Annotated in this window: 53 protein-coding genes (1 of these 53 running past the window's edge); 36 read left to right on the top strand and 17 right to left on the bottom strand. The window is 68.4% G+C overall.

Translation table 11 applies throughout. The features are described 5' to 3' along the window. Positions 1–283, bottom strand: partial view of an LCP family protein gene (locus ACYSM9_RS16055; protein ID WP_461857961.1) — the start only. 1,103 nt of this gene lie to the left of the window's left edge; 283 of the gene's 1,386 nt are visible here — the first part of the coding sequence; its start codon is at positions 281–283; the stop codon falls past the left edge of the window. 375 nt (positions 284–658) lie between these two features. Between ACYSM9_RS16055 and ftsW the strand changes: the two genes are divergently transcribed. Together ftsW and ACYSM9_RS16045 are read left to right on the top strand one after the other, a co-directional pair. Continuing rightward, entirely contained in the window at positions 659–1,912 is a 1,254-nt protein-coding gene (gene ftsW, locus ACYSM9_RS16050; protein ID WP_461857955.1) for a putative lipid II flippase FtsW, read from the top strand. 22 nt (positions 1,913–1,934) lie between these two features. Then, the gene (locus tag ACYSM9_RS16045; RefSeq protein ID WP_461857954.1) at positions 1,935–3,182 is read left to right on the top strand and encodes an MFS transporter; all 1,248 of its coding nucleotides are present in this window, start codon (positions 1,935–1,937) and stop codon (positions 3,180–3,182) included. Positions 3,183–3,692: 510 nt separating this feature from the next. On the opposite strand, the gene ACYSM9_RS16040 is transcribed toward ACYSM9_RS16045, so the two are convergent. Both ACYSM9_RS16040 and aztA read right to left on the bottom strand, forming a co-directional pair. Continuing rightward, positions 3,693–4,445, bottom strand: a complete 753-nt coding sequence (locus ACYSM9_RS16040; protein ID WP_461857953.1) for a GAF and ANTAR domain-containing protein — start codon at positions 4,443–4,445, stop codon at positions 3,693–3,695. 164 nt (positions 4,446–4,609) lie between these two features. Next, positions 4,610–5,332, bottom strand: coding sequence for a zinc ABC transporter ATP-binding protein AztA (gene aztA, locus ACYSM9_RS16035; protein WP_461857952.1), 723 nt, complete (start codon positions 5,330–5,332; stop codon positions 4,610–4,612). 49 nt (positions 5,333–5,381) lie between these two features. On the opposite strand from aztA, the gene aztB reads away from it, so the two are divergent. From aztB to aztD, 4 genes are all read left to right on the top strand, one after another. Beyond that, positions 5,382–6,221, top strand: a complete 840-nt coding sequence (gene aztB, locus ACYSM9_RS16030) for a zinc ABC transporter permease AztB (protein ID WP_461857951.1) — start codon at positions 5,382–5,384, stop codon at positions 6,219–6,221. A 25-nt stretch (positions 6,222–6,246) separates the two neighbouring features. Further along, a complete protein-coding gene (locus ACYSM9_RS16025) occupies positions 6,247–7,455 on the top strand; it encodes a hypothetical protein (protein ID WP_461857950.1) in 1,209 nt (402 codons plus the stop codon). Positions 7,456–7,466: 11 nt separating this feature from the next. Then, the gene (gene aztC / locus ACYSM9_RS16020) at positions 7,467–8,444 is read left to right on the top strand and encodes a zinc ABC transporter substrate-binding protein AztC (RefSeq protein ID WP_461857949.1); all 978 of its coding nucleotides are present in this window, start codon (positions 7,467–7,469) and stop codon (positions 8,442–8,444) included. Between the two features lie 62 nt (positions 8,445–8,506). After that, entirely contained in the window at positions 8,507–9,727 is a 1,221-nt protein-coding gene (gene aztD, locus ACYSM9_RS16015; protein ID WP_461857948.1) for a zinc metallochaperone AztD, read from the top strand. A 158-nt stretch (positions 9,728–9,885) separates the two neighbouring features. On the opposite strand, the gene ACYSM9_RS16010 is transcribed toward aztD, so the two are convergent. Beyond that, positions 9,886–10,209 carry a hypothetical protein gene (locus ACYSM9_RS16010; protein ID WP_461857947.1) on the bottom strand — a complete coding sequence of 108 codons (324 nt, stop codon included), beginning with the start codon at positions 10,207–10,209 and terminating at the stop codon, positions 9,886–9,888. A gap of 172 nt (positions 10,210–10,381) precedes the next feature. Between ACYSM9_RS16010 and trxB the strand changes: the two genes are divergently transcribed. Continuing rightward, the gene (gene trxB, locus ACYSM9_RS16005) at positions 10,382–11,359 is read left to right on the top strand and encodes a thioredoxin-disulfide reductase (RefSeq protein ID WP_461857946.1); all 978 of its coding nucleotides are present in this window, start codon (positions 10,382–10,384) and stop codon (positions 11,357–11,359) included. A gap of 53 nt (positions 11,360–11,412) precedes the next feature. On the opposite strand, the gene ACYSM9_RS16000 is transcribed toward trxB, so the two are convergent. Further along, positions 11,413–11,754: a thioredoxin domain-containing protein gene (locus tag ACYSM9_RS16000; protein ID WP_461857945.1), complete on the bottom strand. Its 342-nt coding sequence runs from the start codon at positions 11,752–11,754 to the stop codon at positions 11,413–11,415. A gap of 214 nt (positions 11,755–11,968) precedes the next feature. On the opposite strand from ACYSM9_RS16000, the gene ACYSM9_RS15995 reads away from it, so the two are divergent. From ACYSM9_RS15995 to ACYSM9_RS15980, 4 genes are all read left to right on the top strand, one after another. Next, positions 11,969–12,595 (top strand): PAS and ANTAR domain-containing protein, encoded by a 627-nt coding sequence (locus tag ACYSM9_RS15995; RefSeq protein WP_461857944.1) that lies wholly within the window; start codon positions 11,969–11,971, stop codon positions 12,593–12,595. Positions 12,596–12,668: 73 nt separating this feature from the next. Then, positions 12,669–13,145 (top strand): hypothetical protein, encoded by a 477-nt coding sequence (locus ACYSM9_RS15990; protein WP_461857943.1) that lies wholly within the window; start codon positions 12,669–12,671, stop codon positions 13,143–13,145. A gap of 85 nt (positions 13,146–13,230) precedes the next feature. After that, the gene (locus ACYSM9_RS15985) at positions 13,231–14,448 is read left to right on the top strand and encodes an MFS transporter (protein ID WP_461857942.1); all 1,218 of its coding nucleotides are present in this window, start codon (positions 13,231–13,233) and stop codon (positions 14,446–14,448) included. Positions 14,449–14,564: 116 nt separating this feature from the next. After that, entirely contained in the window at positions 14,565–15,266 is a 702-nt protein-coding gene (locus ACYSM9_RS15980) for an esterase/lipase family protein (protein WP_461857941.1), read from the top strand. A 63-nt stretch (positions 15,267–15,329) separates the two neighbouring features. Here ACYSM9_RS15980 and ACYSM9_RS15975 read toward each other — a convergent pair whose 3' ends face one another. Beyond that, positions 15,330–16,751: a hypothetical protein gene (locus ACYSM9_RS15975; protein ID WP_461857940.1), complete on the bottom strand. Its 1,422-nt coding sequence runs from the start codon at positions 16,749–16,751 to the stop codon at positions 15,330–15,332. 97 nt (positions 16,752–16,848) lie between these two features. Beyond that, positions 16,849–17,325, bottom strand: coding sequence for a hypothetical protein (locus tag ACYSM9_RS15970; RefSeq protein ID WP_461857939.1), 477 nt, complete (start codon positions 17,323–17,325; stop codon positions 16,849–16,851). Between the two features lie 224 nt (positions 17,326–17,549). On the opposite strand from ACYSM9_RS15970, the gene ACYSM9_RS15965 reads away from it, so the two are divergent. After that, complete coding sequence (locus ACYSM9_RS15965; protein ID WP_461857938.1) at positions 17,550–17,924, top strand: VOC family protein; 375 nt, start codon at positions 17,550–17,552, stop codon at positions 17,922–17,924. 65 nt (positions 17,925–17,989) lie between these two features. Here ACYSM9_RS15965 and ACYSM9_RS15960 read toward each other — a convergent pair whose 3' ends face one another. Together ACYSM9_RS15960 and ACYSM9_RS15955 are read right to left on the bottom strand one after the other, a co-directional pair. After that, positions 17,990–18,895, bottom strand: a complete 906-nt coding sequence (locus ACYSM9_RS15960) for a phosphatase PAP2 family protein (protein WP_461857937.1) — start codon at positions 18,893–18,895, stop codon at positions 17,990–17,992. 94 nt (positions 18,896–18,989) lie between these two features. Continuing rightward, positions 18,990–20,177: an MFS transporter gene (locus ACYSM9_RS15955; RefSeq protein WP_461857936.1), complete on the bottom strand. Its 1,188-nt coding sequence runs from the start codon at positions 20,175–20,177 to the stop codon at positions 18,990–18,992. 53 nt (positions 20,178–20,230) lie between these two features. On the opposite strand from ACYSM9_RS15955, the gene ACYSM9_RS15950 reads away from it, so the two are divergent. The 11 genes from ACYSM9_RS15950 (at position 20,231) to ACYSM9_RS15900 (ending at position 33,180) form a co-directional block, all read left to right on the top strand. Then, positions 20,231–21,220, top strand: a complete 990-nt coding sequence (locus ACYSM9_RS15950; protein WP_461857935.1) for an ABC transporter ATP-binding protein — start codon at positions 20,231–20,233, stop codon at positions 21,218–21,220. Then, positions 21,213–22,844, top strand: coding sequence for an ABC transporter permease (locus tag ACYSM9_RS15945; RefSeq protein WP_461857934.1), 1,632 nt, complete (start codon positions 21,213–21,215; stop codon positions 22,842–22,844). The genes ACYSM9_RS15950 and ACYSM9_RS15945 overlap by 8 nt, the downstream gene beginning before the upstream one ends. Further along, positions 22,841–23,383, top strand: a complete 543-nt coding sequence (locus tag ACYSM9_RS15940) for a GbsR/MarR family transcriptional regulator (protein WP_461857933.1) — start codon at positions 22,841–22,843, stop codon at positions 23,381–23,383. Before ACYSM9_RS15945 ends, ACYSM9_RS15940 begins: the two co-directional genes overlap by 4 nt. Positions 23,384–23,450: 67 nt before the next feature. Further along, positions 23,451–24,467: a magnesium and cobalt transport protein CorA gene (locus tag ACYSM9_RS15935; protein ID WP_461857932.1), complete on the top strand. Its 1,017-nt coding sequence runs from the start codon at positions 23,451–23,453 to the stop codon at positions 24,465–24,467. A gap of 61 nt (positions 24,468–24,528) precedes the next feature. Continuing rightward, positions 24,529–25,530 (top strand): o-succinylbenzoate synthase, encoded by a 1,002-nt coding sequence (locus ACYSM9_RS15930; RefSeq protein ID WP_461857931.1) that lies wholly within the window; start codon positions 24,529–24,531, stop codon positions 25,528–25,530. Positions 25,531–25,606: 76 nt separating this feature from the next. Next, positions 25,607–25,984 (top strand): hypothetical protein, encoded by a 378-nt coding sequence (locus ACYSM9_RS15925; protein WP_461857930.1) that lies wholly within the window; start codon positions 25,607–25,609, stop codon positions 25,982–25,984. 171 nt (positions 25,985–26,155) lie between these two features. Next, positions 26,156–28,222: a PhoX family protein gene (locus tag ACYSM9_RS15920; protein WP_461857929.1), complete on the top strand. Its 2,067-nt coding sequence runs from the start codon at positions 26,156–26,158 to the stop codon at positions 28,220–28,222. Positions 28,223–28,421: 199 nt separating this feature from the next. Then, on the top strand, positions 28,422–29,843 hold the full coding sequence (locus tag ACYSM9_RS15915) for an extracellular solute-binding protein (protein WP_461857928.1): 1,422 nt from the start codon (positions 28,422–28,424) through the stop codon (positions 29,841–29,843). Further along, entirely contained in the window at positions 29,840–30,844 is a 1,005-nt protein-coding gene (locus tag ACYSM9_RS15910; RefSeq protein WP_461857927.1) for a carbohydrate ABC transporter permease, read from the top strand. Before ACYSM9_RS15915 ends, ACYSM9_RS15910 begins: the two co-directional genes overlap by 4 nt. An 8-nt stretch (positions 30,845–30,852) precedes the next feature. Then, positions 30,853–31,755, top strand: a complete 903-nt coding sequence (locus ACYSM9_RS15905; protein WP_461857926.1) for a carbohydrate ABC transporter permease — start codon at positions 30,853–30,855, stop codon at positions 31,753–31,755. Positions 31,756–31,785: 30 nt separating this feature from the next. After that, on the top strand, positions 31,786–33,180 hold the full coding sequence (locus tag ACYSM9_RS15900) for a glycoside hydrolase family 32 protein (RefSeq protein WP_461857925.1): 1,395 nt from the start codon (positions 31,786–31,788) through the stop codon (positions 33,178–33,180). A 15-nt stretch (positions 33,181–33,195) separates the two neighbouring features. On the opposite strand, the gene ACYSM9_RS15895 is transcribed toward ACYSM9_RS15900, so the two are convergent. Beyond that, entirely contained in the window at positions 33,196–34,275 is a 1,080-nt protein-coding gene (locus ACYSM9_RS15895; protein ID WP_461857924.1) for a LacI family DNA-binding transcriptional regulator, read from the bottom strand. A gap of 127 nt (positions 34,276–34,402) precedes the next feature. On the opposite strand from ACYSM9_RS15895, the gene menD reads away from it, so the two are divergent. Beyond that, positions 34,403–36,193 (top strand): 2-succinyl-5-enolpyruvyl-6-hydroxy-3-cyclohexene-1-carboxylic-acid synthase, encoded by a 1,791-nt coding sequence (gene menD, locus ACYSM9_RS15890; protein WP_461857923.1) that lies wholly within the window; start codon positions 34,403–34,405, stop codon positions 36,191–36,193. A gap of 62 nt (positions 36,194–36,255) precedes the next feature. Here menD and ACYSM9_RS15885 read toward each other — a convergent pair whose 3' ends face one another. From ACYSM9_RS15885 to ACYSM9_RS15870, 4 genes are all read right to left on the bottom strand, one after another. Next, entirely contained in the window at positions 36,256–37,032 is a 777-nt protein-coding gene (locus ACYSM9_RS15885; RefSeq protein WP_461857922.1) for an amino acid ABC transporter ATP-binding protein, read from the bottom strand. Next, complete coding sequence (locus ACYSM9_RS15880; protein ID WP_461857921.1) at positions 37,029–37,985, bottom strand: amino acid ABC transporter permease; 957 nt, start codon at positions 37,983–37,985, stop codon at positions 37,029–37,031. The genes ACYSM9_RS15885 and ACYSM9_RS15880 overlap by 4 nt, the downstream gene beginning before the upstream one ends. A 35-nt stretch (positions 37,986–38,020) precedes the next feature. Then, the gene (locus ACYSM9_RS15875; protein ID WP_461857920.1) at positions 38,021–38,974 is read right to left on the bottom strand and encodes an ABC transporter substrate-binding protein; all 954 of its coding nucleotides are present in this window, start codon (positions 38,972–38,974) and stop codon (positions 38,021–38,023) included. Between the two features lie 189 nt (positions 38,975–39,163). After that, positions 39,164–40,573 carry an isochorismate synthase gene (locus ACYSM9_RS15870; RefSeq protein ID WP_461857919.1) on the bottom strand — a complete coding sequence of 470 codons (1,410 nt, stop codon included), beginning with the start codon at positions 40,571–40,573 and terminating at the stop codon, positions 39,164–39,166. Positions 40,574–40,681: 108 nt separating this feature from the next. Between ACYSM9_RS15870 and ACYSM9_RS15865 the strand changes: the two genes are divergently transcribed. From ACYSM9_RS15865 to ACYSM9_RS15850, 4 genes are all read left to right on the top strand, one after another. Beyond that, the gene (locus ACYSM9_RS15865; protein ID WP_461857960.1) at positions 40,682–41,455 is read left to right on the top strand and encodes a demethylmenaquinone methyltransferase; all 774 of its coding nucleotides are present in this window, start codon (positions 40,682–40,684) and stop codon (positions 41,453–41,455) included. Positions 41,456–41,458: 3 nt separating this feature from the next. Next, on the top strand, positions 41,459–42,790 hold the full coding sequence (locus ACYSM9_RS15860; protein ID WP_461857918.1) for a geranylgeranyl reductase family protein: 1,332 nt from the start codon (positions 41,459–41,461) through the stop codon (positions 42,788–42,790). After that, positions 42,787–43,887, top strand: coding sequence for a polyprenyl synthetase family protein (locus tag ACYSM9_RS15855; RefSeq protein WP_461857917.1), 1,101 nt, complete (start codon positions 42,787–42,789; stop codon positions 43,885–43,887). Before ACYSM9_RS15860 ends, ACYSM9_RS15855 begins: the two co-directional genes overlap by 4 nt. A gap of 402 nt (positions 43,888–44,289) precedes the next feature. Next, positions 44,290–45,111, top strand: a complete 822-nt coding sequence (locus ACYSM9_RS15850) for a DUF559 domain-containing protein (protein ID WP_461857916.1) — start codon at positions 44,290–44,292, stop codon at positions 45,109–45,111. A gap of 116 nt (positions 45,112–45,227) precedes the next feature. Here ACYSM9_RS15850 and ACYSM9_RS15845 read toward each other — a convergent pair whose 3' ends face one another. Together ACYSM9_RS15845 and ACYSM9_RS15840 are read right to left on the bottom strand one after the other, a co-directional pair. Then, a complete protein-coding gene (locus ACYSM9_RS15845; RefSeq protein WP_461857915.1) occupies positions 45,228–45,656 on the bottom strand; it encodes a hypothetical protein in 429 nt (142 codons plus the stop codon). Between the two features lie 51 nt (positions 45,657–45,707). Beyond that, positions 45,708–46,361, bottom strand: coding sequence for a trimeric intracellular cation channel family protein (locus ACYSM9_RS15840; RefSeq protein WP_461857914.1), 654 nt, complete (start codon positions 46,359–46,361; stop codon positions 45,708–45,710). A gap of 61 nt (positions 46,362–46,422) precedes the next feature. Here ACYSM9_RS15840 and ACYSM9_RS15835 point away from each other — a divergent pair, with 61 nt between their 5' ends. The 6 genes from ACYSM9_RS15835 (at position 46,423) to ACYSM9_RS15810 (ending at position 53,138) form a co-directional block, all read left to right on the top strand. After that, positions 46,423–47,292 carry a sirohydrochlorin chelatase gene (locus ACYSM9_RS15835; protein ID WP_461857913.1) on the top strand — a complete coding sequence of 290 codons (870 nt, stop codon included), beginning with the start codon at positions 46,423–46,425 and terminating at the stop codon, positions 47,290–47,292. 54 nt (positions 47,293–47,346) lie between these two features. Next, positions 47,347–49,092 carry a nitrite/sulfite reductase gene (locus ACYSM9_RS15830; protein ID WP_461857912.1) on the top strand — a complete coding sequence of 582 codons (1,746 nt, stop codon included), beginning with the start codon at positions 47,347–47,349 and terminating at the stop codon, positions 49,090–49,092. After that, positions 49,089–49,799, top strand: a complete 711-nt coding sequence (locus ACYSM9_RS15825) for a phosphoadenylyl-sulfate reductase (RefSeq protein WP_461857911.1) — start codon at positions 49,089–49,091, stop codon at positions 49,797–49,799. Before ACYSM9_RS15830 ends, ACYSM9_RS15825 begins: the two co-directional genes overlap by 4 nt. After that, positions 49,796–50,740, top strand: coding sequence for a sulfate adenylyltransferase subunit CysD (cysD, locus tag ACYSM9_RS15820; protein ID WP_461857910.1), 945 nt, complete (start codon positions 49,796–49,798; stop codon positions 50,738–50,740). The genes ACYSM9_RS15825 and cysD overlap by 4 nt, the downstream gene beginning before the upstream one ends. Further along, on the top strand, positions 50,740–52,149 hold the full coding sequence (locus ACYSM9_RS15815; protein ID WP_461857909.1) for a sulfate adenylyltransferase subunit 1: 1,410 nt from the start codon (positions 50,740–50,742) through the stop codon (positions 52,147–52,149). Before cysD ends, ACYSM9_RS15815 begins: the two co-directional genes overlap by 1 nt. 215 nt (positions 52,150–52,364) lie before the next feature. Further along, on the top strand, positions 52,365–53,138 hold the full coding sequence (locus ACYSM9_RS15810) for a hypothetical protein (protein ID WP_461857908.1): 774 nt from the start codon (positions 52,365–52,367) through the stop codon (positions 53,136–53,138). Positions 53,139–53,149: 11 nt separating this feature from the next. Here the strand turns inward: ACYSM9_RS15810 and ACYSM9_RS15805 are convergent, their stop codons facing one another. Beyond that, positions 53,150–53,590 carry an SRPBCC family protein gene (locus tag ACYSM9_RS15805; protein WP_461857907.1) on the bottom strand — a complete coding sequence of 147 codons (441 nt, stop codon included), beginning with the start codon at positions 53,588–53,590 and terminating at the stop codon, positions 53,150–53,152. A gap of 78 nt (positions 53,591–53,668) precedes the next feature. Here ACYSM9_RS15805 and ACYSM9_RS15800 point away from each other — a divergent pair, with 78 nt between their 5' ends. Beyond that, positions 53,669–54,835, top strand: coding sequence for an RtcB family protein (locus tag ACYSM9_RS15800; RefSeq protein WP_461857906.1), 1,167 nt, complete (start codon positions 53,669–53,671; stop codon positions 54,833–54,835). 155 nt (positions 54,836–54,990) lie between these two features. Then, positions 54,991–55,667: CBM96 family carbohydrate-binding protein (locus tag ACYSM9_RS15795; protein ID WP_461857905.1), on the top strand; the 677-nt coding region annotated here is incomplete at its 3' end.

The following is a 55,667-nucleotide window of genomic DNA, read 5'->3' as shown; positions in this document are numbered from 1 at the left end:
CGCGGGGGAAGCTGATGACGTTGACGTGCTTGTTGTCCGCCGAGATGTCCAGCAGCATCATCACGTCCGACTGCCCGTACCCGGACGAGTCCTCCGCACTTCCGTACTGGCTGTTGTTGCCGCTCCTGGTGTCCGAACCGAGGACCAGGATTTGCAGCCGGTCCGTGCTGTCATTGGCGGTGCCCTCGGTCCGCTGGCCGCCGGCCGTCAGCTCTGAGGTGCTGAGGTTCGACTGCAGCCGCCACACCCAGTAGCCGCCGAACGCCAGCACGCCAAGGAGCATCACGGCCACGGCGGCGGTGAGGACTTTGACCCAGCGCGGCTTCCGGCGGGAAGCACGACGGCGGGACGTACTGGCGGCGAACAGCTCGCCTTGGCCGGGATAAGACAAGGGGCCGGAGCCGGTATGCTCCGTGCCGTCCTGCTCCGGGCCGGGGGAATTCTTGGGTCCGAGCACAGCAAAATAACCTTTGGAAGGGGGCAGGTGTCGGACGAGCCTACAGGGCGAAGCTGGCAATTCCCTCAGAACGGGCCGGAAGCGGCCCCGCCGTCACGCTTTCCGGGCCCGGGAGGCGTACCCTATGTCTTCGGTGGTGCCCGCTCCGGACGTGGAGCGGCGATGGGGGAAGCCTGCAGCCGCGGGCGAGGAAACGGACAGATGAATACAGGACAACAACAGCCGGCGAAGGTCCGTGCACCCCGGCGGCGGAAGCGGACCCTTGCGTTCCTGCTGGCCGACGACTCTCCAGGCCGCCTGCGGCCGGTCATCCTGGCGGCCGTCCTGTCACTCTCGGCGATCGGCCTCGTGGAGGTCGCATCGGCGTCGTCCGTGGAATCCGTGGCGGCAGGAAACAATCCGTACGACCTCCCGCTGAAGCAGGCCATGTGGACCGTGGCCGGCGTGGTGATCATGCTGGTGCTCGCGCGGCTGCCCGTGCAGCGGATCCGCAAGCTCGGCTGGCCGCTGCTGATCGGCTCCCTGCTGGCCCTGGTGCTGGTGTTCACCCCGCTGGGCATGTCCGTGAACGGCAACCGCAACTGGCTGAGCGTCGGAGGCTTCACCGCGCAGCCGTCCGAGTTCGCCAAGTTGTCGCTGATTGTGTGGGGCGCGGCCATCCTGGACCGGAAGCAGGCGCTGCTGGGGCAGTGGAAGCACGCGGTGGTCCCGGTGCTGCCGGCCGGCGGACTGATCATGGGCATCGTGGCGCTGGGGCACGACCTCGGCACCACCATGATCATCATGATGATCCTCGCCGCCACCATGTTCTACGGCGGGGTGCGGATGAAGGTGTTCTCCGTTGCGGGCCTGATCTGCGTGATGATCGCCCTGGTCCTCGCGGCCACGAGCGGAAACCGGATGGGACGCATCTTCTCCTGGCTGGGCATGGGCTCGGCCGAGGACGCGCAGGGCGTGGGATACCAGGCGACGAACGGCACCTACGCCCTGGCCTCCGGCGGCTGGTTCGGGCTGGGCCTGGGGCAGAGCCGGCAGAAGTGGAACTGGATCCCGGAAGCCCACAACGACTTCATCTTCACCATCCTGGGCGAGGAACTGGGCCTGGCCGGGACCCTGCTGGTGCTGTGCCTGTTCGCGATCCTGGCCATCGCCGTGTTCAAGACGATCGCCCGCACCCAGGACACCTTCTCGAGAATCGTGGCGTGCAGCGTGATCACGTGGATCCTGGGGCAGGCGGTGATCAACGTCGCCATGGTCAGCGGGCTTTTGCCGGTGATCGGCGTGCCGCTGCCGTTCATCTCCTACGGCGGTTCGGCCATGGTGTCCTCGCTGGCCGGAATCGGGATTGTCCTGGCGGTGACCCGGCCTGGGCCAGGGGGCGCCGGGGCCCCGAAACCGCGTCCCGCTGCTGCCGGGGTTCCGGCGGCCGGGCGCCGGCCTGAGTACCAGCGGTAGCCATGGGTCCAGGCGGCAGCCCATGAGTTCCGGCGCCAGTCCCAGGAATAACGACGGCGGTGCCCCCGTGGTGCCGATGACCGCCATCCGCTTCATCCTGGCCTTCGGGATCGTCAGTGCGCTGATGGATATGGTGTACGAGGGCGCCCGCAGCGTGACCGGGCCGTTCCTGGGTGTGCTGGGAGCGTCGGCGCTGCTGGTCAGCGTGGTCACCGGCGCGGGGGAGGCCGTGGCCCTGGTGCTGCGGCTGGTGTTCGGGCGGCTCGCGGACCGGCCCGCGCTGCGGTGGACGCTGGCGCTGGGCGGATACGGCCTCACCGCCTTGTCCGTCCCGCTGCTGGGCATCACCGATGCGCTGTGGGTCGCGTGCCTGCTGGTGCTGGCCGAGCGCCTGGGCAAGGCGGTGCGCAGCCCGGCGAAGGACACCATGCTCGCGGAAGCCGGCTCAGGGCTCGGGCGGGGAAAGGCCTTTGCACTGCATGAGGCGCTGGACCAGGCGGGCGCCTTCGTGGGACCTCTCCTGGTGGGTGCGGCCCTGGCGCTGAGCGGCAGTTACGGCCCGGGCTTCCTGCTGCTGGCGGTTCCCGGGCTCGCGGCCATGCTGATCCTTTTCCGACTGAAGCGGCAGGTTCCCGACCCCGGCGTCTACGAGACGGCGGTATCGGGCGGGCTGGCGCGTGGCGACGCGGCTGCGGAACCGGCCGCACCGGAAACTCCGCTGAAACCGGCACCGATGCCGCGGCAGTACTGGATCTACGCCGTGTTCAGCAGCCTCACCATGTTCGGCTACGCCACGTTTGGCCTGCTCTCGTTCCACCTGGTGTCCACCGGGCTCCTGCCTGCCGCGCTGGTCCCGGTGCTCTACGCGGTGGCCATGGGCGTCGACGCCGTGGCCGCCCTCGCCTCCGGATGGCTTTTCGACCGGATGGGGCTGAAGGTCCTCGTGGCGCTTCCCGTCCTGGCCGCGGCCGTCCCGTGGCTGGGGTTCAGCGACAGCACAGCGCTCGCCGTCACCGGGGCGCTGGTGTGGGGAGCGGCGATGGGCGTGCAGGAAAGCACCATGCGGGCAGCCGTCGCCGGGCTCGCCCCGGCCGGGCGGCGCGGCAGTGCGTACGGCATGTTCACCGCCTGCTACGGCCTGGCATGGCTGGCCGGAAGTTTCCTGATCGGGCTGCTCTATGAGCAGTCAGTGTTCATTCTGGCCGCCACCCTGACGGTCATCCAGGCGGCCGCCCTGGCGGTGTTCTTCACCATCCGCCATAGACGCTGAGGCGCTCCGAAGCCGGCTTGGCTGCACCCGAAAGCTCAGGCCGCCGCCCCGGACGGTTCGGGGCACTCGGTGCAGCTTACGCTCGCAACCAAAGCGCCGGCGTCGTCCTTCTGGAAGTGCGTGACGTGGTTAGTGGTCCTGCCGCACACGGGGCAGAAGCTCTGGCTTTGTTTTGTCCACATCCCTGAATAATACGGAAGCGGCCGGCAAACAGAAGAGCGGGAGGTCACGCATGTGGAACTCCGCAGCCATACCTTTACCTGATCTTGACCGAAACCGTTGGCGATCCTTCAGAAAACGCGCAGGGTGCGGGCGTAGTTTTGGGCCCATCAGGCAGTACAACGAAGTACGAAGGAGCGCAGGACAATGACCATCACCGATTACTTTGTGGCTCTGGGCGGCATGCTGGCTACGCTGGGGGCCACGGGCCTCGTGGCTGCCGGACTGATCCGGGCACGGGCGCGGCACTAAAACTTACCCGAAGGAACCCGGGCACCTTCCCGAGGGAACTCAGGCGAAGGTCTGCGGCTCCAGCTGGGCTGCCAGGGCGGCCGTGGGCACTGCCTTGAGGATGCCCTCGGCCACGCTGCGGACCTTCGCGTTCCGCTGCCGTGAGGCGCTGGCCAGCTTGCCGAAGGCCTCCGCGTACGAACAGCGGTTCTGCGCCATGATCACCCCGCACGCCACATCGATGGACGTCCTTCCCTCCAGGACTTCCCTGAGGTTGTCGCCTGCGCGGTTCACGCCGTGCACGTCCACGGCAAGTTTCAGGCTCTGCGAGGCCACGTCGGAGAAGACGTCGGCCTCGTGGACCTGCCTGGGGCTGAAGGTGCACCCTGCCGGAACAAGGAAGAGCAGCGAACCGGATCCTTCGCGGCCGAGGCGGAGGGGGACTGCCAGCGCAGCGCCGTAGCCGTGGTCCCGCAGCCGGTGCCGGAACACCCGCCAGCGGGACGAAGAATCGGTACTGCCGATGACGGCGGAGCGGGACAGCGCGCCCGGTGAGGTGGGGCCGTCCCCCTGGGCTTCTGCATCCGCGAGGGCTGCCGGGCCTGCGGCGTTGCCGGCGCTGAGGGTCGCGGAGCCCGGGCGGTGCAGCGTGACGGCGCAGCCGGTTTCCGTGTCCGACGTTCTTCGGAGTGCCGCGGCGGCAGCACAGGCGAGCCTGGACAGGGACCCTGCGTCGTCGTCGGTGTCCGTCACCAGGTCCAGCAGGAATCCCTGCCGGCCCTGCCCGTCGTCAGCTGGACCACCTGCCACCATCTACCCCCATCCGCTGCGCCGCGACGCCGGTGCCGCGGGTTTCCCTGAATCTATGGCGGAGCCGCGGCCGCAGCACGAGTAGCCGGTACTCTACTTTTCCGCGGCTCCGGCCGGGTGTACTTACCTGCCTGTCCAGGCCGCGGCGGCTGTGCGGTCCCGCCCGGTTACATCCTCCCCGCACGGTCCTGGCCCGTAGACGTTCCCGGGATTGCGGGGCGGAGGAGCCCCGGCGCGGCAGGTAACCGGGCAGGAGTGCACGCGCCCCACGTGTCCGAGGCGACCCGGCCGCCGTCGAGCGTCACCACCCGGTCCGCCCGGGCAATGTCCTGGGGGTCGTGGCTGGCTTCCAGCACCGTCACCCCGCGCCGGAGTTCATGCTCGACGGCGGCCCGGACCAGCAGGTGCGCCGTGCTGTCCAGGCCTGCCGTGGGCTCGTCCAGGACCAGGATGCCGGCACCCTGCGCCAGCCCCTGCGCGAGCAGGGCCCGCTGCCGCTGCCCGCCGGAGAGCTCCCGGAACTGCCGGCCCGCCAGGTCTGCAATGCCCATCCGCTCCATGGCGGAGTCGACCTCCCGGCGGTCCCGGGCGCGCAGCGGGAGCAGGCCCCGGCGGTGCGGCCAGCGCCCCATCGCCACCACCTGCCGGACGGTGACCGGCATGGCCTGCGGCGTGCGCGGCAGCTGCATCACGAAGGCCGGGCGCGAACCCACGTCCACCGTTCCCCGGGAGGGCCTGAGGATTCCCGCGGCCAGTGCCAGCAGGGTGGACTTTCCTGAGCCGTTCCTCCCGGCCACCGCCGTGTGCGTGCCGGGAGCCAACGCCAGCGACACCCCCTCAAGGACCTGCCGGTCCGGATAGGCATAGCCAACCCCGCTGAACATCATCATGCGCCCTCCATTGTTGAGAATCATTCTTATTAAGATACGCTGGGCCGCGATGGAATGGTTACTTGATCCCCTGGGCGCCTCGTTCGTGCAGCGCGCCATGCTGGGCGGCTGCCTGGTCGCCGTGTTCTGCGCCGTGGTGGGCACGTGGGTGGTGGTGCGCGGGATGGCTTTCCTGGGCGACGCCATGTCCCACGGGCTCCTTCCCGGCATCGCCGTCGCGTCCCTGCTGGGCGGCAACCTGCTGCTGGGTGCGGCCGTCAGCGCCGCGGTGACCGCGGCCGGCGTCTCGGCGATCACCCGGAACCGGCGCGTCCCGCAGGACACGGCCATCGGCCTGCTGTTCGTGGTGATGCTCTCGCTCGGGGTGATCATCGTCTCCGCGTCCGGCTCCTTTGCGGTGGACCTCACCGGGACGCTCTTTGGCGACGTGCTCGCGGTCAGCACGGACGACGTCGTGCTGCTCGCCCTGGTCTGCGCGGTTGTCCTGGCGGTGGCTGCCCTGTGCCACCGGCCATTCCTGGCCGCGGCCTTCAACCCGCAGAAGGCGGCGGGCCTGGGGCTGCGTCCCCGGCTTTCCCACTTTGTGCTGCTGGGGCTGGTCACCCTCGCGGTGGCGGCGTCATTCCAGGTGGTGGGAACGCTGCTGGTGTTCGGCCTCCTCATCGCCCCGCCCGCGGCAGCCCTGGTGTGGGCCCGGTCCGTCCATGGCGCCATGGTGCTCGGGTCCCTGCTCGGCGCCGCCAGCGTGGGGGCGGGCCTGTGGATCTCGTGGCACGCCTCCACCGCCGCGGGCGCCACCATCGCCCTCGTCGCCGCCCTGACCTACTTCGCCTCCGCCCTGGCCCGGACCGCCGTCCGCCGCCCGCCAGTCCGAAACCTGCCCGCCTGAACCACTGGAAATGGAACCCCTGACCGTGCCTCACCAAGCCGTGCCCCACCCCGCGATCCTCCTGCTCGCCCTTCCGCTGCTGCTGTCCGCCTGCGCTGCGCCGGACGCTGCCCCCGCCCAACCCGCTGCCACCCCGCACGGCTACGTCCGCGGGGCGCAGGAACACCCCGATCCGCAAACCGGCCTGCTCACGCTCAACGCCCGAACCGGGGAAGGGCAGCTGCTCTCCCTGGCCACCGAGGAAACGTCGGGCGCCGGCGCCGGCGGCCCGGTCAGCGGCGCCCAGGTGGACGGCCGCTACGCGCTGCTCACCACCGCGGCGGGGGTACGGGTGTTCGATACCGGCGCGTGGACCGTGGACCACGGCGAACACAAGCACTACTACAGCGCGCAGCCCCGGCCGGTGGGGGAGCTTTCGGTGCCGGATCCGGGAGCAGTGGCCGGAGACGGCAAGTCCATCGCCGTGGCCTCCCGGTCCGCCGGCTATGCGTCGGTGTACCGGCACCAGGACCTCGACGCCGGTTCGCTGGCCGAGGCATCCAGGATCACCATGTCTCCGCAGTCGGGGATGGTGGTCCCGTACGCCGGCCACTTCATCGCGTCAGCCGCCGATGCCGGGAGCACCACGGCGGCAGGGGTGGAGGTCCGCGACGCGTCGGACGCAGTCGTGCTGGGCCGGCAGGACTGCGCCGGCCTGGCGCACCACGCCGCCACCCGCGCCGGAGTGGTGTTCGCGTGCGCGGACGGCGCCCTGCTCATCACCGGGGAGGACGGCACCTTCGCTGCCGGGAAGATTCCGTATCCCGACGGCGGAGCGGGCCATCCGCCCGCCACCCGCCTGGAGCACCGTCCCGGCTCCAGCGAACTTGCCGGACCTGCCGGGGACTCCGGCGTCTGGCACCTGGATATAGCCGCGCGCATCTGGACGTACCTGCCCACGCCGGTGGCCGTCGTGGCCGCGTCCGCCGTGGGTGACGGGAAGCGGGTGCTGGCTGCCGGCGTCGACGGTTCCCTGCTGGCCCTCAACCCGGCCACCGGTGCGGTCACGGACCGGGCCGCCCTGCTCCCACCAGGCCCGGAGCACGTCCCGCAGCTGCGCGTCGATGCCTCGCGCGCCTACATCAGCGACCCTTCCCGTTCGCAGGTGCACGAGATCGACTATGCAGACGGGCTCCGCCTGGCCCGGACCTTCGGCGTTCCGGCGGCGGACTTCCTGCTGGAGACCGGGCTGTGAGGCCTGGTTTCGTGGCCAGGCCGGCAGCCAATCCGGCCGTGCGGCCGGTGGCACGAACGGCGGTGCTGCTCCTGGTCCTTTGCCTTGGGTACCTCGGGCTGGGCGGGGCATTGGCCGGCTGTTCCTCCGCCGCCCAGCGACCCACGGTGGTGGTGACCACCAACATCCTGGGCGACATCACCCGCAACGTGGTGGGGGACCAGGCTGACGTGGTGGTGCTCATGGGCGCCAACGCCGACCCCCACTCCTTCGGCATCTCCGCCCGGCAGGCCGCGGCCATCGAAAACGCGGACCTGGTCATCCACAACGGCGGGGGACTGGAAGAGAGCGTCCTCAACCACGTGGAAGCTGCCGCCGCGGAAGGCGTGCCGACGCTGGCGGCGCTGGACGCCGTCGAACCCCTGGCGTTCGGTCCGGGGGAACTGGCCGCCGGCGGTGCGCCCGGCGTCACTGCCGTGGACCCGCACTTCTGGACCGACCCGTCCCGGGCAGCCAGGGCCGCCGCGGCGATTGCCCGCGGCGTGGCCAGCCACGTGGACGGGGTGGACGCCGCCGTACTGCGCTCGCAGGAGGCCGCGTATACGCAGCAACTGGCGGGGCTGGAGACCTGGATGGAGGAACGGTTCGGCTCCATCGGGGCGGACCGGCGCAAACTCGTGACCAACCACCACGTCTTCGGTTACCTGGCACAGCGGTTCGGCTTCGAGGTGATCGGCGCCGTGGTCCCCGGCGGCACCACGCTTGCCTCGCCGAGTTCGGCCGACCTGAGCGGGCTCACCGCCACCATCCGGACCGCCCGCGTCCCGGCCATCTTCGCCGACTCCTCGCAGCCCGAACGGCTGGCCAGCGTGCTCGCCGCCGAGGCCGGGCAGGACATCGCCATCGTCCCGCTCTTCACCGAATCCCTGGGCGCCGAAGGCTCCGGCGCCGCCACCTACCTGGAGATGATGCGCACCAACACGGACCGCATCACCGGCGCGCTGTCCTAGGCGCGCCCCTGCACCACAGCCCGCAAGAACCCGCAACGAATCCCGATACGCAAAGGAACACCATGCATCACCGCACCACCGCCGTCCGCCTGCTCGCGGCGCTCACCGTCACGGGCCTGCTGCTCACCGGCTGCGGGTCCAACACCCCGCCTGCTGGCGGCGCGCCCTCCGCGGCCTCAACCGCTGCCTCAACCGTGGATACCGCCCAGCCGCGCCTCGTCACCACGTACGACGGCGGCATCCAGGTCCTGGACCCCGGCACCTTCGAGGTGCTGGCCGACTTCCCACTGGCCGGGTTCAACCGGATCAACCCCGCAGGCGACGGCCGGCACGTCATCATCTCCACCGCGAGGGGCTTCGAGGTACTGGACACCGGAGCATGGACCGACGGCGGCAGGCACTACGCCCAGGAACCCGCCATGACGGACATCGTGTTCCCCGCCACCAAGCCGGGCCACGTGGTCCGGCACGCCGGCAAGACCATCCTCTTCAGCGACGGCACCGGCGAGGTGACCGTCTTCAACTCCGCCGACCTGGTTGCCGGACAACCCCGCGCCGAAACACACCGGGCCGACGAAGCCCACCACGGTGTCGCCGTCGAACTCTCCAACGGCGAGCTGGTCCTCACGCTCGGGAACGACGAGGAACGCCCCGGCCTGGTGGTGCGGGACCGGGACGGCCGGGAAATCGCCCGGAACGAGGACTGCCCGGGCGTCCACGGCGAGGCCACCGCGGCCGGGGAAGCGGTGGTGATTGGCTGCCAGACCGGCGTCCTGGTCTACGCCGGCGGCGCCATCACCAAGCTGGCCAGTCCCACCGCGTACGGGCGGATCGGAAACCAGGCCGGCTCGGAGGAATCCGTGGTGACCCTGGGCGACTACAAGCAGGACAAGGACGCGGAACTTGAACGGCCACGCCAGATCTCGCTCATCAACACCCGGACGAAGTCGCTGGTGCTCGTGGACCTCGGAACCAGCTACAGCTTCCGTTCGCTGGCCCGCGGACCGCATGGCGAGGCACTGGTACTCGGTACCGACGGCGCGCTGCATGTCATCGATCCGGACACCGCAGCCGTGACCAACAGCTTCCCGGCCATCCCTGCCTGGGAGGAGCCGCTGGACTGGCAGCAGCCGCGGCCCACCATTGCCGTCAACGGCCATACAGCGTTCATCACCGACCCGGGCAGGAACACCATCCACGCCGTCGACATCGAAAGCGGAAAGGTGACCGGCAGCGGCACGGTCAACAACACCCCCAACGAGTTGGCGGTGGTCACGGGCTGACTCTTGCCCGTGGAGTGGGGGTTCCATCGAACCGAGAACACAGCCATCCGTATATTCAGATCCAGCTGTATTCAAGGCCCGGCGGAAGTAGTGGAAAAAGTGGAGGGTGTCCGGCAAGCCCTGGCCCGACGTATGGGCGCTGCGGGCTGCCGGCTGCCTTATGCGGCCAGGGGGGCGGCCGGTGCCGGCAGATGTCGGCGATCGGCCAGCACGCTGATGGAACAGGGTGCCTGCTCGGGGTCGATCATGGCGGGCAGGTGCCTGGTTTCGGAAGCGGCGTGGAGCATCTCCAGCGCCTCCTTATCCACCCAGGCGTGCGAGATATCGAGTTCCAGGTCCAGGCCGCCCTTGATGGAATTGGCCCGCTTCGCCACGACGTAGATGGCGTTGATGCTGTGGATGGTGATGTGCCCCTTTGCAATCACCTGAGCTTTGGCGTGGTCCAGATCCACCCGGACCGCGATGTTGAGCTTCGAATTCACGTTGTAAAGCCTTCCCCTGCATTGGCTGCGACGCTGCAGCTTCTTGCTTGGCCCGTTTGCTGGAGCCTCAATTAGATTAGGGAACGAATGTGATGCACGCAACACCGGCACCTTTATTACGACGAATGTTCTTTTCCCCCTGACCAGCAGCACCGGCACCGAAGGACACCCCATGAGCAACCACCAGCTGATCATCATCGGTTCAGGCCCCGCCGGCTACACCGCCGCCATCTACGCCGCGCGCGCCGGCCTGGCCCCGCTGGTCCTGGCCGGCGCGGTGACGGCCGGCGGCGCCCTGATGAACACCACCGAGGTGGAAAACTTCCCCGGCTTCCCGGAGGGCATCCAGGGCCCGGAGCTGATGGACGGCCTGCAGCAGCAGGCGGAAAGATTCGGCGCCCGGATAGAGTTCGACGACGCCACGTCCGTCGACCTCAAAGGTCCCGTCAAGCGCGTGGTCACCGGCGGCGGGGAAACCTACGAGGCCAGGGCAGTCATCCTGGCCACCGGCTCGGCCTACAAGGAACTCGGCCTGCCCGAGGAGAAGAAGTTCAGCGGCCACGGAGTGTCCTGGTGCGCCACCTGCGACGGGTTCTTCTTCCGGGAGCAGGACATCATCGTGGTGGGTGGCGGCGATTCGGCCATGGAGGAAGCAACCTTCCTGACCCGCTTCGGAAAGTCCGTGACCGTCGTCGTGCGCAAGGGCGAACTCCGCGCCTCCCGCATCATGGCCCAGCGCGCCAAGGACAACCCGAAGATCCGCTTCGCCTGGAACTCCGCGGTCACCGCCATCCACGGCGACGGAAAGGTTTCCGGCGTGACGCTCACGGACACCCGCACCGGCGACACCAGGCACCAGGACGCCACAGGCATCTTCGTTGCCATCGGCCACCTGCCGCGCACCGAACTGGTGGCCGGGCAGGTGGACCTGGACGGGGAGGGGTACATCAGGGTGGATTCACCCACCACCTGCACCAACCTCTCCGGCGTCTTCGCCTGCGGCGACGCCGTGGACCACCGCTACCGGCAGGCCATCACGGCTGCGGGCACCGGCTGCGCCGCGGCGCTGGATGCTGAGCGTTTCCTGGCCGCGCTGGAGGACGCCGCCAGCATCGCGACGGCGCTCGTGGAGGAACCGACACACAACTGACCGGTTTGCCCCGGCCGCCCGCCGGGGCCCGGCAGTTGCCCCCGTTTCCCGGGTCAGACGACCTCGGGAAGCCTTCCCGTTAACACCGAAACCGGCGCCGCGGACCAGCGCTCACGCTCCGGCTCATACGAAATCACCATGGAGGCGTCGTTTTCGCGCGCCTCGTCGATGGCGAGCAGCAGGGCGTCCTCCATGTGCCTGGCATACTCCAGCCGCTCGGGCAGGCTGCCCTGCAGCCCGCCGTCGTCAATGAGCACATGGCCCTTGCCGTCCACAATGACCTTCAATGAATACCCGCGGTCCTCGTGCAAGGACCCCCGGGTGGATGAAATTTCAGTGACTCGATCTGCCCGGACCAGCCCGTTGCCCAGCGTGCGGATCCACACTTCACCCATGAAATGACCTCCCCTTTGGCTGGAGGCGCGGTTCAGCGCCCCATAAGGCGAACGCTACTCCTCCGCGGGCCGTTTGTGACCCCTCAATTTCTGCGGGGAATTGCGGTATCCGGTGCGCCTTGTGTACCACAGATGACGGGACCGCGCGGCGCCGTTCGGTTATGGTGAATGCCGGCAGGTCAAGGAGGATGCCCTGGAAGTGTTGGAGGTTCGGATGTGGTCGAAGCTGGATACCTACCTCTATCCCCTCGAGCCTTCCAGCGGCTGCCCCTCGGGGACGTTTGAACTGGACGTGGCCTCGGGGAGCATGCTGTGGTCCGCGGGGATGTTCGGGATCCACGGACTGGCCAAGGGCGAGGTGGTACCCACTTTCGAGCTCCTGATGGCCCATAAGCACCCGCAGGACCGGGACCATGTCCGCGGGTTGTGGACGGACCTCCTGGACGGCGGCGGCCAGGGTGCGCTCCTGCACCGCGTCCTGGACGTCCGCGGCAAGGAGCGCCGCGTCTTTTCGGGCATCCAGGCCGAGGCGGATGCGTCCGGGCAGGTGCACCGGGCGCACGGCTTCATGGTCGATATCACCCAGAGCCTGCGCATCGAATCGCAAACCGCCGCCGCCGAGGCCATCGAGGGCGTGTACGCGCACAAGGCCGTGATCGAACAGGCCAAGGGCATCGTCATGGCCCTGCGCGGTGTGGATCCCGAGGCCGCGTTCAAGGTCCTTGCCGACCAAAGCCAGCACACCAATGCCAAGCTCCACCTGGTGGCCGGTGAACTCGTCGCGTGCGCGTCGAAGGGGAAAGCCCAGGAGGCCCTCGCCCGGTTCCGGGTTTCCCACTGACGCGCAGCCCAGGCGCGGCCGGACGGGACCTTCGGCACTTCTTGCCGCCAGGGCGCCGCGGCAGGCTGGTGGCATGGCGGACAGGGACTCCAGCCGGCCTGCCACCCGGGCCTCCACAGGGACTTCAACGCGGGTTTCCACACGCAGCGGCAGCATCGGCTCCGCCGTGGTCAATGCCCTGCTGCTGTACGGGATCAACGTCTGGCCCGGCTGGCAGGTGGTGCCCTTCCTGACGGTGGAGATGACCCGCGTTCTGGACCTCATCAACGCCTCCCTGATTGCGGGCATCATCGTCAACCTGGTTCTCGCGGTGGTCCGCTCAAGGCCGCTCATGGCCCTGGGGAACCTCGTGGTCCTGGGTATCGGGCTGGCAGCACTGATCCGGCTCTGGGAGGTCTTCCCGTTCGACTTCGGCACCGGTTGGTCCGGCTGGCCGGTGCTGGTGCGCGTCTTCCTGGTGCTGGGCATCGTGGGCTCGATCATCGGGGGCCTGGCGGAGATCGCCCGCCTGTTCCGGGGCACTGCCGGCTCACGGCAGCCTTCTCGCTGAGTGGCGCACGTGGCCGCCGGGCCTGTGCTGCGGCTCACCGGTGTCCACGCCGCCCGGGGAAGGGGGCGGCCATAGGATAAATCTGATGACTTCCCCGGATGATCCCCAGCCGTTCAGCCTGCGCACCATCGCCGTCGCGGCGTTCGGGCCCACGCTGCTCTTCGGCATCGGGCAGGGAGCCATCCTTCCCGTCGTCGCGTTGTCCGCCCGCGACCTGGGCGCGTCCGTGGCCGTGGCCGCCCTGGTCGTCACCCTCATGGGCCTCGGATCCTGGTTCTTCAACCTGCCCGCCTCCCTGGTGACCCTGCGCTTTGGCGAACGCTGGTCCATCGTGGGCGCCGCCGTCGCGGCCGGCCTGGCGCTGGCGGCCGCTGCCCTGTCCTCCCTGGCACCGAACGGACTGTGGCTGCTCGCGGTGGCGATGGCCGTCGTCGGAATGTCCGGGGCGGTGTTCGGCCTGGCCCGGCAGAAGTACCTCACCGAGGCCGTGCCGGTGGAATTCCGCGCCCGCGCGCTCTCCACGCTGGGCGGCGTGAACCGCATCGGCGTGTTCATCGGCCCGTTTGCCGGTGCGGCGGTGATGCAGTTCTTCGGCCTCGCCGGCGCCTACTGGGTGGGGGTTGCGGCCATGGCGGCCGCGGCGCTGCTTTCGCTCACCATCCCGGATCTTGCGACGCCGGACCCCGCCCCGGGCGGGCACGCCGGCCCGCAGCCCACGCTCCGCAGCGTGGCGGTGTCGCACGCGGGCGTGTTCCTTTCCCTGGGCGTGGGCATCCTGCTGCTCAGCGCGCTGCGCTCCTCCCGGCAGGTGGTGATCCCGCTCTGGGCCGACCACCTGGGCATGGATGCGACGTCCGCGTCGCTGATCTACGGCCTGTCCGGCGCCATCGACATGCTCGTGTTCTATCCGGCCGGCAAGCTCATGGACCGCAAGGGCCGGCAATGGGTGGCCGTTCCGTCCACGCTGCTGATGGGAACCGCGCTGCTGCTGATCCCGCTGACCGGTTCCTTCGTGGGCCTGCTGCTCGCGGCGTTGCTGATCGGCTTCGGCAACGGCATCAGCTCCGGGCTGGTGATGACGCTCGGCGCGGACTTCTCGCCGGACCGCGGGCGCGGCCAGTTCCTGGGCCTCTGGCGTTTCATGGCAGATGCCGGCTCAACCGGCGGTCCGGTGCTTCTGTCCGGGGTGACGGCCCTCGCCTCGCTGGGGCCGGGGATCTCAGCCACCGGCATCCTGGGGTTCGCCGCGGCGGCCGTGTTCGCCGTCGTGATTCCCCGCCTGAAGCACCGCCGGAACTACTAGTTGCTCCATCAGATATGGTCCCTAAAGAAGGGGTGTTAAGGACCGCATCGGATGGAGCAACCGTGTTTGGCGCGCTGGTTGGTGGGTAGGGCGATCGGCGAGGTTATCCTCATCACATGAGTGAAACGGGCACCACCGCTCGCGTCAGTCCACTGCAGAAGGCCGTGTGGTGGGCGCAGGATTACGTGTACGCCGGCATCTGGCAGGTCCGCGGCTTCCTCTCGCGGGTGCAGCCGGGGTCCTTCCGCGACGGCACCCGGGCGCCGGTGCTGATTATCCCCGGCGTGTACGAAAACTGGCAGTTCATGATGCCGCTGATCCGCAGGATCCACGACGCCGGGCATCCCGTGCACGTGGTCACGGTGCTGCAGCGCAACAAGATGCAGGTCCCGGAGGCGGCCAAGCTGGTGGCCCAGCACCTGGAGGAGGCGGGCCTGCGGAACGCGATCCTGGTGGCGCACAGCAAGGGCGGGCTGATCGGCAAATACGCCATGCTGCAGCTGGACCCCGAGCACCGGATCGACCGGATGATCGCCGTCTGCGCACCGTTTTCAGGCTCGCGCTACGCCCGGTACATGCTGCTGCCCAGCCTGCGGATTTTCTCGCCGCGCCACCCTCTGACGCTCCAGATGGCCCGGGAGGAAGCCATCAACAGCCGCATCACGTCCATCTACGGCCCGTTCGATCCGCACATTCCCGAGGGGAGCGTCCTGCCCGGCGCCACCAACATCGAACTGCCGGTCGCAGGGCACTTCCGGATTCTGGGTGACTCCGAAACCGCCCGGATCATCGTGGAGCAGTTGAGCCTGCCTGCCTGAGTCCATACGTACCAACGCCCTGGACATCCTCGACGCCGCGCTGGTGCGGCGGAAGTAGGCCGGCTACTCGACGTTGAAGGAGTTGCTGGTGTCCGAAGCGAGCGTCCCGCTTGTGGCGGTGAGGGTGCAGCCTGTCGCTTTCCCCGCAATCTGCAGGTCCGGGAAGCTGGCCGCCCCCGAAATTGTCGGGACGGTCAGCGCGCTGGTGGCCTTGAGGGTGCAGTTGGACTGGATGGTCACGGCCGCTGTGCTGTCGGTGGCATTGCCGAACGCGTCCAGGATGCGCGCCGTCACCGCGGGAGTGATGTTGACGTTCTTCAGCACGCTGGTGGGCACGGGGTCCAGCTTGAGTATTCCGGCGGCGGCCGCAGTAATGGTTGCGGTGATGGCCGGCGGGCTGGTGAGGCCAGTGGCGGCCGCGGTGATGGTGGCCGTCCCGGCTTTGGTGTCCCCGTAGAAGAACGACGCCGACGCAGAGCCGGTGCCAATGGTCACCGTGGTGGTTTTGGTTCCGTTTGCAGTGGCCGAGAAGAAGCCGGCGGTGCTGGAGGATGCCAGGGTGATGGTGGTGCTCCCCGTGGTGGCGGGGTTGCCGTAGGCGTCCTGGCGCTGCAGGGTCACGGGACCCAGGAGGGCCGCGGAGGAGGCGGTGCCGGCGAGGGAAGAGCCCGCGGTGACCACCAGTTTGGTCGCCGTTGCGGCGATGACTGAAAAGCTGCTGCTGGTGGCGCCGGAGTAGCCGGTGCTTGATGCGGCCAGCGCGTAGCCGGTCGCTGCCTTGTTGATGGAGAGTCCAGTGAAGGTGGCCACCCCGCTGGTGTTGGTGCTGGCCGTCAGGGTCCCGGACAGGGTTCCCCCTCCCGGGTTGGTGCCGATGCTGAGGGTGACCGGCACGCCGCCCATCAGGACCGGAACTCCCGCGGCGGTCTGCAGCTGGACGGTCAGGGTGCCGAGGCTTGCCCCTGCCGTCACGCTGGCAGGTGGCTGTGCGGTGAAGGCCAGTTTCGCCAGGCTGGAGACGGTGACCGTTCCACTCAGGGTGCCGGCGGCGGTCCATGACCGGTAGACGGCCGTGACCTGGTACCGGAAGGTCCCGTCCGGGACGGACACGTCAGAGCAGGACGTTCCCGTGATCAGGGTGGAGGGGCTGGAACCGCAGGCCGCCGCGGTCGCGGTGCCGGTGGTCCGGGTGACGTAGTAGCCGGTGGGGGCCGGCGTGCCGGCCGATGCCGTCCAGGACACCGCCACGGTGGGACCGCTGCTCGCCGGCACCGAAACGTTGGTGGGCGGAAGCAGGGTGGCGACTGCCGCCGTCGTGCTTCCCTGCCCTAAGGCGGCCCAGTACGCTGCCGCGGGTGCCGCGCCCAGGAGGACGGCCAGGAAGAGGACGACGGCGGCCGCGGCACCGGAGCGTGCGGCTCCGTTAAGGACCACCAGCTCCCGCCGAAGGCCCTGATGGGCTTCGGGGGAGCTGGTGGCGGGCATGGGACCTTCCGTCTGTCGGCCTTGGGGGGTGTCGGCGGACTTACCATCGCGCCAGGAGGCTAACGCTCTGGGTCAGGAACGTCAGTCCCTGCCCTTTTCAGCTGGCCGAGAAGTACAGCGGGACCGAGGCGCCTTTGCAGCCGTCCTGGTTCACGCCGGGCCTGTCGATCATCTGAAGCGTCACGGTGCCGGTGGCGGTGGCGCCGGCGGCGAGTTCGGTCGCGGTGAAGATGGGGGTGCCGACGGTGAAGTCAGCCGCGGAGCAACCGGAGACCGCAGTCCACGCGCCGCCGCTCGAGGTGAGGACCGCCGCGGTGACGGCCGAGACCTTCTGGACGCCGGCATCCGACGGGTTGGTCACCGTGAAGGTGAAGGTCTGGGTGGGGCCATTGGGGGAGAGGGCGCCCCCCGCCACGGTGCTGGAGATGGTGAAGGCCTTGGAGGTTCCGGCGCTGGTGGTGCCGCTGCCGTTGCCGGCCGCCGTCCAGTAGGCGAAGGCGGCGCCGCCGCCGATGGCGACCAGGGCCACCGTGGTGCCGATGATGCGCTTCCTGCGTCCTGCAATCCTGCTCATGTCGTTCTCCTGGAAAATTTTGCGGTGATCCGCTGAGACCTGGTGAGCCTTGGCGGCTCCGATGGGATTACTCTGCCGGAGCCGGCTCAAATTACAGTGCCGGAATCACTCAAGGTTCTGTCAACGTTGGATCTGCCGGTCTTGAGCCATTTCTGCGAAGAAACCGCAGGTCAGATGCCTGTCATTGCTGACCGGAATCGCGGGCGCTCCCTACACTGGGTCCCATGGCATGCCGTATCAGTGAACTGGTCCTCAACTGCTCCGACCCCGAAACGCTCGCGCGGTTCTGGAGTGACGTCCTTGGCTACGTCGAGCTCGACAGGGAGGACGGGGCCATCGAGATCGGTCCCGAGTCAGGCTTCGGCGGCCTGCAGCCCACCATCATCCTCAGCCCCAGCGACAACCCCCGCACGGGACGGCTCCCGCTGCACATCGACATCAACCCCACAGACCGGGACCAGGACGCCGAACTGGAACGGCTGCTGGCCCTCGGTGCCCGGCCGGCCGACGTCGGGCAGACCGGCAACGAGCAATGGCACGTCCTGGAAGACCCCGAAGGAAACGAATTCTGCCTCCTGCGCAAGCGGCTCGAGGCCTAAGCATTGCCGGGATAGGCCCGGGAAGTGATCGGGCGTCTGGGTTTACCTGGCGGCGCCTGCATCCATCACGGATGCGCCTGTTCCCAGCGCCGTGCCGCGAACGCGAAGAGTGACGTGGTGGCCACCGTTGCCAGGTAGCCCGCGATGACGATCAGCGAGATGCCCGCCCAGAAGTAGTTGGTGGTGCTGCCCTCCTGCCATGGACTGGGCGCGATCAGGATCAGCGAGTAGGCGGCCACTGCGGCCGACGCCAGCCCGATCAGCACGGGCAGCACCAGCCAGATCCGGGCCGAACCGATATGGCGGTTGAAGCCTTCCCACGAGTTCCACGACCCGCGGCGCAGGATCAGCCAGCCTGCCGGGATCATGAAAGCGCCCACCAGCAGGAACGCGGCCACCACGTCGGCGGGCCGGTGCCACTGGTTGATCAGCGTGGAGACCCCCGAGGCAATGGCGAACGTCCCGCCGATGAACCCGGCCATGGGCCGCCAGCGCGGCGACGCCATCAGGAACACCGCGGCCGCCGCGGACGCCGCCAGCGTGGTGTGCCCGGACGGCAGCGAATTCAGCTCAAGGGTCAGCACGCCCTTGTCAGGCCTGGCCGGCAGCACGTCCTTCAGCACCTGGGTGGCCACGTTCGCGCCAACGCAGGCGGCGACGGCGATCCCCGCCTCGGCCCAGTGCCGCCGGATCACGGTGACGAACAGGACCACGACGGCGGCCATCACCAGTGAAATGGTGGGCAGCAGGTCCAGGAACTGGGTGGCGGCCTTGCCGGCAGGCCCGTGTATCTCCACCGCCTCGGCCAGCGCCGACTCGTCGATGAACTGGCCTGTGGTGGTCTGCACGAAGAAGTAGTACGTGGCCACCAGCCCGGCAATGCACGCCAGGGTGGACAGCACGAACAGGAAACCGGAGCCCGGCGCGGGGCGGGCTGGTGTCCGGATCGGTGCTCGGGAGGTGGAAGCCATTGTTTAAGGTTGGCACAAAAAGCTGGAAGGCCGCTCGGGGACGCAACTGGGTAGCAGTTGTTGTCGTTTTGGGCCTCCAAAACGACAACAACTGCTACCTAGTTGGGTTGGACGGGCTGGCCGGGGAGGCGGGCGGCAGCTTGGGAATGCTGGCCGAAGCCACCAGCACCGCCAGGGCGGCGAGCCCGACCGGCAGGGCCGTGGCCGTGGCGATGGCGCCGACCAGCAGCGGGCCGCCGGCGTCGCCCAGTTCGCGGCCCAGCTCCGCCGAGCCCATGGTCCGGCCCATCCGCTCCGGCGGCGTAGTGTCGGCAAGGTGGGCGAAGCCCAGGGGAGTGGCCACACCGATGCCCGTTCCGATCAAAGCCGCGGCAACGAAAATGGTGACCACGCCCGGGGCGGCCGCAACCATACCCACGCCCGCGGCAACCAGCAGCAGGCCCGTCGTCGTGCCCTTCTTGTCGGTGACCGCGCCCCTGTCCCGCAGCCTGCCGATCCACGGCTGGGTCAGCACCGAACCCAGCGCCACCACGCTCACCGCCGCAGTGCCCGCGAGGGCGTCCAGGCCATGGCGGGCAGCAAGCGCCGGCAGGAAGCCGACGGCGGCACCCAGTGCGCCGGTCGAGGCGGCCAGCACCAGCGTGGGGACCAGGAAACGGCGCTCGCCCACCTGCCGGGCCAGGTCCATCACCGTGTAGCGCTTCCGCGGCAGCGGCTCCAGGTGCGGCACGGAAACCAGCACCCACACCGCCGTGACCGCCGCCAGGCCTGACAGCGTCCCGAACAACAGCGGAAAGCCGCCCGCGTAGATCAGCCCGGCGCCCAGCGGCGGGCCGATGATGTAGCCAAGGCTCTTCCAGGACCCGTACCGGCCAAAGTAGGTGCCCGCCTTCCCGCCCCGGGCCATGCGTGCCACCATCGCGGACGACGCCGGCGAGAACGCGGACGCCGCGGCGCCCTGGCCCAGCCGGGCCAGGGCGAGGATGAGGGGGTCTGCCGCGCCGAGGCCGATCAGCGACAGCGCGGCGAAGGCCAGGAGGCCGCCGACGACGACGGGCTTGGCTCCGATGCGGTCGCTGAGCGCGCCAAAGACCGGCTTCAGGAACACCTCGGCGACGTCGTAGAGTGCCAGCAGGATGCCCAGGTTCAGCAGGGTCAGGCCGATATTGCCGCTCTGCGAACCCAGCCCTGCCGCGATGCTGTGGGCGCCGAAGGCGGTGACGAAGGCCGCCGCGTACAGGGGCGCCGTCGACTGGCGGGTGGCTGGGGCGTTGACAGGCATGGTTGGGACTTTAGTACCTTCACAAACTTGTGAAAACTTCAAAGACTGGCTGTATGACCACCGTTGTCCAGACTGTGAACCTCCACAAGCACTTCGGCAACGTCCATGCCTTGGACGGGCTGGACCTTGACATCCAGGGCGGCGAAATCCATGGCTTCCTGGGCCCCAACGGCGCCGGGAAATCCACCACCCTGCGCATCCTGCTGGGCCTGGCGAAGGCAACCTCCGGCTCGGCCACCGTCCTCGGCCTGGAGCCCTGGACCCAGGCCGCCGACCTGCACCGGCGCGTCGCCTACGTTCCCGGCGACGTGCGGCTGTGGCCCAACCTTTCCGGCGGCGAGACGATCGACCTGCTCTCCCGGCTGCGCGGCGGCACCGCTGACGGGGCCGCCTACCGCCGGCGCAAGGCCCGGCTGTGCGAGGCCTTCGACTTCGACCCGGGCAAGAAAGGCCGCGCCTACTCCAAAGGCAACCGGCAAAAGGTCGCCCTGATCGCAGCACTGGCAACGGACGCCGAACTCTACCTGCTCGACGAGCCCACCAGCGGCCTGGACCCGCTCATGGAGGCGGTCTTCCGGCGGGAGCTGCTCGCCGCCGTCGAGCACGGGGCCACCGTATTGCTCTCCAGCCACATCCTGTCCGAGGTGGAGGTGCTGTGCCACCGGGTGAGCATCATCCGCGCCGGCAGGATCGTGGACGGTGGCACGCTCGAATCCCTGCGCCACCTCACCCGCACCGAGATCTCTTTCGCCGCGGACGGGCTGGACCCGCAGGCGCTGGCCCGGCTGGGCGCCGTCCATGACCTGGCGTTCGACGGCGGCCGGGTAAGGTTCAGCGCGGATTCGGACCGGGTGGCGGAGGTGCTTCCCACCCTGGGCGCCCTGGCGGTGCAGGGCCTGACCATCACCCCGCCCTCCCTGGAGGAGCTGTTCCTGCGGCACTACGGCGATACCACGGTGGGCCAGCCCGAGGCCGTGGACGGGAACGGCAACGGGGACCAGCGGCACCGGCGGCACCTGCTGGGCGCGAGGGGACGTGCCTGACGTGGGCGTCCTCCTGATCCTCTGGCGGCAGCGCCTCCGGCGGGACCGGTGGCAGCTCCTGTGCTGGGTACTGGGAATCGCGGCGTTCGCGCTGTTCGCCGCGTCCGCCGTCACCTCAACGTACGGCAGTACCGCAAGCCGCGCCGAAATCCTGCAGGTGGCGATCGCCACGCCCGCCATCCTGATGCTCCGCGGCCTGCCCCGTGGCGCGGACCAGGGCGCCTTCACGTTCTTCCTGGTGTACGCATTCCTTGCCCTGCTCGCCGGGCTGATGAGCACCTTCCTGGCGGTGCGCCATTCCCGCGCGGACGAGGAAACCGGCAGCGCCGAGCTGGTGGCGGCCACGCCTGCCGGCCGCCTGCTGCCCAACGTCGCAACCGTCCTGCACGGCGTGGCGGCCAACGTCCTGGCCGGCCTCGCCGTCTTCGCAGGGTTCGCCGGCCAAGGCTTGGACCCGCAAGGTTCCCTGGTCGCCGGAGCCGCAACGGGCGCCGTCGGACTCTGCTTCCTGGGCGTGGGACTGCTGGTGGCCCAGTTCATGGGCACCTCCCGGGGCGCCAACGGCGTCTCCTCCGCCCTGGTGGTCCTCGCCTACATCCTGCGCGGAATCGGGGACGCCACGGGGACGCCGCACACTGACGGCACCAGCATGACCGAAGGCGCGGCCAGCTGGTTCTCGCCCATCGGCTGGGGCCAGCAGACGTTCGCGTTCTCCGGCGACCGCACCTGGCCGCTGCTGTTGCCGGTCGGGCTCGGCGCCGCCTGCCTTACCGTCGCATGGCTCATCCTGGGCGTCCGGGACACCGGCGGCAGCGTCTGGGGTGCCCGCCCGGCGCGGACCAGCGCGCGGCCGGGGCTGAACAGCCCCGTGGCGCTGGCGCTGCGCCTGCAGTCCGGCTCGATTACCGGCTGGGCGCTGGGCGGCCTGGCGCTGGGGCTGCTGGCGGGATCGCTGGGAAAGGCGATTGCGGCCGTCGACACCCCCGGAACCGGTGTCACCGCGGCGCTGCGGGCCATGCTCCGCTCGCAGGGGGTCTCCCTGACCCAGCTCATGGTCTCGGTGCTCTTCTCGGTCGGCGGCATCCTGGCCGCCGCCTGCGCGCTCCAGGCGGTGATCAGGCTGCGGCAGGAGGAGGCCTCCGGCACCGCCGAACTCCTGCTGTCCACCCCGGTGGGCCGCGTCCGGTGGCTGGCCGGCTATCTGGTGCTGGGGGCCGCCGCCGTGGTGCTGGTGATCGGCCTCGCGGGAGTAGGCGCCTGGGCCACCCTGACCGGAAGCGGGGACGAGTCCATGCCGGCCGACGCCCTCTGGCAGACCGTCCTGGCCCAGCTGCCGGCGGCGCTGATCTACCTCGCCGTGCCCGCGCTGGTGTTCGTCCTGTGGCCTGCGGCGACGATCGCCGCCGGCTGGCTCCTGCTGGGGCTGGGCGTCTTCCTAGGGCTTTTCGGCGGCATGCTGGGGATCGACCAGAGCCTGCGTGACCTGTCCCCGTTCACCCATACCCCGGTCCCGCAGGGGGATGCCACGGACTGGAGCGGTGCGTGGTGGATGCTGGGCATCGCCGTGCTCGCAGCTGCATTGTCGGTTGTGGTGATGCGGCGGCGGGAGGTGGGAACGGCATGAGCGGTGCTGACCCCATCACGGCTGACCCTGTCGCTGCTGCCGCCGAAACTGCTGGCGCCGTCACTGCTGCCGCCGAAAGGACGGCCGCGGGCTTTGCCGCGGCCGGGTTTCCCAAGATGCCGGCCCGGGCGCTGCTGGCGCTGGTGGCCTCTGAGGATGGCAGCCTGACGGCGGCCGAGCTGGGGGAGCGGCTGGGTGCCAGCGCCGCGGCGGTGTCCGGCGCGGTGCGGTACCTGCAGACGGTGGGGTTCGTCCACCGCGTTGCCCGGCCGGGCAGCCGCCGCGACCTGTACGCCCTGCACGACGATGCCTGGTACGTGGTGTCGATGCGCAACAGCCCCGTCTACGAAAAACTGGCGGAGCTGACCGACGCCACCGCGGCCACGCTGCCGGCAGGGTCCGCCGCCCGGGCGCGGGTGGCGGAGATGGCCCGGTTCTACCGCTTCCTTAACTCCCGGATGCCCGCCCTGCTGGACGACTGGGAGCGCGAGCGGGCGGCGGCACCTGCGGCCGGGGCGCCCGTCCGTGCGCAGCGCTGACGTGTTGGCGCCGGCTGGCTGAAGGTCTAACGTTCAGGCTGAGGGACTCTCCAAAGGAGGCGGGGCCGTGACCATCATTGACAACGCGGTGTACGTGAACGGGCTGCGCACCGAGGACCCGGACGACCTCGACGAGACGTACTTCCTGCTCCGGAAGCGCGAGGGGATGGCCTGGATCGGGCTGTACCGCCCGGACGCGGAGGAACTCCAGTCCGTGGGCGAGGAGTTCGACCTCAACGCCCTGGCGATCGAGGACGCGCTCGCGGGGCACCAGCGGGCCAAGCTGGAGCATTACGGCGAGTGCCTGTTCCTGGTGCTGCGGCCGGCCAGGTACCTGGACGACGTGGAGAAGGTGGACTTCGGCGAGATCCACGTCTTTGTGGGCGACGAATATGTGGTCACCGTCCGGCATGCGGAGTCCCCTGATCTGGCCAAGGTCCGCCGCCGCATGGAGTCGATGCCCGAGTTCCTGGCCCTGGGCCCCGACGCCGTGCTCTACGGGATCCTGGACCAGGTGGTGGACGAGTACGAGCCCGTGGCCGCTGGCCTGGAGAACGACATCGATGAGATCGAGGATGACCTCTTCGGCGCCGACCCTGACGTCTCCCGGCGGATCTACGAGCTCTCCCGCCAGGTGATCACGTTCCAGCGCGCCACCAGTCCGCTGGCCGGAATCCTGCAGGCGCTGATGTCCGGAACCCCCGACCGCGAGCAGGCCACCGAACTGCGCGACCACTACCGCGATGTCCTGGACCACGTGATCCGGCTCAACGAGCGCGTGGCATCCTTCCGGGCACTGCTCCAGAACGCCCTGGCCGTGAATGCCGCCCTGGTGGCGCAGCGCCAGAACGAGGAAATGCAGCGGATGACCGAGTCCAGTTTTGAACAGAACGAACAGGTCAAGCGCATCTCATCGTGGGCGGCCATCCTGTTTGCGCCGACGCTGGTGGCATCCATTTACGGCATGAATTTCAGCAACATGCCCGAGCTGGGCTGGGCCGAGGGCTACCCCTTCGCGCTGGGGCTGATGGCCGCCATGGGCCTGACCTTGTACTTCGCGTTCAAGCACAACAAGTGGATCTGAGTTTTCCACATAGGGTTTTTCCGGATGCAGGGGGCCGTGCTGCCGCCGGTACAGTGATTCCATGCCTGCCAGCGACTCCCGGTTCCCCCCATTCGAAGAGCTGCTGGCAGGCGTACACGTGGCCAGCCTGCCCATGCGGGTGAAGTTCCGCGGCATCACGGAACGCGAAACCCTGCTGCTGCGGGGTCCTGCTGGCTGGGGCGAGTTCTGCCCCTTCCCCGAGTACGGCGACGCCGAGGCGTCCCGCTGGCTGGCGGCCGCCATCGAGGCGGGCTGGCAGGGTTTCCCGGCTCCGTTGCGCACGGCCGTGCCCGTCAACGCCACCGTGCCGGCCGTGTCCGCGGACCGGGTGCCGGAGGTGCTGTCCCGGTTCGGCCGGGTGGACGCCGTGAAGGTCAAGGTGGCGGAGCGGGGACAGGCATTGGACGACGACGTCGCCCGGCTCCGTGCCGTCCGCGACGCGTTGCCGTCGGCCGCCATCCGGGTGGACGCCAACGGTGGCTGGGACGTGCCCGCCGCGGTGGAGGCACTTACCAGGCTGGCGCCGGTCGGGCTGGAATACGCCGAGCAGCCCGTGCCCTCCATCGAGGGCCTGGCCGAGGTCCGTGCCCGGCTTCGGGACGCCGGGACGCCGGTGCTGATCGCCGCCGACGAAAGCGTCCGCAAGGAATCCGACCCCCTTCGCGTGGCCAGGGCCGGCGCGGCGGACCTGCTGGTGGTCAAGGTGGCGCCGCTGGGGGGAGTGCGGCGCGCCCTGGACATCGTGGCACAGGCCGGGCTGCCCGCCGTCGTCAGTTCAGCCCTGGACACCTCCGTGGGCATCCGCGCCGGACTGGCGCTCGCCGCTGCCCTGCCGGAGCTGCCGTACGCGTGCGGGCTGGGCACGGTGTCGCTGTTCGAATCGGACCTCACGCTGGATCCGTTGGTGGCCGACGACGGCGCCATCCGCCTGCGCGACGCCGTCCCCGACGCCGGGCTGCTGGAGCGTTTTGCGGCTCCCGCCGAACGGCGCGACTGGTGGCTGGCCCGGCTCCGCCGCGTCCACGCCCTCCTTGCCGGCTGAGACGCCCGCTCACTTCTGGCGGTTTTTCGAGTGACGCCCGCTCACAAAACCCATACGGGCGCAGTAGGGTGGCATCGTGCGCGGGGTGAAGCTGGCGGTCCGGATCGGCTGGCTGTGCCTTGCTGCCAACAGCCTGGCCATCCTGGTGTTCGGTGTGGTGGTTGCCGTGTGGCCACCGGACGAAGGCGCTGCCCTGTACCGCGCGGACGGTCTCGCCTCGGCCGGGCTGGGTCTGTTCGGCCTGCTGATTGTGCTGGTGCCGTACCGGCGCATCGAGCGGTGGGCGTGGTACGCGCTCTGGTTCCATCCCCTCTTCTGGACGCTGCATATGGTAGGGAACCTCCCGCCCGGCGACGACCACATCCACCAGGTCGTCTTTATCGCGCTGTCGTTGGCCGGGCTTCTGCTGCCGCTCCGGGCGTTCTTCCCCGCAGGTACATCGGCTGCTGAGTAACTGCCGTTTTCAGGCCTGAAAACGGCAGTTTCGGAGCAGTCGATGGGTGGTTTTGCAACGTTCCTGCAGGTCACGGGCGGTTCATCCGAAGTTCATCCAATCGATGGGTTCACGTAGGAAGCGGCTGGAAGGGTGGGCGGGCACCCCAGAGAGATTCCTTGGAAGGTTCCCATGTCTGAAACAGCCCGCAAGTTCACCCTGCTGCCCATGCTCGGCCACACCAAGGGCAAACGCAGTCCCGTCACCTGCGCGCTCAAGTGCGACAACGCCTGCGCCGGCGACGTCTGCAACACCAGCTCCAACGGCTACTTCCGCGACATCGCCTCCGCCGCAATGTCCCGCCGCGCCGCCCTGGGCCTGGGCGCCGCCGGGGCGCTCGCCGTCGTCCTCGGTTCCGCCGTGACCTCCAACGAACCTGCCTCCGCCGCCGGCCTGTCCAAGGCCGCCAAGGAAGGCTTTGGCGTGTCCAAGCTTCAGTTCACCGCCATCAAGCCGGTGGACAAGGCCGTTGACGCCCTCACGGTTCCCGAGGGCTTCACTTGGCAGCCGATCATTCGCTGGGGCGACCCGCTGTTCGCCGACTCGCCCGAGTTCGACCTGGCCAACCAGACCGCCGCCGCGCAGGCCCGCCAGTTCGGCTACAACAACGACTACACGGACATCCTGGAGATCCCGGGCAGCAAGGGCCGCCGCGCCGTGCTGTTCACGAACCACGAGTACACCAACGAGAACATCATGGTCCCGGCCGGCTACGACGCCGCCGAGACCCGCGCCATCGGCCGCGCCGCCCACGGCCTGGCCGTGGTTGAACTGGAGCGGCCGAACACCGCCAGGCCGTGGAGCTACGTCAAGGGCGCGCCGCTGAACCGCCGCTACCTCTCCGACACCACCTACGAACTGACCGGCCCCGTCGCCGGGTCAACCCTGGTCAAGACCGTCGCCGACCCCTCCGGCCGCGCCATCAAGGGCACGTTCGGCAACTGCTCCGGCGGCACCACCCCCTGGGGCACCATCCTGTCGGGCGAGGAGAACTTCAACGGGTACTTCGTAGCGGCCGGCACCTCCGCCGGCGACAAGCGCTACGGCCTGACCTCCAAGCCCACCGCCCGCCAGTGGGAACTCGACGATCCGCGTTTCGACACCCGCAACCCGGGCTACGGGAACGAGGCCAACCGCTTCGGCTGGGTGGTTGAGGTCGACCCGTTCGACCCCACCTCCACCCCCAAGAAGCGCTCCGCGATGGGCCGCTTCAAGCACGAGGGCGCCAACGTGATCGTGGCCGAATCCGGGCATGTCGTGGCGTACATGGGCGACGACGAGCGCTTCGACTACCTCTACAAGTTCGTGTCCAAGGGCAAATACGTTGAGGGCGACCGCCGCAACAACATGGACCTGCTCTCCGAGGGCGACCTCTACGTCGCCAAGTTCACCGGCAACTCGCCTGCCACCGAAATCACCGGCACCGGCGTCCTGCCCGCCGACGGCGCCTTCGACGGCACCGGCGAATGGCTGCCCCTGGTGGTCGGCGGCAAGTCCGCCGTCCCCGGCATGTCCGTCGAGGAGGTCCTGGTCTACACCCGCCTGGCCGCCGACAAGGTGGGCCCCACCAAGATGGACCGCTGCGAGGACGTCCAGCCCAGCCTGCACACCGGCAAGGTCTACGTGGTCTGCACCAACAACTCCAACCGCGGCGTCGGGTCCAACGAGGCCGCTACGGAGGTCAACCCGCGCAACCAGAACCGCGACGGGCACATCGTGGAAATCACCGAAACCGGCGACCAGACCTCCACGAAGTTCAACTGGACCCTCCTGATGGTCTGCGGCGATCCGGCCCAGGGCGACGTCACCTACTTCTCCGGCTACCCCGTGGACAAGGTCTCGCCCATCTCCTGCCCGGACAACGTCGCCTTCGACTCCGTGGGCAACCTCTGGATCTCCACCGACGGCGCCCCCTCGGGCATCGGCTACAACGACGGCCTCTTCAAGGTCACCCTGGACGGCGCCGAACGCGGCAAGGTGGAGCAGTTCCTCGCCGTTCCGCGCGACGCCGAAACCTGCGGCCCGGTCATCCACGACGAGGAGCGCACGGTCTTCGTTGCCGTGCAGCACCCGGGCGAGGAAGGCACCTTCGAGGCGCCCAACTCCTTCTTCCCGGACTACGTCCCTGCGGGTACGACGCCGGCCCCCGGCCAGGTGCGCGCGCCCCGTCCCGCCGTGGTGCAGGTGTTCCGCGGCTAAGGCCTCCGCACACAGCCGGCAACGCCCTCCCGCCCCCACGGTTTCGTGGGCGGCGGGAGGGCGTTGTTGTTTATTGCCGGGTTCGGCCGGGCGTCCCCGCAGGCGGGAGAGGCGCGACGGCGAGCCGCTGAATGTGACGCTTGACACGTGTTAGGTCCGTCCTCTACAGTTCCTAACACGTGTTAGGAAGGAATACGACATGACCGGAGCCATAAACGGGCACCTGCGGGACATCAGCCGCCGGACCGCCCTTGGCGCCCTCGGTGCGGGAATCATCGGAGCAACCGTGGCGTCGTGGCCGCGGCTCTCCGGAACGGACATTCCGGGCCGCGGGGACAACAGCCTCAGTATCGCCATCATGGGCACCGCCGCGGACGCCGCCGCCCGCCAGCGCGCCATCGATGCCTTCACCCGGCTCCACCCGGAGATCAGGGTCAAAGTCCAGGCCATCCAGGCCGTGGACTGGAAAGACTTCTTCACCAAGATCCTCACCATGGTGGCCGCCGGCACCCCGCCGGACGTGGTGTACGTGGCCACCGAGGGCGCCCAGCTGTTTGCGGACAAGCTCGCCCACCCGCTGGACGAGTACATCCGCCGCGACGCCGCGGACATGCGCGAGTTCTTCGAGGACGTCCACCCCAGCCTGGTGGAAGCCTTCATGTACAAGGGCAGCCTGTACCAGCTCCCCATGGACTGGAACGCGGCCAACATGTACTACAACACCGCCGCGTTCGCGCAGGCAGGCCTGGACCGGCCGGCCGACGACTGGACGCACACCGACTTCCGCAACAGCCTCGCCGCCTTGCGCAAGGCCCGGCCCTCGGACTTCACGCCCTACTACTGGACCAACCGGCTCTTCGGCGGGGTGGTGCCGTGGCTCTACGCCAACGACACCAGCTTCCTCAAGGAGACCAGGTCCACGGGCGGCGACTGGCTCTGGGACGGCTTCTACGCCAACGATCCTTCCCGCAGCCTCCGCTCCGGCGGCTACCAGTGGCTGGAACCCAACGCCACTGACGACCGCGTGTTCGAATCCTTCGACTACCTCCGCGGCCTGGTCAAGGACGGCCTGGGTGTCCGGCCGGAGGAAGGCGGCGGCAGCTCCCTGGTGGGACTGTTCGCCTCCAACCGGATCGGCACCACACCCGCCGGCGGCTACTGGGTCCAGGGCCTGCATGAAGCCGGCATGGGCGCCAACGGTTTTGACGTCCAGTTCTTCCCCCGGTGGAAGACCCAGCGGCACCAGTTCGGCACCGCCGGCTACGCGATCATGAAGACCGCCAAGGACAAGGACGCCGCCTGGGAATGGATCAAGTTCAGCTCCAGCCGCGAGGCCATGGAACTGATCTTCCCCAACCCGGTCACCACCCCGGCGCGGCGCTCGATGGTCAACGAACAGCTCTATGCCGGCAAGGGGCCCGCCCACTGGAAGGTCTTCTACGACACGCTGGACCGGTTCCCCACCACGGGCCCCATCCCGGCACCACCCCAGCAGGCCGCCGTCGAAACGGCCCTGATGAAGAACGTATCCCTCGCAGTAAGCGGCGACGAGCAGCAGCTCAAGCAGGCCCTCGCATCCATGCAGCGCGACCTTGAACTGGCCCTGAGGAGGCAGCCATGAGCACCACCACTCCGCCCCGGCAGCGGCCCAAGCGGGTTGGCGGCAGGGCAAGTACGACGGCGGAACGCACCAACGGTGCCGGCGGCACCGGCGGTGCCACAAGCGCCGGGCGCGGCGGCACCGGATCCAGGCACAACCAGCGCTGGCTGGCCTGGATCTTCCTGGCCCCCACCATCCTGGGCATGGGGCTGTTCACCCTGATCCCCATCGTGGCATCGGTGGTGCTGGCCTTCTTCCGCTGGGACATCATCTCGCCGCCCACCTTCGTGGGCTTCGACAACTTCTCCGAGGTTGTCCAGGACCCCACCGTCCGGGTGTCCTTCCTGAACACCATCGTGTTCGTGGTGGTGGCCGTGGCCCTGCAACTCGGGCTCGCCCTGGCGCTGGCCATCATGGTGCAGGAGAAGATGCCCGCGTGGCTGCGCGTATTCTTCCGTTCGGCGTTCTTCTTCCCGCTGATCCTCTCGGCCGCCTCGGTGTCCATCTTCATGCGGTACCTCTTCAACGAACAGTTCGGCGTGGTCAACTGGTTCCTGTCCCTCGTGGGCATCCCCGCGGTGCCGTGGCTGACCACCCCGGGCGGGTCCGCCGCCGTCGTGATCCTTGTGTATGTCTGGCAGAACTTCGGCTTCTCGTTCCTGCTGTTCATCGGCGGGCTGGCCTCCATCCCGGTGGAGACCTACGAGGCAGCCGCGATCGACGGCGCCACCGGCTGGCGCAAGCACCTCCACGTGACGCTGCCGCTGCTCAGTCCCACCACGCTGGTCGCCTCGGTGATGGCCATCATCAGCGCCCTCCAGGTCTTCGACCAGCCCTACGTCCTGACCCGCGGCGGCCCCGGCGACTCCACCCGCACCGCCGTCATGGTGATCTTCGAATCGGCATTCCAGCGGCTCGAGTTCGGCCAGGCGTCCGCGATCGGCGTGCTGCTCACGCTGATCATCATGGCCATCACGGCCGCGCAGTTCCGCCTCAGCAAGCGATTCGTCTTCTACCAGTAAGGCCAGCCATGACAACCACAACCGACCACGGCCTGGCCGGGCATTCCCCCCGCCTGTCCGAAGGCCTTCCCGTCACCACGCCCAACCGCAGGAAGTTCAACTGGGCCTTCGCCGTCCGGACCCTCTTGCTGCTGCTCGCGGCCGCACTGACGCTCGGTCCGGTGCTCTGGACCCTGTCCACGTCGCTGCGGTCGCCGTCGGAATCGTTCAAGCTGCCGCCGTCGTTCTTCCCCTGGAACCCGGATTTCACCTCCTACGGGGACGTGTTCAAGCAGCTGAACATCTTCCTGCTGGTGCTCAACAGCGCCCTGGTGACCGGCCTGATCGCGGTGGGCCAGATGATCTCCGCCGCACTGGCAGGCTACGCCTTCGCACACCTGAAATTCCGCGGCCGCGGCGCGCTGTTCTCGATCGTGCTGGCCACCATGATGGTGCCGGTCCAGGTGACGATCGTGCCCGTCTTCATGCTGATCCGCGGCATGGGCCTTTCCGACACGCTGCTCGCGCTGATCCTGCCGGCCATCCCGACGGCGTTCGGCACCTTCCTGATGCGCCAGTACTTCATGGGGCTGCCGGCCGAGCTCGCCGAAGCTGCGTCGATTGACGGCGCCAGCCCCTGGCGGACCTTCCGTTCGGTCTATGCGCCGCTGGCGATGCCCGGCATGGCGATCGTGGGAATCCTCGCGTTCAACTTCCACTGGAACGAGTTCTTCCGCCCGCTCATCCTCACCATTTCGGAACAGAACTTCACCCTCCCGCTGGGGCTCGTGTCCCTGCAGGGCAACCTCGGCACCGGCAGCATCTCGGTGGTGCTCGCCGGGGTGGTCCTGTCCATGATTCCCGCGCTCGTGGTCTTCATGTTCGGCCAGCGCGCACTGCAGGACGGCCTGACGGCCGGCACCGGCAAATAATCCCTCTTCCTTCAAGCCCGAAAGGCCATCATGACCTCCCCGGATCTCGCTGCCGTCCACTTCGACGACGTCGCTGCCGCCCACCCCGACCCCGCATTTCCGCGGTTCCACCCGCGTCCTGCGCACGGCTGGATCAACGACCCCAACGGCATCAGCTTCATCAACGGCCGGTACCACGTGTTCTTCCAGTACAACCCGGACTCGGCCCGCCACCACAAGATCGCCTGGGGCCACGTGAGTTCGGCCGACCTGGTCCGCTGGGAAGAGCATCCCGTGGCTCTTCGCCCGCAGGACGGCGGCCCGGATGAGTACGGCTGCTGGACGGGTGTGGTGACGGACGACGGCGGTGTTCCCACCGCGGCGTATTCCGGCGTCCGCGGCGACGGGGGCCACTCGCAGGTGGTGATCGCCCGCGGCTCGGACGATTTGGTCCACTGGGAGCAGACCGGCCACGTGGCGGCCAGGATGCCCGACGACGGGCTGGTCACCGCCGTACGGGATCCGTTCATCTTCCGGTTCAAAGGCAGGAGGTACGCCATGCAGGGCGCCGGGCTGGCCACCGGCCACGCCGCGCTGCTCCTGTACACCGTGGACGATCTGGCCGACTGGAAGTACCAGGGCATCTGGCTGAGCACGGAGAACCCGGTGGCAGCCGGGTTCACCCCGGCCGAGATCTGGGAGTGCCCCCAGCTGGTGCAGGTACCCGACGACGGCGCCGCGGGAGAACGCGACGGCAGCGGAACCTGGCTGATGATGTTCTCGCTGTGGCTGTCCGGGGACGCACACGAGCACGCCAACGGCGTAGGCCATCTGATCGGCTCGATGGCCGAGGATCCCGCCACCGGCCTGCCCGTATTCACGCCCCGGAGCGGGGGGAAATCGGATCTCGGCCGCGATTTCTACGCTCCGCAGGTGGTGTCGCTGGAGGACCGGGCACTGTTGTGGGGCTGGGCGAACGAAGGCCCGGGCCGGGACGGGCGCCGCGGCCGCAGCCAGGACCAGATCGATGCGGCCGGCTGGGCGGGGGTGCTGACGTTCCCGCGCGAGCTCACGGTGGTGGATGGTGCCCTGGCGGTCAGCCCCGCCCCCGAAATCTCGGCCTACCGCGGGGAGCTCCGGGCCAGCCGGGCATCCGGGACGGTGCCGGTGCCGGAGTTCGCCGAGGCCGTGGTCAGGGCGGGCGCGGAGGGAGGCGCGGTGGAGCTGGTGCTGGTCGGGGACGGCGGCAGCCAGGTTGTCTTCAGCGGTACCGTCCAGCCGGGGGAGGAACTGCGCGTGTTCGTGGATGCTTCGCTGGTGGAGGTGTACCGGGCCGCGTCCGTCGCAACGACGCTCCGCGCCTACCCGGCCGCGGGGGAGGAGTGGCAGCTGCGCCTTCCGGCAGGAGCCGATGCCGACGTCTGGGAACTCGCGCGGCCCGCTTAGCGGCCGGTCAGCTGTTCAGCGCCCGGCCGGGACCGGGCCGGTGGAATCCCTGACCACCAGGCGGCAGGGAACCAGGGTTTCGGCCGGGGCGCCGGCGCCGGTACCCGGCCCGCCGTCGTCGGCCGTTCCTGGTGCCGACGCAACGTCGGCGAGCAGCGACGTCATGGCGGCGGCCCCCATTTCCCGGAGCGGCAGGGCCATGGTGCTGAGCGCCGGGACCATGGCCTTGGCCACGCGGAACTCGTCGTCGTAGCCCATCACCGAGACGTCCTGCGGGACGCTCAGGCCCAGGCGGTAGCAGGCCAGGACGACGCCGATGGCCAGGCGGTCGTTGGCGCACAGGATGGCGGTGGGCCGGGCGGCGGGGTCCACGCCCTCCAGGAGTTTCAAGGTGCCGTGGAATCCGGCATCGATGTCCCAGCCCACCTGGATCACCCGGTCCTCGTTGACGGGTATCTTCGCAGCGGCGAACGCTTCGCGGTAGCCCTCGATCCGGAGTGGTGCCGCGGGGGTCAGGGAGTCGCCGGCGAGGAAGGCGATGTCGCGGTGGCCCAGGGACATGACGTGCTCAGCCGCTTCCCGGCCGCCGCGGACCTCATCCGGAAGGACCGCGGGGAGCCCTGCATCGGGCCGGTCGTCGAAACAGTTGGCCAGGATCGACGGCACCCGGTCCATGTTCGGGGGGACGTGCAGCGGACGCAGGCCGACCGTCACGTACATCAGGCCGTCCACCTGGCGGTCCAGCAGGGTTTCCACAGCGCTTTCGTCGCGGGACTCATCCAGTTCGGTGTCCATCACCACGGTCACGAACCCGTGTTCCCGGGCCACCGCATCCGCCCCGGCGATGATGTTGCCGTCGAACGGGCTGGTGACAACCTGGTCGGAGACGATGCCGATGACCCGCGACTGCTGGTTGCGCAGGCTCAGGGCGATCTTGTTGGGGGAGTAGTTGAGCGCCGCGGCCGCCTCGCGGATCCGCTGCTGGCTTTCGAGCGCCACGTTGCCGTCGCCGCGTCCGTTCAGCACCAGTGATACGGCGCTCCGCGAGACGCCTGCCAGCTTGGCAACGTCGAGTGCAGTGGCCTTGCGCTTCATGTGACGGGTCCTCAATGTGCGTAATCAGTGTGCTTGGCTGAAGTTTACCTAACTCGTGTCAGCTTCCGCTCCGCTGTCCTCAGCAACGCGGGACCACGGGAGACGGGCGGGGTGGCAGACTTGTTTGGTGACTTCGCCCAACGAATCTGCCCCGGACACCTCCGCCGCATCCACGCCCGACAGAAGCAACGCTGACAGCACCAACGCCGACACGGCTGACGCCGGGCTGGGCTCGCTTGCTGCGGCGCGGATCGCCGTCGACGTCCTGCTCGACGGCGGCGTGCGGCACGTGGTGGTGTCGCCGGGTTCGCGGTCGGCCCCCATGGCGTACGCGCTGGCCGAGGCCTCGGCCGCGGGACGGGTGGACCTGCTGGTCCGGATCGACGAGCGGTCCGCCGGGTTCACGGCCCTGGGCGTGGCCCTGGCCACCGGCTCGCCCGCAGCCGTGCTCACCACGTCCGGGACCGCCGTCGGGAACCTCATGCCTGCTGTGATGGAGGCCAACCATGCCGCCGTCCCGCTGATTGTCCTCTCCGCCGACCGGCCCGAGGAACTGCGGGGAACCGGTGCCAACCAGACCACCGTCCAGCCGGACCTGTTCGGCGAGCAGGTCCGTTTCGCCGCCGACGTCCCCGCCGGCACGAGTCCCGAGCGGGCCATCCAGACCGGCCTCTCCGCCGCGACCGGCGCGTTCCCGGACCTGCCGCCGGGGCCGGTGCAGCTGAACCTCGCGTTCCGGGATCCGCTGGTTCCGTCGCCTGGAGAGGGGCTGCCGGCCACCGTGGAGCACCAGCGCTACCGGGTGGGAACCGAGCCGCTGGTCATGAACCTGCCGCCGGCCCCGGACACCCTGCCGGAGCGCCGCACGGTTGTACTCGCAGGGCACGACGCCGGGCCCGTCGCCGAGGCGTTCGCCCGCTCCCACAACCTGCCGCTGCTCGCCGAACCCTCCTCCAACTCCCGGTTCGGGCCCAACGCGGTGGGCCCGTACCGGCTGCTGCTGGAACATTTCGGGCCCGGTTCGGCGCAGCCGATCGAGCGGGTGGTGCTGTTCGGCCGGCCCACGCTGTCCCGTCCGGTCGCCGCACTCCTGGCCCGTGCCGACGTCGAATCCGCCCTGTACCAGCCGGTTCCCGTGGCCTGGTACGAGCCGGGACGGCGCACCGAACTGCCTCTGGAGAACCTCGCCGATCTCGCAGACTTTGTCGGCCGCGGGGCCTCTTCGTGGCTGGACACCTGGCTGTTGGCTGGGTCGGCGGCGCAGCACGCGCTGGACCAGGTGCTGTCTGCGAAGGCCGCCGCCACCGGGCCGTCCGTCGCTTCGCTGGTGTGGAAGACTGCGCGCGGGCAGCTGCTGCTCGGCTCCTCCAACGGGATCCGTGACGTGGACCTCGCAGGGCTGCCCGCACCGGAACCGGCAGCCACCGTGTACGCGAACCGCGGGCTGGCCGGCATCGACGGGACCATCTCCACCGCCACCGGCATCGCCCTGGGCGGCGGACAGGAGACCACCGTCCTGCTGGGCGACATCACGTTCCTGCACGACGCCGGCGGCCTCCTCCTGGGCGCGGGGGAGGAGCAGCCCGACCTGCGGATCGTGGTCCTGAACGACTCCGGCGGCGCCATCTTCGGGCTGCTCGAACACGGCGGCGTCGAGGAGTCCGGCCGCTACGGAGACGCCGTCGAGCGCCTCTTCGGCACCCCGCACTCCGTGGACATCGCGGCACTTGCCACAGCGTACGGCGTCGGGCATTCAATGGTGAGTACGACGGCGGGACTCGCCGAAGCGCTGGCCCGGCCTGTACGGGGGCGCAGCATCGTGGAGGTCCGCACCGACCGTGGGTCGCTGCGGCAGCTCCATGCGCGCATCAAGGAAGCGGTGGCTGCCGCCGTCGAGGGAGTGCTCGCCGGGCAGTAGGGCAAAAACGACGGCCGCCGCGTGGGATTCACGCAGCGGCCGCCGTTCTGGCAGGAGGTTCCTCAGAGCACGCGGCCCAGGAATTCCTTGGTCCGTGCGTGCTGCGGGTTGGCGATGATTTCGCGGGGGTCGCCCGATTCCACCACCACGCCGCCGTCCATGAACGTCAGGGTGTCCCCGACTTCGCGGGCGAAGCCGATCTCGTGGGTCACCACGATCATCGTCATGCCCGACTTCGCGAGGTCCTTCATCACGTTCAGCACATCGCCCACCAGTTCGGGGTCGAGTGCCGAGGTGGGCTCGTCGAAGAGCATGAGCTCGGGCTCCATGGCCAGGGCCCGGGCGATGGCCACGCGCTGCTGCTGGCCGCCGGAAAGCTGGGAGGGGTAGTGGCCGGCACGGTCGCCGAGCCCCACCCGGTCCAGCAGCTCAAGCGCCCGCTTCTGGGCGGCAGCCTTGGACTGCCCCTTCACGTGGACCGGTGCTTCCATGACGTTCTGGAGCGCGGTCTTGTGCGGGAACAGGTTGAACCGCTGGAAGACCATGCCGATCTCGCGGCGCTGGGCTGCGATTTCCTTGGTCTTCAGGTCGTGGAGCCTGCCATTGACCTCGCGGTAACCGATGAGCTGGCCGCCCACGGAAATCCGCCCCGCGCTGATGGATTCGAGCAGGTTTACACAGCGCAGCATGGTGGACTTGCCGGAACCCGAAGGCCCGATCACCACCGATACCTCACCTTGCTTGACGGTCATGTCGATGCCCCGGAGGACATGGTGGTGCCCGTAGTACTTGTGGAGGCCTTCGATCTTGACCAGCGGCTTTTCTGCTGTGACCGTCATCGTGCACTCTCCTCGGGGAAGTCCGTCTTCATTGAGTGGTGCGCATCCGCACCGGCGCCGGCCGCCTTGGCCGCAGCCGGATTCACCGCTGCCGGAGCCGCGTTGTCCACGCCCTTGCCGTAGTAGGCCTCGATGAAGTGCTGGCCCACCATCAGGATGCTGGTAATCACCAGGTACCAGATGGCTGCCACGATCAGCAGCGGAACCGGCAGGTACGTGCGGTTGGCCAGCGCGTTCGTGGCGAACGTCAGGTCAAGGGTGAACGGGACGGCGAGGACCAGTGAGGTGGTCTTCAGCATGCCGATGGTTTCGTTGCCGGTCGGCGGGACAATCACCCGCATCGCCTGCGGCAGGATGATCCGCCACATGATCTTGCCCTTGGCCATGCCGAGGGCCTCGGCGGCTTCCATCTGCCCCTTGTCCACGGACTTCAGGCCAGCGCGGAAGATCTCCGCCAGGTAAGCGGACTCGTTGAGGCCCAGTCCCAGGATCGCCGCAACTGTGGCGTTGACGATGGAGGCCGTGTCCAGGCTGAAAAGCTCAGGTCCGAACGGGACGCCGGCGCTGATCTTCGGGTACAGCACCGCGATCAGGCCCCAGAACACCAGCTGGGTATACACAGGAGTGCCCCGGAAGAACCACACCCACACCCAGCTGGACCAGCGGAACACCGGGTTGTCGGACTGCCGCATGAACGCCAGCAGGATCGCCAGCACAATGGCGAGGGCCATGGAGGTCACTGTCAGCAGGAGGGTCCAGCCCACACCCTGGACAACCTTCACGTCCAGGATGTAGGTGCCCACAATGTCCCAGCGGAAATTGGGGTTGGTGAACAGGCTCTGCAGGAACACCACCATCAGGGCGAGGATGATGACGGCGCTGATCCAGCGGCCGGGGTGGCGCACCGGCACTGATTTGTTCAGTACCGGTGCATCCTTGTGTTGGTGTTCCATGTGCACACCTGACTTGTCGTCGGTAAGGCGAGAACTCAAGACTTAACCGCCGGGTTGACCTCGGACTTGGTGATGGCGCCCTCGGAGTTGCCCCAGCCGTCCAGGATCTTCTTGTAGGAGCCGTCTTCCATCAGCTTGGTGACGGTCTTCTGGATGACGTCGGCCCACGCGGTGTCGGCCTTGGCCACGGCGATGCCCTGCGGAGCGGAGTCGTAGACGTCGCCGAGCTTCTCCAGCTGGCCGTTGGTCTGGGTCAGGGCGTAGCCGATGATGGGGGAGTCGGCGGCCATGGCGTCGATGCTGCCGTTAACCAGGCGGGTGGTGACGTCCGTCTGGTTCTTCAGGGTGACGATGTCGATGGGCTTCTTGCCGTCGGCCACGCACTTCTTGTTGCGCTCGGCCAGGTCAGGGTCTTCCTGCACGGTGCCGGTCTGCACGCCAATGGACTTGCCGCAGACGTCGTCCAGGGAGAACTTGTTGGGGTTGCCCTTCTTAACAGCCCAGGCGGTGCCGGCGTTGAAGTAGCTGACCATGTTGACGGCGCCCAGCCGCTCCGGGTTGATGGTGAACGAGGAGATGCCGAGGTCGTACTTGGGGCCGAGGGCCGGGAGGATGCCCGTGAACTCGGCGGTCTGGACCTGGACCTTGAGGCCGAGGGTGGCGCCAATGGCCTTTGCGATGTCGACGTCGTAGCCCACGGGAGTCTGGCCGTCCGGACCGAGGAACTCGGCAGGGGCGTAGCTGGTGTCGGAGCCTACGGTGATGGTGCCCTTGGACTTGATGGCGTCCGGGACCATGGCAGCGAGGGCGTCGTCCTTCTTGACGGTGGTGGGGTCAAAGCTGGCGCTGGCACTGCCGGATGAGGTGGCCGCGCTGGAGGGACCCGTTTCCGAGGCGTTGGTGCATGCTGAGAGGGCCAGGGCGCTGATGGCGATCATGGTGGCGGCTGCCAGCTTGGAATTGCCCAGGAGGGTACGGGGAGTCTGCATTTCTTACCTTTTGTTGCAGGGGCTATGAGGTACTAACGCGGCTTATAGTGTAACGCCCGACAAGAGAGGTACGTCACACGCAACTAAGTTTCACTATTGGATAACTGTAGCGGGGCTAAAATCAAGCCTTTCCGCGGTGGAGTTGTCTGTTATTCCAGACTCCGCACCCTCACGGGCCGCGGCAGAGGCTCAGCTGCTGATGCCCAGGGACTCCAGCATGGGGCGGAACTTGGCCCAGGTTTCAGCCAGTTCAGCCTCCGGCTGCGAGCCGTCCACTATTCCGCATCCGGCATACAACCGGACGGTCTCCGATGATTCGATGACGGCGCCACGCAGCGCGATGCCCCATTCGCCGTTGCCCGCTGCGTCCAACCACCCCACCGGCCCTGCATAGGGGCCGCGGTCCAGGTGTTCCAGCTTGCGGATCAGCTCGCCGGCCACCAGCGTGGGCGTGCCGCAGACAGCCGCCGTCGGGTGCAGGGCGTTGATCAGCGCCAGGCATGTGGGCACATGGCCCTCCACCTCGGTGAGCTCGGCCTTGACGTCCGAGGCCAGGTGCCAGACGTTGGGCAGCTCCAGGATAAAGGGTTCGTCGTGGGCGTTCATGGCTTCCGAGAACGGCGCCAGCTGCGACGTCAGGGACTGGATGGCGATCTCATGCTCATGCCGCTGCTTCTCGGACCCGGCCAGCACCCGCGTGGCGTAATCCATCGGTGGGCCGTCCTCGCCATGCGCGTCGCGGCGGTCCAGGGTGCCGGCCAGCACCCGGGCCTGGGCGGTGCGGCCCTCCACCTGGATCAGCATCTCCGGTGTTGCCCCGACCAGCCCGTCCACCCCGTACGTCCAGCATTCGCGGTACCGGGCGGCGAGCTCGCGCAGGACATCCGCGGCATGTACGCCGGAAGGAATAGTTGCCACCACGTCGCGCGCCAGCACCAGCTTTTCCAGCGCGCCGGTGCGGATTTCGGCCACGCCCGCGGCCACGGCATCCATCCACGCTTCCTCGCTCAGGGAGCCTGTGTGCAGGGTTGCGCCGGCCGCCAGGGGGAGCGGGCGTACGACGGCGCCCCCCGCCCGGCCGGGCACGGCGCCGAAGGTTCCGTCCCCGGCGGAGTCCGCTGCCGCCGTCGTGCCGTCACTGCCTGACGCGCTGCCGGCGGCCGGCCCCGCTGTGCCCAGCCAGCGGTCCAAAGCGGCGAGGGCCGTCCCTTCGGTGAGCGGGCCCTCGTCGAAGGTCAATTGGGTGAGCCACGCCTGGTTGTCCCGCACGCCCACCACGATCTCCGGCACGATCAGCCGCGACTCATACGTGGATGTCTTGGAGAAAGCGAAGGAACCGAAAGCGACGGGACCGGTGCCCGGCAGCTCCACGGCGTCCGTGGCATCGGCCTCCAGGACCAGGTGCCGCCACCAGATGTCCGCCTCAAGGAACCGCTCCGGCCCGGTGGCGGTGAAACGCGCGATCTCGCCGAAGCCCGCCAGGCCGGCCTCGCGGCGGGTCCAGCAGAGGGCGTCGTCCCGTACCAGAAACGAAGGCAGTCCCCCGGGGAACGCTTTGCCATCCAGGGGGACTGTCAAGGTGCGGAACGTGCTCGTCATGATGAGACAACACTACTCCCGCGCGAACGGCGGCCCTCCCGTCGCCCCCGCCGCGAAGGGCGGGAGGTGCTGGTCAGGACGTTCGCGAACATTTGAGACAATGTCATGGTGAACCGAGCATCCTTGGATAAGCGTCCGGACGAAGTAGCCACGATGTTTGACGACGTCGCACCTAAATACGACGTCGTCAACGATGTCCTGTCGATGGGGCAGACCCGCCGCTGGCGGAAGATCGTGGTGGACGCGATGGAAGTCTCCAAGGGCCAGCGGGTCCTGGATCTCGCGGCCGGAACGGGTACCTCCAGCGAGCCCTATGCCGACGCCGGCATAGATGTAGTGGCCTGCGACTTCTCCCTGGGCATGCTCAAGGTTGGCAAGCGCCGCCGCCCGGACATCAACTTCGTCGCCGGTGACGCCACCAACCTGCCGTTCGCGGACAACACGTTCGACGCCACCACCATCTCCTTCGGCCTGCGCAACGTGAACGAGCCCAGGAAGGCGCTGCAGGAAATGCTGCGCGTCACCAAGCCCGGCGGCCGGCTGGTCATCGCGGAGTTCTCCCAGCCCGTGGTCCCGCTCTGGCGCACCATGTACACCGAATATTTGATGCGCGCGCTGCCGGCCATCGCCGTCAAGGTGGCCTCCAACCCGGACGCCTACGTCTACCTGGCCGAGTCCATCCGCGCCTGGCCGGACCAGGACCACCTGGCCGCGTGGCTGCAGGAAAGCGGCTGGGAGAAGGTCACCTACCGCAACCTCACCGGCGGCATCGTGGCCGTCCACCGCGCCTTCAAGCCGGCGGACTCCCAGGAAAGCGCCGCTGCGGCCATCGCCGCGCACAAAGGCCCGGTGGCCAAGCTGCGCCGCAACATCGCCCGCTGACCTGTGAAGGTACTGATTGTCGGCGCAGGCCCGGCCGGGTCCACTGCCGCGTACTACCTCGCCAAGGCGGGCATCGACGTCACCGCCCTGGAGAAAACTGCGTTCCCGCGGGAGAAGGTCTGTGGCGACGGCCTCACCCCGCGCGCGGTCCGCGAAATCCAGAAGCTCGGCCTGCCGCACCCTGAAAACGAGGGCTGGCGCCGGAACAAGGGCCTGCGCCTGATCGCCGGGGGCCGGACCATTGAACTGCCCTGGCCCGAGGTGTCCGACTTTCCGCAGTACGGGCTGATCCGGACGCGCCTGGGCTTCGACGAGGAACTGGCCCGGCACGCCCAGGCCGCCGGCGCCACGATCCTGGAGCGGCACAGCGTCACCGATGCCCTCCGGAACGACGCCGGCCGCGTCACCGGCGTCCGCGCAGCGCTCCTCGACGGTGCCGGACGCAAGACGGGGGAGACGCGCGACTTTGCTGCCGACGTCGTCCTCGCTGCCGACGGCAACTCCACCCGCACGGCCGTGTCCCTCGGAATCGAAAAGCGTGACGACCGGCCCTTGGGCGTTGCCGTCCGCACCTATTTCACCTCGCCGCGCACCGACGACGACTGGATGGAAGGCTGGCTGGAGCTCCCCGGCCGCGACGGAAAACTGCTGCCCGGCTACGGCTGGGTGTTCGGCGTGGGCGACGGCACTTCCAACGTGGGCCTGGGCATCCTGAACTCCTCCAAGGAATTCGGCAAGCTGGACTACAAGCAGGTACTGCGCGAATGGACCGCCGGGATGCCCGCCGACTGGGGCTTCACACCGGAGAACCAAGTGGGCGAGATCCGCGGCGCCGCGCTGCCCATGGGCTTCAACCGAACACCCCACTACGCTCCGGGCCTGCTCCTGCTGGGCGACGCCGGTGGCATGGTGTCCCCGTTCAACGGTGAGGGCATCTCCTACGCGATGGAGTCGGCGCGGTTTGCGGCCGAGTTCATCATCGACGCCTCCTCCCGTTCGGCTGCCTTGGGCGGAACGTACGACGCCGATGCGCACCTGTCGCGGTACGCGGACTACGTGCGCGGCCAGTGGGGCTCGCACTTCACCCTCGGCCGGGCCTTCGCCGCGTTGATCGGCAAGCCCGCCGTCATGAAGCTCGCCCTGCGGACCGGCATGCCCATCCCGGTTTTGATGCGGTTCGTGGTCCGGCTCCTGGCCAACCTCACGGACCCCTCCGCGAAAGGCTTCGAGGTCCGGGTGATCCGCGTCCTGGAATCGCTGGTCCCGGGCACAACCAATACATCGCCAGCTACGAATCAGCGGTATCCGCAACAAAAAGTTAGGGTTAACCCGTGACAAACTCCGCAGACCACAGCTGGACGCACGCCGGGCACGGCCTGCCGGACTCCGAACCCAGCCTCAACACCACCGCCATTGCCACGGGACTGCAGCTGCCGGCAGGCTTCGCGGCCATCGCGGGGGACGCCGAACTGGGCCCCGCCATCACCACCAACCTGGCCAAGGTGGAGAAGAAGCTCCGCGAAGCCATCGCCAACTCCGATCCCCTGGCTGACGCAACGTCGCGGCATCTGGTGGAAGCCGGCGGCAAGCGCATCCGGCCGCTGCTGACCCTGCTCTGCGCACACCTCGGCGACGCGTCCCTGCCCGCCGTGGTGCACGCCGCCGTCGTGGTTGAGCTGACCCACCTGGCCACCCTGTACCACGACGACGTCATGGACTCCGCCCCGTTCCGCCGCGGCGCCCCCACAGCCCACGAGGTGTGGGGCAACTCCGTGGCCGTCCTCACCGGCGACCTGATCTTCGCGCGCGCCTCCATCCTGGTCTCCGAACTCGGCGGCCGGGCCCTCGGCATCCAGGCGCGCACCTTCGAGCGGCTGTGCCTGGGCCAGCTGCACGAGACCGTGGGGCCGCGCCCGGACGAGGACCCGATCGAGCACTACCTGTCGGTGATCGCGGACAAGACGGGCTCCCTGGTGGCAGCCTCCGGCCAGTTCGGAGCCATCTTCTCCGGCGCCGACGAAGCCTACGAGGACGTGCTGGTGGAATACGGTGAGAAGGTGGGCGTGGCCTTCCAGCTCGCCGACGACGTCATCGACGTCACCGGCGTGAAGGTGAAGTCCGGCAAGTCCCCCGGAACGGACCTGCGCGAAGGCGTACCGACCCTGCCGGTGCTGCTCCTGCGGAAGGCTGCCGCCGATGGCGACCAGTCCGCCGTCGAACTCCTGACGCTGATTGACGGCGACCTGACCTCCGACGAAGCCCTTGCGGCCGCCGTGGCCGGGCTGCGCGAGCACCCGGTGACCGCCGAGTCCTGGGTTGTGGCGCGCCGCTGGGCCGATGAAGCCATCGCCGCGCTGGCCCCGCTGCCCGAAGGCGTGGTCAAGGACTCGTTGTCCAACTTCGCGCTGGCCGTGGTGGACCGCGCCAGCTGACCCTGGGAAGTTTCCCGGAGCCCGGTGCCTCTTCTGGAGGTGCCGGGCTTCTTCTTTGGCCGGACTTCTTGTTTAACGGGATAGCCCCGGTCCGCAGCAACTAAGTTGCCGTGAACCGGGGCTATCTCTCCGTTCGCATCAGATCCGCCGGAGGCGTTTAGCGGATCCGTGAATAGCTTATGACAGCTTTGTCACAATATGCAAGCCCTGGTTTACGAGTAGTGTCATGGGCTTTTCTGCTGAGTCTCCCCATGTTTCAGCGGGCGGTGGCCCATTGTGCCGGCGGGTTCGCGCGGCGCGCCGGGGGAACCCCGCAAACCTGGGGAATTCCAGCAGCATGGTTATGCACATAGCACCACCGGACGCTGCCGAAAGTGGCCGGTCATCGGCTCTGCTGGCTACATGGACCTCTGCCGTTTCCTCAGCGACGCCGGCTCTGTTGCCCGTACGGCGACAGTCCTGCGCGCCGGGTTCTCGGACCGGGACGTCCGCAACGCCGTGGCGTCCGGTGCTGTTCGCCGCCTCCGGCACGGCGTAGTGGCCCTTCCCGGCGCCGCCCCGGACCTCGTGGCCGCGGTCATGGGCAACGGACTCCTCACCTGTGCCTCCGGGGCCAGACACCGCGGACTGTGGCTGCTGCACCAGCCGGAAAGGATTCACCTGCTGTGCCGGCACGGCGGGCCGCCGGATACGGTGGTGCACCGGGAGTCGCTGGTCCCGCACAGGACCGCAGAGCCGGTTGCCAGCACCACCGACATCCTGGTGCACAGCCTGCGCTGCCTTCCGGAGGTCGAGGCCGCCGTCATTGTTGAAAGCGCCGTCCGGCTGGGTGTCACGACGCTGCCGTATCTGCGCCAACGGTTGCCGGGAAACCGGAACGGGACCGCCCGTAAAGTACTGGAACTGGTCGACGGAACAGCCGATTCGCCCATCGAAGTGGTGGCGCGCATCCTGTTCCGTGCCGAGGGTATCCATACCCAGACCCAGGTGGACCTGCCGGAGATTGGGTTTGTCGACTTCCTGCTGGAGGGCTTTCTGATTGTCGAGATAGATGGGAGCAGCCATTTGGAGCCTAGACAGGTCAAGAAGGACCGGTTGCGGAACAACGCCAGCGCCCTTAGCGGCTACGCCGTGCTGCGTTACGGTTACGCCGAGGTCGTGTACAACCCGCAAAAGATCATTTCCGAGGTCTGGCAGGTCCTCAGGGGCCGGGTCATCCGCTGAAATTCCCCAGGTATGGACCAGGAAGCCCGGGACGCACCGTCAAATCCGGGGACACGCCGTCGGGAGCCCTCAAAGGTGGGGAAATCCAGCGGGCGGCACTGAAGGGAGGGAAGACCCTACTCTTCCGCTTCCTCTTCGAAGGCCCACTCGAACATGTCGAAGACGAACTCAGAGAAGGTGCCTTCCTCGGACTTCCACTGGCCGCGGGCGTTGTTCCTGCGGTACACGATGGGGTCCGGGATGCTGAGGTCGCCCACCCGGAAGCCCCAGGTGTACTCCTCGTCCTCGTCCTCGAGGAACATCAGGAAGCCCTCGTCATCCACCTCGAGCTCGTCCGGGTCCCAGAAGAAGTGGTAAGCCTCCATCAGGTCCTCGCAGCCGCCCAGTGCCAGGTAGAACTCGCGCAGGACCAGGGGAATCTGGAACTGGTGCTCGGCCAGCGCGGCATCGAGTTCCGCGGGCGCCAGGCCGTCCTCTTCCTGCCATTCATCCTCGAGATACTTCGGAACAAGCGCTTTGAACTTCTCGAGGAACATGTCAGTCATGCTCATATCCTAGCTAATCCGGGCACCCCCAAAATGACATGCCGGATGCCCTCACACACCCGGGCCGCCGGGCCTGCGGTGCCACCCGCGGACGGCCAGCGGAGCCTGCCAGGAGCGCCGCCACGCCAGGACCCGGAACGTGAAGACGAGGGCGGCGATCACCGCGGCGGTCAGCACGTTGAACACCCCCAGTACCCACAGCACCGCGGTCAGCGAGGAGCCCACGAATGCCGGCAGCGCGTAGATGTCCCTGGGGTTGAACAGTTCCGGCACTTCGTTGGCGGTGATGTCACGCAGCAGGCCGCCGCCCACCGCCGTCGTCACGCCCAACAGCACCGATGCCACCGGGTTCAGGCCGGTGGCAAGCGCCTTTAGCGTGCCGGTCATGCAGAACAGCGCCAACCCGGCGGCATCGAAGAGCGTCAGCAGGGAGGTGTAGCGCTGGACGCTGGAGAACAGGAAATACACCAGCACCGTGGCCAGCAGCGGGGGCGCCAGGTAGGCGGGGTTGGTGAAGGCCGCTGGCACCACCGCCAGGATGATGTCGCGGATCACGCCGCCGCCCAGCCCCACCAGGGACGCCAGCAGCAGGGACCCGACAATGTCGATCTGCTTCCGTGCGGCCAGCAGCGAGCCCGACACCGCGAAGAAGAACACGCCCAGCAGGTCCAGCCACACCGGGGAGTTGTCAAAGGCGAATGTCATGGAGCGTCCCGGCATTTTCAAAGAGGGCGGACAGGGCGGCTCCAACGTTACGCTAGCCCCTATGAACAGCCCCATCATGATCGCCTGCGCCCATGGCACGTCCAACGCTCAGGGGGCCGCGGAAGTCAACGCACTGCGGGACGCCATCGCCGCACTGCGCCCGGGCCTGGACGTCCGGGAAGCCTACGTGGACGTCCAGCAGCCGGACCTGGTGGATGTGGTGGCGGGCCTGCCGGAGGGGGAGCCCGCCGTCGTGGTGCCGTTGCTATTGAGCGTGGGCTACCACGTGAAGGTGGACATCGCCCGGGCCGTGAAGAGCCGCCCGGGGAGCGCCGCGGCCGCGCCGCTGGGTCCGGACGCGCGCCTTGCGCAACTGCTGGACCAGCGCCTGCGCGAGGCCGGGACCACGGACAACGACGTGATCGTGCTCGCCGCCGCCGGCTCGTCCAACCCCAACGCCGCCGTCAGCGTCGAGGAACTGCTGGGCCAGCTGCAGCGGCTGCGCTCCAACCGGATGGTGGCCGCCTACGGTGCCTCGGCCCAGCCGTCAGTGCCCGACGCCGTCGCCATGCTTCGCGAGGAGCTCGCCGGGGGTGCCGGGGCGGGGGAGTCGGCAGGAGCGGTCGACGTCGGCGGACGCGTGGTGATTGCCTCATACCTCCTGGCGCCGGGCTACTTCCACGACCAGCTCGCCAAGGCCGGGGCCGACGTCGTCACCGAACCCCTGCTGCCGTCCCGGACGCTCGCCGAGATCGCTTTGGAAAGGTACGACGCCGCCGTCGTCAAGATGAACGAAACGCCGCCCGCGGCCGAATCCCAGGCGCCCGCCAAGCCGGGCGAGGCAGCCTCCCCGCAGCCCTCCCCGGATGCACAGGAGGGTGGGTTCTTCAAGGCCGTCCGGCGTTTCGTGACGAAATATTTCCCTAGGTGACTTAGCGTTTCCGGGTCTTTGTGACGCAATTCGGGGGCGCCCTACAGTCGATGCATGACTGATACAGCTCTAGCCGGAGCGTCCGCGGACTCCGCTGCCCCCAAGCGCCCCGCCCGCCCCTCCCGCCCTGCCGCAAAGCCGCACGGGCAGTGGAAGGTTGATGGCAAGACGCCGCTGAACGCCAACGAAACCTGGAAACAGGAAGACGACGGCCTCAACGTGCGCGAGCGTATCGAGACCATTTACGCCAAGGAAGGCTTCGACGCCATCCCCGGCCAGGACCTGCACGGCCGCTTCCGCTGGTGGGGCCTGTACACCCAGCGCAAGCAGGGCATCGACGGCGGCAAGACCGCCACGCTCGAGCCGCATGAGCTCGAGGACAAGTACTTCATGCTCCGCGTCCGCATCGACGGCGGCGCCCTCACCACCGAGCAGCTGCGCGTCATCGGCCAGATCTCCGTGGACTTCGCCCGCGACTCGGCTGACCTCACCGACCGGCAGAACATCCAGCTGCACTGGATCCAGGTGGAGGACATCCCCGAGATCTGGCGGCGGCTCGAAGGTGTTGGCCTGTCCACCACCGAAGCCTGCGGCGACGTGCCCCGCGTCATCCTGGGCTCGCCCGTGGCCGGCATCGCCAAGGACGAAATCATCGACCCCACCCCGCTCATCGCCGAGCTGGGGGAGCGGTTCATCGGCAACCCGCTGCTGTCCAACCTGCCGCGCAAGTACAAGACCGCCATCACCGGCCACCCCAGCCAGGACGTGGTCCACGAGATCAACGACTGCGCGCTGGTGGGCGTCCGCCACCCTGAACTCGGCGTCGGTTACGACCTCTGGGTGGGCGGCGCACTGTCCACCAACCCGATGCTCGGCAAGCGCCTCGGCGCGTTCGTGCGGCCCGAGGAAGCCGCCGACGTCTGGCTCGGCGTCACCAGCATCTTCCGTGACTACGGCTACCGGCGCATGCGCACCAAGGCCCGCCTGAAGTTCCTCCTCGCCGACTGGGGTCCGGAGAAGTTCCGCCAGATCCTGGAGGACGAATACCTGGGCTACAAGCTGGCCGACGGCCCTGCCGCGCCCAAGCCCGCCACTCCCGGCGACCATGTGGGCGTGCACGAGCAGAAGGACGGCAAGTTCTTCATCGGCGCCACCCCGATCGCGGGCCGCCTCTCCGGTTCTTCGCTGGTCAAGCTCGCCGACACCCTCGAGGCCCGCGGCTCCTACCGGCTGCGCACGACGCCGCACCAGAAGATCGTCGTCCTGGACGTCGAGAAGGACCAGGTGGAACCGCTGGTGGCCGAACTGGACACCCTGGGCCTGTCCGCCCGGCCGTCGGTGTTCCGCCGCGGCACCATCGCCTGCACCGGCATCGAGTACTGCAAGCTGGCCATCGTGGAGACCAAGCACACCGCCGCCACCGCCGTGGCCGAGCTGGAACGCCGCCTGGGCGACCTTGCCACCTCCGGCGAGCTGCCGCAGGCGCTGTCCCTGCACATCAACGGCTGCCCCAACTCCTGCGCCCGCATCCAGACGGCGGACATCGGCCTGAAGGGCATGATGCTGCCAACGCCCGACGGCGACCCCTCCCCGGGTTTCCAGGTCCACCTGGGCGGCGGGCTGGCCAACAACAACCGCGAGGAAGCCGGCCTGGGACGCACCGTCCGCGGCCTGAAGGTATACGTCGACGACCTGCCCGAGTACGTGGAGCGCGTCGTCCGCCGGTTCGTCGCCGACCGGGCCGAGGGCCAGACCTTCGCCGAATGGGCCCACGCAGCAGATGAGGAGGCACTCCAGTGACCGTTGCACTCCGTAGTAAAGAGGAACTGAAGGCCCTGGCCGAAGCCGGCGCCGCCGAGCTCGGCTGGGATGCCCCCGCGCGCGACGTGATCGCCTGGGTGGAACGCAACTTCGACCTGCCCGCGGTCGCCGTCGCCTGCTCCATGGCCGACGCCGTCCTCCCGGCCCTCGTGGCGGACCAGATGCCCGGCGTCGACGTCCTGTTCCTGGAGACCGGCTACCACTTCCCGGAAACCTACGCCACGCGTGATGAGGTGGCCGCGAACCTCCGCGTCAACGTGGTGGACGTGCTGCCGGAGAACACCGTGGAGCAGCAGGACCGGCTGCTCGGCAAGGACCTCTTCGCCCGCGACGCCGCCCAGTGCTGCGCCCTGCGCAAGGTGGCGCCGCTGCAAAGGACCCTGGCCGGCTACGAACTCTGGTTCACCGGCGTACGCCGCGACGAGGCCCCCACCCGCACCAACACCCCGCTGGTCAGCTGGGACGACAAGAACGGCCTGGTTAAGGTCAACCCGATGGCCGCCTGGACGTTCGACCAGCTGGTCCAGTACTCGGAGGACAACCTCCTGCCCGTCAACCCGCTCCTTGCCCAGGGTTACCCCTCCATTGGCTGCCAGCCCTGCACCCGCAAGGTGGCGCCCGGCGAAGACCCCCGCGCCGGCCGCTGGGCAGGTACCGACAAGACAGAATGCGGACTACACGTATGAGCACTTACCTATCCGAGGAGACCCAGGTGACTGACGCCGCCGTATCCACGCGCCTCTCCAGCCTGGACACCCTCGAATCCGAAGCGATCCATATCATCCGCGAGGTCGTCGCCGAGTTCGAGAAGCCCGCGCTGCTGTTCTCCGGCGGCAAGGACTCCGTGGTGATGCTCCACCTGGCCACCAAGGCGTTCTGGCCGGGCAAGGTGCCGTTCCCCGTGCTGCACGTGGACACCGGCCACAACTTCCCCGAGGTCATCGAGTTCCGCGACCGCACCGTGGAGCGGCTGGGCCTGAAGCTCGTGGTCGGCTCCGTGCAGGAGTTCATCGACCGCGGCGAGCTGGCAGAGCGTGCCGACGGCACCCGCAACCCGCTGCAGACCGTCCCGCTGCTGGACGCCATCCAGCAGAACAAGTTCGACGCCGTGTTCGGCGGCGGCCGCCGCGACGAGGACAAGGCCCGCGCCAAGGAGCGCATCCTGAGCCTGCGCGACGAGTTCGGCCAGTGGGACCCGCGCAACCAGCGCCCCGAGCTGTGGAACCTCTACAACGGCCGCCACACCGTGGGCCAGCACGTCCGCGCGTTCCCCATCAGCAACTGGACCGAGCTGGACATCTGGCGCTACATCGAGCGCGAGAACATCGAGCTGCCCGGCCTGTACTACGCCCACGAGCGCGAGGTCTTTGCCCGCGACGGCATGTGGCGCGCGGTCGGCGAAGTGTCCCAGCCCCGCGAGGGCGAGGACGTCATCACCAAGACCGTCCGCTACCGCACGGTGGGCGACATGTCCTGCACCGGCGCCGTGGAGTCGAACGCCTTCACGGTGTCCGACGTCGTGGTCGAAGTCGCCGCCTCCACCCTGACCGAACGTGGCGCCACCCGAGCAGATGACCGCATCTCCGAGGCAGCCATGGAAGACCGCAAGAAGGACGGGTACTTCTAATGAGCACGATTTCCGAGATTTCGACAGGCTCAATCAACGAAAGCCTGCCCACCACACTCTTCCGCTTCGCCACCGCAGGATCGGTCGACGACGGCAAGTCCACTTTGGTGGGCCGCCTCCTTCACGATTCCAAGGCGATCCTCGCCGACCAGCTCGACGCCGTTGCCCGCACCTCCGCGGACCGCGGCTTCGGCGGCGAGAAGGGCGGCATCGACCTGGCCCTCCTGACCGACGGCCTGCGTGCCGAGCGGGAACAGGGCATCACCATCGACGTGGCCTACCGCTACTTCGCCACCGACCGCCGCAGCTTCATCCTGGCCGACTGCCCCGGGCACGTGCAGTACACCAAGAACACGGTGACGGGCGCGTCCACCGCGGATGCCGTCGTCGTACTCATTGACGCCCGCAAGGGTGTGCTGGAGCAGACCCGCCGCCACCTGTCCGTGCTGCAGCTGCTGCGCGTGGCGCACGTGATCGTGGCCGTGAACAAGATCGACCTGGTGGACTTCAGCGAGTCCGTGTTCCGCGACATCGAAGCCGACGTGCAGCAGGTGGGCCGCGAACTGGGCCTCGGCTCGGACGGCATCAGCGACCTGCTGGTCATCCCGGTCTCCGCGCTCGACGGCGACAACGTGGTGGAACGCTCCGAGCGGACCCCCTGGTACACCGGCCCGGCCCTGCTGGAGGTCCTCGAGACCCTGCCCGCCGCCGACGAACTCGAGAGCCACCTGGAGAGCTTCCGCTTCCCGGTCCAGCTGGTGATCCGGCCGCAGGGCGCCCTGGCCCCCGACGCCGTCGCCGCCGGCCTGGATGTGGAGGCCTACCGCGACTACCGCGCCTACGCCGGTCAGATCACCGAAGGCTCCGTGAAGGTGGGGGACAAGGTCTCCGTACTGACGCCGGGCCAGGCCCCGCGCACCACCACCGTGGTGGGCATCGACTTCGCCGGATCCTCGCTGGAGGAAGCCGCCGCGCCCCAGTCGGTGGCCATCCGCCTGGCGGACGAGTTCGACGTCGCCCGTGGTGACACCATCGCCGCCGCCGGCACCGTCCGCGAAGCCTCGGCCGACCTGTACGCGGCCCTGTGCTGGCTGTCCCCGAAGCCGCTGCGCGAGGGCCAGAAGGTCCTGGTCAAGCACGGCACCCGCACCGTCCAGGCCATGATCCGCAGCGTCTCCGGAAAGCTGGACCTGGCCACCTTCAAGCTTGAAGGTGCCTCCAGCCTGGAACTCAACGACATCGGCCACGCGCAGCTCCGGCTCGCCGCCCCGCTGCCTCTGGAGAACTACCTGCACCACCGCCGCACCGGCGCCTTCCTGGTGATCGACCCGCTGGACGGCAACACGCTGGCCGCCGGCCTGGTCAAGGACCACCCGGGCGACCACGAGGACGAGCGCTACAGCATCTAGTTTTCGTCCGGATCGCCGGAACGCTGCAAGGTCGCCGTAACGCTACGGCTACCCCGGCAGCGTTCCGGCGATTTCGCGTTTCTGCGGCATCCCGCACGTTAACCACAAACGTTTCCGCGGGGTGTTCCCTGGCCATTGGCGGCGTGAAAAGCTCAGGCATTGCTTTGTCGATGCCCGGGTCTGCATGCCCTGGCAGGTGCCGTTGAGGAGGCAGGATGGAAACGGTCCAGCGCTGGTCCACGCGGGCGGCTGACATTTTCAGGCGTGATTCCCAGGAGTGGGGAATCGCCCAGGGCCAGGCGAAACTGCTCGCGCTCCTGCCCGTGGGCCTCGCCGCAGTTGTGGCGGCCACTGTCCCGTTCAAGGAGTTCTATCTCTGGCTGGTGGACGAGGACCACCCGATCGAATGGACGCAGTTCGCCTGCCTCGTGGCCGCCATCTTCTTCCTGGCCTTCCTCGCGTTCCGGCTGTACCGGAGGGGGCAGAAGGGGATGGCGGTGCTGTATGCGGTGATCGCCGTCGGCGTCGTGTTCCTGGCGGGTGAGGAGATCTCCTGGGGCCAGCGCATCTTCGGCTGGCAGACACCGGCTGGCATGGAGTCCATCAACCGCCAGGATGAAACCAACCTGCACAACATCCGGGGTGTGCAGGAGTTCGTCCCCGCGGCCATGCTCCTGGCCAGCCTCTACGGCGCCTGCGTTCCGCTGGTGGCGGTGTGGCTGGGGGAGCGGTGGAAGAGTGTTGCGTCCCGGCGGCTGCTTGTTCCGCCGCTGTGCCTGGTGCCGTCGTTCCTGCTGGCCGCCGCATACCGGCTCTTCCGCCTGCTGATCTGGCAGGAGCCCACGTTCGTGATCTCCGAGTACGGGGAAGTGCTGGAGTTGACCCTCTACTTTGGGCTCGCGATGTTCAGCTGGTTCAACGTGCGGCGCCTGCTGGAGGCACGGCCCGCCGTCCGCGCGGTCCGGCACCGGGTGCCCCGCACCCAGTAGGTGCTCTGCGTCTAGGGGTGCCTGCCTTCGAGGAGCGCCTTGAGCCGGTGCAGGTCCTTGCGGTTCTCGCGGCGGATCATCGGTTCCATGACCAGCCCGGCCAGCTTCGAAAAACCCGAGGGGCTCCCGCTGTTGCGCAGGGTCATCAGGGTCCCGCCGCCGTCGTCCGCCCACGTGTAGGTGGTCTGCATGGGGAAGGGGCCCTGCGCGGTCCGCATCACCAGCTTCTCGCCCGGCACGTAGTCGACGAACTCGTAGGTGTAGTTCAGCTCCCGGCCGAGGAACTTCGCGGTGAAGGCCGCCTTGGAACCGACCCCGAGGGGCCCGTCCGTCAGCCGCTGCGACTTATGGATGTTCACATACCACCGCGGCGCGTTGTCCGGGTCGGCCGCGAACTCCGCCACGTCCGGGCGCGGCCTGTGGATGACAACTTCGGTGTGGACGTTCACCATGGGGCGTCTCCTCGGTAAAGTGCGGGACTAGCCTGGACTCCACGTTAGTCCTCGTCGGCACCAGCGGGAGGCGAAGCCTTGGAAACGATCAGCCCGAAGCTCCTCAACTGGGCGTCCATCCTGGACCCGCAGACCCGCGAGCAGGCCGTGATGACCGCGCAGCTGCCGTTCATCTACCCGCACCTGGCCCTGATGCCCGACGCGCACCTGGGCAAGGGCGCCACCGTGGGTTCCGTCATCCCCACGCTGCGGGCCATCATCCCGGCGGCCGTGGGCGTGGACATCGGCTGCGGCATGATCGCCGTGCGGACGCAGTACTCCGTGAAGGACCTGCCGAAGGACCGCAAGCGCCTCCGCGAGGAGATTGAGCGCGTCATTCCGCTGTCCGCCGGGCACAACAACAAGCAGGTCATGGCCACGGCGGAGCCCCGGGTCGCGGAGCTGAAGCGGCGGGCCGCCAAGGCAGGATTCAACCCTGCCCAGTACGTCGCCAAATGGGAGCTGCAGCTGGGCTCCCTGGGGTCGGGGAACCATTTCATCGAGGTCTCGGCAGATGAGCACGACGGCGTGTGGCTCTTCCTGCATTCGGGCTCGCGGGGCGTCGGCAACAGGATTGCCCAGCACCACATCGGCGTCGCCCAGCACGTTGGCCGGAAGCACCAGGTCCATCTGCCGCACCCGGACCTGGCGTACCTGGACGAAGGCACCCCGCAGTTCGACCGCTATATCGCGGAGCTGCGGTGGGCCCAGCACTTCGCGTTGCTGAACCGCGAGGAAATGATGGACCGCGTCAGCGCGCAGTTCTCGCACTGGGTGGGCGGGGCCGTCCGGGAACTTGAGCGGATCAACTGCCATCACAACTTCACCGAGCAGGAGACGCATTACGGCAAGAAAGTCTGGGTGTCCCGCAAGGGGGCCATCAAAGCCGGCCTCGGCGATCCCGGACTGATCCCCGGATCCATGGGGACGGCGTCGTACGTTGTTGTGGGGCGCGGCAACCCGGAATCCCTGAACTCCTCCCCGCACGGGGCTGGGCGCGAATACTCACGCAACGCCGCCCGGAAGACGTTCACGCTGGAGGAACTGAAGCGGGCCATGCGCGGCATCGAGTTCCGCGCGTCAGAGGCTTTCATTGACGAAATCCCGGCCGCGTACAAGCCGATCGACCAGGTCATGCAGGACGCCGCGGACCTCGTCACCGTGCGGCACAAGCTGCGGCAGCTGGTCAACGTCAAGGGCAACTGACCCGCTTCCTACCCTATTTGAAAATGGGGGGGTGGCGGCGTAATTCCGCTTGACCCGAATTCTGAAGCGGAGAAATATTCCGGAAAGAGCGGCAAAACAACTGCTGCGGAATTCATCCCATCAGCTTTCAAACAGCCGTCCGGGGAGAAGTTAGGATGTCACAGATCAGGGCTTTAGCGGCCTCGATAATTGTCTTTTCGCTCCTCGTCCTGGTGTCGTTGCTGGGGGTCGGAGGTTTCCTGTCAGCCGTTGCTGTCAGCAACACGCTGACCCTGGCTGCCGTGGCTGACACTTACATTTCCACTGCATCCCCAGACAGCAATTACGGTGCTGCCACCACACTGGCAGTTTCCGGCGCCCAGTACCATGTGTTGTTGCGCTTCAATGTCTCGATTCCAACAGGTGCCACCGTCACTGGCGTCAATTTGCGTGTCTATTCCAAACGGACCGCAAACAGCAGCCTTGTTATCCACCCGGCGGAAACGATGTGGGATGAATCAACAGTTACGTATGCCACGCGGCCCACGTGGCATCCCGAGGAACTTGCCCGCACGGCATCATTGCGGGCCAACAAATACGTGGCGACCAGCTTGCCAACCTCCTCCATTCCGGGCATAGGACCTGTGAGTTTCGAGCTCAATACGTCCTCCGACGCCCAGGGTTCCCTTTCCTCCCGGGAAACCTCCAATCCGCCTCAACTCGTTATCACCTACACTCCGGCAGCGTCGCCAACACCCACTGCAACCACCAGTCCCACGCCAACGTTAACGGCCACAACTTCGCCGAGCCCGACGCCTACTGCCACGTCGACGACGACGGCTTCGCCGAGCCC

Source organism: Arthrobacter sp. C152, from assembly GCF_054890965.1.
This window is presented reverse-complemented; position numbering and strand designations above follow the sequence as displayed.

What these genes read in the sequence shown, in the direction of transcription:
- ftsW (WP_461857955.1), top strand. Translation starts at nt 659, where the DNA reads ATGAATACAGGACAACAACAGCCGGCGAAGGTCCGTGCACCCCGGCGG.
- ACYSM9_RS16045 (WP_461857954.1), top strand. Translation starts at nt 1,935, where the DNA reads ATGAGTTCCGGCGCCAGTCCCAGGAATAACGACGGCGGTGCCCCCGTG.
- ACYSM9_RS16040 (WP_461857953.1), bottom strand. Translation starts at nt 4,445, where the DNA reads ATGGTGGCAGGTGGTCCAGCTGACGACGGGCAGGGCCGGCAGGGATTC.
- aztA (WP_461857952.1), bottom strand. Translation starts at nt 5,332, where the DNA reads ATGATGATGTTCAGCGGGGTTGGCTATGCCTATCCGGACCGGCAGGTC.
- aztB (WP_461857951.1), top strand. Translation starts at nt 5,382, where the DNA reads ATGGAATGGTTACTTGATCCCCTGGGCGCCTCGTTCGTGCAGCGCGCC.
- aztD (WP_461857948.1), top strand. Translation starts at nt 8,507, where the DNA reads ATGCATCACCGCACCACCGCCGTCCGCCTGCTCGCGGCGCTCACCGTC.
- trxB (WP_461857946.1), top strand. Translation starts at nt 10,382, where the DNA reads ATGAGCAACCACCAGCTGATCATCATCGGTTCAGGCCCCGCCGGCTAC.
- ACYSM9_RS16000 (WP_461857945.1), bottom strand. Translation starts at nt 11,754, where the DNA reads ATGGGTGAAGTGTGGATCCGCACGCTGGGCAACGGGCTGGTCCGGGCA.
- ACYSM9_RS15995 (WP_461857944.1), top strand. Translation starts at nt 11,969, where the DNA reads ATGTGGTCGAAGCTGGATACCTACCTCTATCCCCTCGAGCCTTCCAGC.
- ACYSM9_RS15990 (WP_461857943.1), top strand. Translation starts at nt 12,669, where the DNA reads ATGGCGGACAGGGACTCCAGCCGGCCTGCCACCCGGGCCTCCACAGGG.
- ACYSM9_RS15985 (WP_461857942.1), top strand. Translation starts at nt 13,231, where the DNA reads ATGACTTCCCCGGATGATCCCCAGCCGTTCAGCCTGCGCACCATCGCC.
- ACYSM9_RS15980 (WP_461857941.1), top strand. Translation starts at nt 14,565, where the DNA reads ATGAGTGAAACGGGCACCACCGCTCGCGTCAGTCCACTGCAGAAGGCC.
- ACYSM9_RS15975 (WP_461857940.1), bottom strand. Translation starts at nt 16,751, where the DNA reads ATGCCCGCCACCAGCTCCCCCGAAGCCCATCAGGGCCTTCGGCGGGAG.
- ACYSM9_RS15970 (WP_461857939.1), bottom strand. Translation starts at nt 17,325, where the DNA reads ATGAGCAGGATTGCAGGACGCAGGAAGCGCATCATCGGCACCACGGTG.
- ACYSM9_RS15965 (WP_461857938.1), top strand. Translation starts at nt 17,550, where the DNA reads ATGGCATGCCGTATCAGTGAACTGGTCCTCAACTGCTCCGACCCCGAA.
- ACYSM9_RS15960 (WP_461857937.1), bottom strand. Translation starts at nt 18,895, where the DNA reads ATGGCTTCCACCTCCCGAGCACCGATCCGGACACCAGCCCGCCCCGCG.
- ACYSM9_RS15955 (WP_461857936.1), bottom strand. Translation starts at nt 20,177, where the DNA reads ATGCCTGTCAACGCCCCAGCCACCCGCCAGTCGACGGCGCCCCTGTAC.
- ACYSM9_RS15950 (WP_461857935.1), top strand. Translation starts at nt 20,231, where the DNA reads ATGACCACCGTTGTCCAGACTGTGAACCTCCACAAGCACTTCGGCAAC.
- ACYSM9_RS15940 (WP_461857933.1), top strand. Translation starts at nt 22,841, where the DNA reads ATGAGCGGTGCTGACCCCATCACGGCTGACCCTGTCGCTGCTGCCGCC.
- ACYSM9_RS15930 (WP_461857931.1), top strand. Translation starts at nt 24,529, where the DNA reads ATGCCTGCCAGCGACTCCCGGTTCCCCCCATTCGAAGAGCTGCTGGCA.
- ACYSM9_RS15920 (WP_461857929.1), top strand. Translation starts at nt 26,156, where the DNA reads ATGTCTGAAACAGCCCGCAAGTTCACCCTGCTGCCCATGCTCGGCCAC.
- ACYSM9_RS15915 (WP_461857928.1), top strand. Translation starts at nt 28,422, where the DNA reads ATGACCGGAGCCATAAACGGGCACCTGCGGGACATCAGCCGCCGGACC.
- ACYSM9_RS15910 (WP_461857927.1), top strand. Translation starts at nt 29,840, where the DNA reads ATGAGCACCACCACTCCGCCCCGGCAGCGGCCCAAGCGGGTTGGCGGC.
- ACYSM9_RS15905 (WP_461857926.1), top strand. Translation starts at nt 30,853, where the DNA reads ATGACAACCACAACCGACCACGGCCTGGCCGGGCATTCCCCCCGCCTG.
- ACYSM9_RS15900 (WP_461857925.1), top strand. Translation starts at nt 31,786, where the DNA reads ATGACCTCCCCGGATCTCGCTGCCGTCCACTTCGACGACGTCGCTGCC.
- ACYSM9_RS15895 (WP_461857924.1), bottom strand. Translation starts at nt 34,275, where the DNA reads ATGAAGCGCAAGGCCACTGCACTCGACGTTGCCAAGCTGGCAGGCGTC.
- ACYSM9_RS15885 (WP_461857922.1), bottom strand. Translation starts at nt 37,032, where the DNA reads ATGACGGTCACAGCAGAAAAGCCGCTGGTCAAGATCGAAGGCCTCCAC.
- ACYSM9_RS15880 (WP_461857921.1), bottom strand. Translation starts at nt 37,985, where the DNA reads ATGGAACACCAACACAAGGATGCACCGGTACTGAACAAATCAGTGCCG.
- ACYSM9_RS15875 (WP_461857920.1), bottom strand. Translation starts at nt 38,974, where the DNA reads ATGCAGACTCCCCGTACCCTCCTGGGCAATTCCAAGCTGGCAGCCGCC.
- ACYSM9_RS15870 (WP_461857919.1), bottom strand. Translation starts at nt 40,573, where the DNA reads ATGACGAGCACGTTCCGCACCTTGACAGTCCCCCTGGATGGCAAAGCG.
- ACYSM9_RS15850 (WP_461857916.1), top strand. Translation starts at nt 44,290, where the DNA reads ATGGACCTCTGCCGTTTCCTCAGCGACGCCGGCTCTGTTGCCCGTACG.
- ACYSM9_RS15845 (WP_461857915.1), bottom strand. Translation starts at nt 45,656, where the DNA reads ATGACTGACATGTTCCTCGAGAAGTTCAAAGCGCTTGTTCCGAAGTAT.
- ACYSM9_RS15840 (WP_461857914.1), bottom strand. Translation starts at nt 46,361, where the DNA reads ATGACATTCGCCTTTGACAACTCCCCGGTGTGGCTGGACCTGCTGGGC.
- ACYSM9_RS15835 (WP_461857913.1), top strand. Translation starts at nt 46,423, where the DNA reads ATGAACAGCCCCATCATGATCGCCTGCGCCCATGGCACGTCCAACGCT.
- ACYSM9_RS15830 (WP_461857912.1), top strand. Translation starts at nt 47,347, where the DNA reads ATGACTGATACAGCTCTAGCCGGAGCGTCCGCGGACTCCGCTGCCCCC.
- cysD (WP_461857910.1), top strand. Translation starts at nt 49,796, where the DNA reads ATGAGCACTTACCTATCCGAGGAGACCCAGGTGACTGACGCCGCCGTA.
- ACYSM9_RS15815 (WP_461857909.1), top strand. Translation starts at nt 50,740, where the DNA reads ATGAGCACGATTTCCGAGATTTCGACAGGCTCAATCAACGAAAGCCTG.
- ACYSM9_RS15810 (WP_461857908.1), top strand. Translation starts at nt 52,365, where the DNA reads ATGGAAACGGTCCAGCGCTGGTCCACGCGGGCGGCTGACATTTTCAGG.
- ACYSM9_RS15805 (WP_461857907.1), bottom strand. Translation starts at nt 53,590, where the DNA reads ATGGTGAACGTCCACACCGAAGTTGTCATCCACAGGCCGCGCCCGGAC.